Source organism: Lysinibacillus sp. NPDC047702 (assembly GCF_050272555.1).
Classification (GTDB): Bacteria; Bacillota; Bacilli; order Bacillales_A; family Planococcaceae; genus Lysinibacillus.
Genome location: NZ_JBNNMG010000010.1, coordinates 1 through 57,671, shown reverse-complemented (window position 1 = coordinate 57,671; position 57,671 = coordinate 1). Strand labels below are relative to the sequence as shown.

Annotated in this window: 48 protein-coding genes, 4 pseudogenes and 2 riboswitches (1 of these 54 running past the window's edge); of the genes and pseudogenes, 40 read left to right on the top strand and 12 right to left on the bottom strand. The window is 35.2% G+C overall.

The genetic code is table 11. The features are described 5' to 3' along the window. On the top strand, window positions 1-165 hold the 3' portion of the coding sequence (locus ACQKIM_RS07620) for a hypothetical protein (protein WP_427541434.1). The gene continues 159 nt to the left of window position 1, outside the view; only the last 165 of its 324 coding nucleotides appear in the window; its start codon lies off the left edge, out of view; it ends in the stop codon at window positions 163-165. 72 nt (window positions 166-237) lie between these two features. On the opposite strand, the gene ACQKIM_RS07615 is transcribed toward ACQKIM_RS07620, so the two are convergent. Then, the gene (locus tag ACQKIM_RS07615; RefSeq protein WP_427541431.1) at window positions 238-1,287 is read right to left on the bottom strand and encodes an Ig-like domain-containing protein; all 1,050 of its coding nucleotides are present in this window, start codon (window positions 1,285-1,287) and stop codon (window positions 238-240) included. A gap of 319 nt (window positions 1,288-1,606) precedes the next feature. On the opposite strand from ACQKIM_RS07615, the gene ACQKIM_RS07610 reads away from it, so the two are divergent. After that, window positions 1,607-2,638, top strand: a complete 1,032-nt coding sequence (locus ACQKIM_RS07610) for an Ig-like domain-containing protein (RefSeq protein ID WP_427541428.1) — start codon at window positions 1,607-1,609, stop codon at window positions 2,636-2,638. A 63-nt stretch (window positions 2,639-2,701) separates the two neighbouring features. Here ACQKIM_RS07610 and ACQKIM_RS07605 read toward each other — a convergent pair whose 3' ends face one another. Then, entirely contained in the window at window positions 2,702-2,833 is a 132-nt protein-coding gene (locus tag ACQKIM_RS07605) for a hypothetical protein (RefSeq protein ID WP_427541425.1), read from the bottom strand. A gap of 343 nt (window positions 2,834-3,176) precedes the next feature. Here ACQKIM_RS07605 and ACQKIM_RS07600 point away from each other — a divergent pair, with 343 nt between their 5' ends. From ACQKIM_RS07600 to gcvPB, 14 genes are all read left to right on the top strand, one after another. After that, entirely contained in the window at window positions 3,177-3,629 is a 453-nt protein-coding gene (locus ACQKIM_RS07600; RefSeq protein WP_427541423.1) for a hypothetical protein, read from the top strand. A 757-nt stretch (window positions 3,630-4,386) separates the two neighbouring features. Beyond that, window positions 4,387-5,253, top strand: coding sequence for an SH3 domain-containing protein (locus ACQKIM_RS07595; protein ID WP_427541420.1), 867 nt, complete (start codon window positions 4,387-4,389; stop codon window positions 5,251-5,253). Window positions 5,254-5,257: 4 nt separating this feature from the next. After that, window positions 5,258-5,758: a hypothetical protein gene (locus ACQKIM_RS07590; RefSeq protein WP_427541417.1), complete on the top strand. Its 501-nt coding sequence runs from the start codon at window positions 5,258-5,260 to the stop codon at window positions 5,756-5,758. 189 nt (window positions 5,759-5,947) lie between these two features. Beyond that, the gene (locus ACQKIM_RS07585) at window positions 5,948-8,251 is read left to right on the top strand and encodes a hypothetical protein (protein ID WP_427541414.1); all 2,304 of its coding nucleotides are present in this window, start codon (window positions 5,948-5,950) and stop codon (window positions 8,249-8,251) included. A 22-nt stretch (window positions 8,252-8,273) separates the two neighbouring features. Beyond that, a complete protein-coding gene (cdiI, locus tag ACQKIM_RS07580; RefSeq protein ID WP_427541411.1) occupies window positions 8,274-8,666 on the top strand; it encodes a ribonuclease toxin immunity protein CdiI in 393 nt (130 codons plus the stop codon). 160 nt (window positions 8,667-8,826) lie between these two features. Beyond that, on the top strand, window positions 8,827-9,165 hold the full coding sequence (locus tag ACQKIM_RS07575) for a competence type IV pilus major pilin ComGC (protein ID WP_427541668.1): 339 nt from the start codon (window positions 8,827-8,829) through the stop codon (window positions 9,163-9,165). Between the two features lie 2 nt (window positions 9,166-9,167). Next, window positions 9,168-9,608, top strand: a complete 441-nt coding sequence (comGD, locus tag ACQKIM_RS07570) for a competence type IV pilus minor pilin ComGD (protein ID WP_427541408.1) — start codon at window positions 9,168-9,170, stop codon at window positions 9,606-9,608. Next, the gene (locus tag ACQKIM_RS07565) at window positions 9,601-9,918 is read left to right on the top strand and encodes a hypothetical protein (RefSeq protein WP_427541405.1); all 318 of its coding nucleotides are present in this window, start codon (window positions 9,601-9,603) and stop codon (window positions 9,916-9,918) included. Before comGD ends, ACQKIM_RS07565 begins: the two co-directional genes overlap by 8 nt. Further along, window positions 9,911-10,336: a competence type IV pilus minor pilin ComGF gene (comGF, locus tag ACQKIM_RS07560; protein WP_427541402.1), complete on the top strand. Its 426-nt coding sequence runs from the start codon at window positions 9,911-9,913 to the stop codon at window positions 10,334-10,336. The genes ACQKIM_RS07565 and comGF overlap by 8 nt, the downstream gene beginning before the upstream one ends. After that, window positions 10,314-10,514, top strand: coding sequence for a hypothetical protein (locus tag ACQKIM_RS07555; protein ID WP_427541400.1), 201 nt, complete (start codon window positions 10,314-10,316; stop codon window positions 10,512-10,514). The genes comGF and ACQKIM_RS07555 overlap by 23 nt, the downstream gene beginning before the upstream one ends. A 19-nt stretch (window positions 10,515-10,533) precedes the next feature. Continuing rightward, window positions 10,534-11,049 (top strand): shikimate kinase, encoded by a 516-nt coding sequence (locus ACQKIM_RS07550; RefSeq protein WP_427541397.1) that lies wholly within the window; start codon window positions 10,534-10,536, stop codon window positions 11,047-11,049. A 144-nt stretch (window positions 11,050-11,193) separates the two neighbouring features. Continuing rightward, window positions 11,194-11,286, top strand: a riboswitch (glycine riboswitch). Window positions 11,287-11,543: 257 nt separating this feature from the next. After that, the gene (gcvT, locus tag ACQKIM_RS07545; RefSeq protein ID WP_427541394.1) at window positions 11,544-12,647 is read left to right on the top strand and encodes a glycine cleavage system aminomethyltransferase GcvT; all 1,104 of its coding nucleotides are present in this window, start codon (window positions 11,544-11,546) and stop codon (window positions 12,645-12,647) included. A 25-nt stretch (window positions 12,648-12,672) separates the two neighbouring features. Further along, window positions 12,673-14,019 (top strand): aminomethyl-transferring glycine dehydrogenase subunit GcvPA, encoded by a 1,347-nt coding sequence (gcvPA, locus tag ACQKIM_RS07540; RefSeq protein WP_427541391.1) that lies wholly within the window; start codon window positions 12,673-12,675, stop codon window positions 14,017-14,019. Next, window positions 14,012-15,475, top strand: coding sequence for an aminomethyl-transferring glycine dehydrogenase subunit GcvPB (gcvPB, locus tag ACQKIM_RS07535; RefSeq protein ID WP_427541388.1), 1,464 nt, complete (start codon window positions 14,012-14,014; stop codon window positions 15,473-15,475). Before gcvPA ends, gcvPB begins: the two co-directional genes overlap by 8 nt. Window positions 15,476-15,641: 166 nt before the next feature. Here the strand turns inward: gcvPB and ACQKIM_RS07530 are convergent, their stop codons facing one another. Then, window positions 15,642-16,868, bottom strand: a complete 1,227-nt coding sequence (locus ACQKIM_RS07530) for a DUF418 domain-containing protein (protein WP_427541385.1) — start codon at window positions 16,866-16,868, stop codon at window positions 15,642-15,644. 353 nt (window positions 16,869-17,221) lie between these two features. On the opposite strand from ACQKIM_RS07530, the gene ACQKIM_RS07525 reads away from it, so the two are divergent. Next, window positions 17,222-20,392: a hypothetical protein gene (locus ACQKIM_RS07525; RefSeq protein WP_427541382.1), complete on the top strand. Its 3,171-nt coding sequence runs from the start codon at window positions 17,222-17,224 to the stop codon at window positions 20,390-20,392. Window positions 20,393-20,455: 63 nt separating this feature from the next. Here ACQKIM_RS07525 and ACQKIM_RS07520 read toward each other — a convergent pair whose 3' ends face one another. Then, on the bottom strand, window positions 20,456-21,379 hold the full coding sequence (locus ACQKIM_RS07520; RefSeq protein WP_427541379.1) for a DMT family transporter: 924 nt from the start codon (window positions 21,377-21,379) through the stop codon (window positions 20,456-20,458). 236 nt (window positions 21,380-21,615) lie between these two features. Here ACQKIM_RS07520 and ACQKIM_RS07515 point away from each other — a divergent pair, with 236 nt between their 5' ends. Continuing rightward, window positions 21,616-22,107 carry an Lrp/AsnC family transcriptional regulator gene (locus ACQKIM_RS07515; RefSeq protein ID WP_427541376.1) on the top strand — a complete coding sequence of 164 codons (492 nt, stop codon included), beginning with the start codon at window positions 21,616-21,618 and terminating at the stop codon, window positions 22,105-22,107. 97 nt (window positions 22,108-22,204) lie between these two features. Here ACQKIM_RS07515 and ACQKIM_RS07510 read toward each other — a convergent pair whose 3' ends face one another. After that, window positions 22,205-22,843 carry a hypothetical protein gene (locus ACQKIM_RS07510; RefSeq protein ID WP_427541373.1) on the bottom strand — a complete coding sequence of 213 codons (639 nt, stop codon included), beginning with the start codon at window positions 22,841-22,843 and terminating at the stop codon, window positions 22,205-22,207. A gap of 360 nt (window positions 22,844-23,203) precedes the next feature. Between ACQKIM_RS07510 and comX the strand changes: the two genes are divergently transcribed. The 10 genes from comX (at window position 23,204) to ACQKIM_RS07460 (ending at window position 37,256) form a co-directional block, all read left to right on the top strand. Beyond that, window positions 23,204-23,362, top strand: a complete 159-nt coding sequence (comX, locus tag ACQKIM_RS07505) for a competence pheromone ComX (protein WP_427541370.1) — start codon at window positions 23,204-23,206, stop codon at window positions 23,360-23,362. Further along, window positions 23,353-25,686, top strand: coding sequence for an ATP-binding protein (locus ACQKIM_RS07500; RefSeq protein ID WP_427541367.1), 2,334 nt, complete (start codon window positions 23,353-23,355; stop codon window positions 25,684-25,686). The genes comX and ACQKIM_RS07500 overlap by 10 nt, the downstream gene beginning before the upstream one ends. Window positions 25,687-25,854: 168 nt before the next feature. Continuing rightward, a complete protein-coding gene (locus ACQKIM_RS07495) occupies window positions 25,855-26,532 on the top strand; it encodes an endonuclease V (protein ID WP_427541665.1) in 678 nt (225 codons plus the stop codon). 60 nt (window positions 26,533-26,592) lie between these two features. Further along, a complete protein-coding gene (locus tag ACQKIM_RS07490; RefSeq protein WP_427541364.1) occupies window positions 26,593-27,117 on the top strand; it encodes an SMI1/KNR4 family protein in 525 nt (174 codons plus the stop codon). A 14-nt stretch (window positions 27,118-27,131) separates the two neighbouring features. After that, window positions 27,132-28,667, top strand: coding sequence for an SMI1/KNR4 family protein (locus ACQKIM_RS07485; RefSeq protein WP_427541361.1), 1,536 nt, complete (start codon window positions 27,132-27,134; stop codon window positions 28,665-28,667). Between the two features lie 141 nt (window positions 28,668-28,808). Continuing rightward, window positions 28,809-31,667 carry a hypothetical protein gene (locus tag ACQKIM_RS07480; RefSeq protein WP_427541358.1) on the top strand — a complete coding sequence of 953 codons (2,859 nt, stop codon included), beginning with the start codon at window positions 28,809-28,811 and terminating at the stop codon, window positions 31,665-31,667. Window positions 31,668-31,865: 198 nt separating this feature from the next. After that, the gene (locus ACQKIM_RS07475) at window positions 31,866-33,188 is read left to right on the top strand and encodes a hypothetical protein (RefSeq protein ID WP_427541355.1); all 1,323 of its coding nucleotides are present in this window, start codon (window positions 31,866-31,868) and stop codon (window positions 33,186-33,188) included. 349 nt (window positions 33,189-33,537) lie between these two features. Further along, on the top strand, window positions 33,538-34,761 hold the full coding sequence (locus ACQKIM_RS07470; protein ID WP_427541353.1) for an MFS transporter: 1,224 nt from the start codon (window positions 33,538-33,540) through the stop codon (window positions 34,759-34,761). Between the two features lie 28 nt (window positions 34,762-34,789). Then, window positions 34,790-36,205, top strand: coding sequence for a M20 family metallopeptidase (locus tag ACQKIM_RS07465; RefSeq protein ID WP_427541350.1), 1,416 nt, complete (start codon window positions 34,790-34,792; stop codon window positions 36,203-36,205). Between the two features lie 82 nt (window positions 36,206-36,287). Then, window positions 36,288-37,256 carry a glutaminase gene (locus tag ACQKIM_RS07460; RefSeq protein ID WP_427541347.1) on the top strand — a complete coding sequence of 323 codons (969 nt, stop codon included), beginning with the start codon at window positions 36,288-36,290 and terminating at the stop codon, window positions 37,254-37,256. A gap of 111 nt (window positions 37,257-37,367) precedes the next feature. Here ACQKIM_RS07460 and ACQKIM_RS07455 read toward each other — a convergent pair whose 3' ends face one another. Further along, window positions 37,368-38,717, bottom strand: a complete 1,350-nt coding sequence (locus tag ACQKIM_RS07455; protein WP_427541344.1) for an amino acid permease — start codon at window positions 38,715-38,717, stop codon at window positions 37,368-37,370. A gap of 157 nt (window positions 38,718-38,874) precedes the next feature. Beyond that, a riboswitch (glycine riboswitch) is annotated at window positions 38,875-38,951 on the bottom strand. A gap of 427 nt (window positions 38,952-39,378) precedes the next feature. On the opposite strand from ACQKIM_RS07455, the gene ACQKIM_RS07450 reads away from it, so the two are divergent. Next, window positions 39,379-40,293: a tetratricopeptide repeat protein gene (locus ACQKIM_RS07450; RefSeq protein WP_427541341.1), complete on the top strand. Its 915-nt coding sequence runs from the start codon at window positions 39,379-39,381 to the stop codon at window positions 40,291-40,293. Between the two features lie 191 nt (window positions 40,294-40,484). On the opposite strand, the gene ACQKIM_RS07445 is transcribed toward ACQKIM_RS07450, so the two are convergent. Next, a complete protein-coding gene (locus tag ACQKIM_RS07445; protein WP_427541338.1) occupies window positions 40,485-40,868 on the bottom strand; it encodes a rhodanese-like domain-containing protein in 384 nt (127 codons plus the stop codon). 252 nt (window positions 40,869-41,120) lie between these two features. Between ACQKIM_RS07445 and ACQKIM_RS07440 the strand changes: the two genes are divergently transcribed. The 9 genes and pseudogenes from ACQKIM_RS07440 to ACQKIM_RS07400 all read left to right on the top strand — a co-directional run bounded on the left by ACQKIM_RS07440 (window position 41,121) and on the right by ACQKIM_RS07400 (window position 50,180). Further along, on the top strand, window positions 41,121-41,951 hold the full coding sequence (locus ACQKIM_RS07440; protein WP_427541335.1) for a lipoate--protein ligase family protein: 831 nt from the start codon (window positions 41,121-41,123) through the stop codon (window positions 41,949-41,951). A gap of 202 nt (window positions 41,952-42,153) precedes the next feature. After that, window positions 42,154-42,723 (top strand): annotated as a pseudogene (locus tag ACQKIM_RS07435) (ribonucleotide reductase N-terminal alpha domain-containing protein); the annotation flags it as partial. A 759-nt stretch (window positions 42,724-43,482) separates the two neighbouring features. After that, a complete protein-coding gene (locus ACQKIM_RS07430) occupies window positions 43,483-45,366 on the top strand; it encodes a group II intron reverse transcriptase (protein WP_427541332.1) in 1,884 nt (627 codons plus the stop codon). Window positions 45,367-45,506: 140 nt separating this feature from the next. Beyond that, window positions 45,507-45,755, top strand: a complete 249-nt coding sequence (locus tag ACQKIM_RS07425; protein WP_427541329.1) for a hypothetical protein — start codon at window positions 45,507-45,509, stop codon at window positions 45,753-45,755. Between the two features lie 66 nt (window positions 45,756-45,821). Then, complete coding sequence (locus tag ACQKIM_RS07420) at window positions 45,822-46,703, top strand: endonuclease domain-containing protein (RefSeq protein WP_427541326.1); 882 nt, start codon at window positions 45,822-45,824, stop codon at window positions 46,701-46,703. Window positions 46,704-46,942: 239 nt separating this feature from the next. Then, window positions 46,943-47,587 (top strand): annotated as a pseudogene (locus tag ACQKIM_RS07415) (vitamin B12-dependent ribonucleotide reductase); the annotation flags it as partial. Window positions 47,588-47,947: 360 nt separating this feature from the next. Beyond that, a pseudogene (locus ACQKIM_RS07410) lies at window positions 47,948-49,075 on the top strand (vitamin B12-dependent ribonucleotide reductase); the annotation flags it as partial. Between the two features lie 148 nt (window positions 49,076-49,223). Further along, window positions 49,224-49,355, top strand: a pseudogene (locus ACQKIM_RS07405) (heteromeric transposase endonuclease subunit TnsA); the annotation flags it as partial. Window positions 49,356-49,709: 354 nt separating this feature from the next. Beyond that, window positions 49,710-50,180, top strand: coding sequence for a hypothetical protein (locus ACQKIM_RS07400; RefSeq protein ID WP_427541323.1), 471 nt, complete (start codon window positions 49,710-49,712; stop codon window positions 50,178-50,180). A gap of 894 nt (window positions 50,181-51,074) precedes the next feature. Here ACQKIM_RS07400 and ACQKIM_RS07395 read toward each other — a convergent pair. The 3 genes from ACQKIM_RS07395 to ACQKIM_RS07385 form a co-directional block, all read right to left on the bottom strand. Then, window positions 51,075-51,962, bottom strand: coding sequence for a sigma-70 family RNA polymerase sigma factor (locus tag ACQKIM_RS07395; protein WP_427541320.1), 888 nt, complete (start codon window positions 51,960-51,962; stop codon window positions 51,075-51,077). A 77-nt stretch (window positions 51,963-52,039) separates the two neighbouring features. Then, window positions 52,040-52,273 carry a DUF2798 domain-containing protein gene (locus ACQKIM_RS07390; RefSeq protein WP_427541317.1) on the bottom strand — a complete coding sequence of 78 codons (234 nt, stop codon included), beginning with the start codon at window positions 52,271-52,273 and terminating at the stop codon, window positions 52,040-52,042. A gap of 51 nt (window positions 52,274-52,324) precedes the next feature. Beyond that, window positions 52,325-53,179 carry an NAD-dependent epimerase/dehydratase family protein gene (locus ACQKIM_RS07385; RefSeq protein WP_427541314.1) on the bottom strand — a complete coding sequence of 285 codons (855 nt, stop codon included), beginning with the start codon at window positions 53,177-53,179 and terminating at the stop codon, window positions 52,325-52,327. A 346-nt stretch (window positions 53,180-53,525) separates the two neighbouring features. Between ACQKIM_RS07385 and ACQKIM_RS07380 the strand changes: the two genes are divergently transcribed. Continuing rightward, window positions 53,526-53,795, top strand: coding sequence for a hypothetical protein (locus tag ACQKIM_RS07380; RefSeq protein WP_427541311.1), 270 nt, complete (start codon window positions 53,526-53,528; stop codon window positions 53,793-53,795). A 417-nt stretch (window positions 53,796-54,212) separates the two neighbouring features. Here the strand turns inward: ACQKIM_RS07380 and ACQKIM_RS07375 are convergent, their stop codons facing one another. Both ACQKIM_RS07375 and ACQKIM_RS07370 read right to left on the bottom strand, forming a co-directional pair. Beyond that, complete coding sequence (locus ACQKIM_RS07375; RefSeq protein WP_427541308.1) at window positions 54,213-55,421, bottom strand: MFS transporter; 1,209 nt, start codon at window positions 55,419-55,421, stop codon at window positions 54,213-54,215. Between the two features lie 196 nt (window positions 55,422-55,617). Next, window positions 55,618-56,772 carry a serine hydrolase domain-containing protein gene (locus tag ACQKIM_RS07370; RefSeq protein ID WP_427541305.1) on the bottom strand — a complete coding sequence of 385 codons (1,155 nt, stop codon included), beginning with the start codon at window positions 56,770-56,772 and terminating at the stop codon, window positions 55,618-55,620. 286 nt (window positions 56,773-57,058) lie between these two features. Between ACQKIM_RS07370 and ACQKIM_RS07365 the strand changes: the two genes are divergently transcribed. After that, window positions 57,059-57,505 (top strand): Lrp/AsnC family transcriptional regulator, encoded by a 447-nt coding sequence (locus tag ACQKIM_RS07365; RefSeq protein ID WP_427541302.1) that lies wholly within the window; start codon window positions 57,059-57,061, stop codon window positions 57,503-57,505. Window positions 57,506-57,671 lie beyond the last annotated feature (166 nt).

Below are 57,671 nucleotides of genomic sequence, written 5' to 3'. Positions count from 1 at the left end.
CGTGGTGCTACAAAACTTGAAATAAAATCAGGTGCAGGTGTAGTTAGCATAACTAGTTTTAATACTATTAAAGCGTTGAAGCGCGGTGAAGCTGTTGTTTATTATTACGATAAATCTGGTGCCGAAACCGGGAAATATCTTATGTATGTAATTACAGTTCAATAAGATTCACTAAATAATTTCTAACAAAAAAAGCCAGGTACTCAATTTATTTTTGAGCGCCTGGTCTTTTTTTGTTTAATATTCTCTTACTTCAAATGAAGCAATTTTATTGTGTACGACATATTCAGTAACCTTTTTATAAGGTGAAATTGTTTTTGAGAATTTGAAAGTAGAAGTACCTTGTGCACTATCAAACCAATTTAAGTAATTGTTTAAAACTGCATTCGTTACATCATATTCTTTTGTTATACCGTTCACCAAAGTGATACTTAGAATAGCATTTGGTGATTCACTAATCGGTTTCTTAACAATTACTGTGCTAGTAGCTGAAATATCTGTGTTTTCTATTGTTGCTGTAATGATTGCTTGACCTTCTCGGATAGCAGTTACGTTACCATTCTGATCTACAATAGCAATTGATTCATCACTACTTGTCCAAATTACTTTAGCTGTATCTGGAGTAACTGTGGCAGTTATTTTATCTTGACTTCCTTCTAATAGTTCTAAATTATTTTTGTCTAATGTGATGGATTGAACATTAGGAACTTCACCTGGAGCTAATAATTGACCATCGATGTCAATTGCATCAAGTTCAAAGTAACGAGGTGTATCTATATTTTTTATCGTAACAATGTGTGTTCCAAGGGGTAAATTATCTTTTTCGTATACTAACCTCTGAGTCATATTAAGGTTTAGGTCGCTAATATTTTCAGAGAAATTATCTACTACTTTCCCATCAATGCTTACTTCTATACTAGTACTTCTTGTATAATAATACGTTGCTAGTAATCTAAATTTAGATCCATGAAAATTAAAAGTTACAGTATCATGATAGAATCTTGTTGTAACGTTATAAAACCCAGGAGCATTAAATTCCTCAGCGGGATTAGGACTTGCTATAAATTTTTTTTCTGATGTTTTTGTATCATATCTTTTCCAACCGATTTCAGGTTTCAATAGTTGACTTCCTACTACAGCACTATTTTCAGGAGTATTATTTAAATTAGTTACCCCTTCTTCATAATCCACAGCTTCTGCAGCTTGTGCACTTTCAATATTAAAACTTACTAGCGTTAGCATTATTAATGCTAAATAAAGAAAACCATTTTTAAAAAACTTAACCACTTATGTATCCTCCTTTAAAGTTGTCTAAGGTTATTTCTTTTAATAACCTCCAAAAACAACTTTAACCATTCATGTGCTTATTTACCATAGTAAAAAACAGACAACTTTATTAGTTATATGTTTACTAAAAATTTACATCCATTCTCTAAAACGAAATGAGGCTCATGTTTTGAATCATTGCCTATTTTATTATTGAATTGTTTCGTATGAAAATATCGTAATTTGTATAATTATGTATTTATTTGTTGAACGAATGTAGTAGTATTGTGTCGAATTTCCTTGCATAATTTTATTAGACTAAGACATTAGGAGGAGAATTATGAAAAAATTTTTAGGCTTGTTAATGGGAATTATTTTATTTAGTTTTTCATTAGATACGTTTTATGAAAGCAAGGCAGAGGCAGCAACAGCGTCAATAGGACAACAATTACTACAACCAGAAGAAGGTTGGAAGAGATATGATGATAGTAGTACCTTAATAGTCAAAAAAGAATACGAAACATCGGTTCAATCTCCTGCTTACGGTGGAAGCTTTTCATGGATAGCAGATGGAACAAATAAACCAATAGAATTTACTTTTTATGGAACAAAATTGAGGCTGATAGCTAGATATTATAATGGAGTTTACTATGGAGAGAAAATAAACTTATATATTGATGATGAACTGAAAACTACATTCAGCGAGAAGTCACCAACATCCGACGTATTCCAAGCATTAGTGGCAGAGGTCAGTGGTCTAACTAATTCTATTCATAGAGTTAAGATACTCCTAGACCCTAGTTCTACAGATAAAGGAATAAATTTAGATGCTATAGATATTGATGAAACTGGTCAGCTAATTAATTCCAATGAAACAATTATTGAATCACTTGATTTGAACAAAGAAGCCCTGAATTTAGTTGTTGGTTCAAGTGAAGTATTAGTAACAACCATTCTTCCGGAAAATGCAACCAATAAAGTAATTCAATGGACAAGCAGTGATCCAGAAATTGCTTCTGTCGATAGCAATGGAAATGTGATTGGAAAGAAAGCTGGTAATGTGACAATTACTGCAACAACAACTGATGGAAGCAACTTATCATCTACAGCAGAGGTTACAGTAAAAGAAGCAGAAATCGATGCAAATAGAGCAATTTTAAGACTTACAACGACGACTAAAGATATCCACGAGTACGATTTATCTATAACAGAAATAGAGCAATTTATGAATTGGTTAGATGGTCGTGAGGTCGGACAGGGAAAACCTTACTATAAATTTAAATTGAATGTATCAACAGGAAATATAGTTTCAAGAACAGAATACATTATGTACGATAAAATTGTTAGTTTTACAGTTGATGAGTATAAATAATTAGAATTTAAGACTAGTTGCACTTTGCGACTAGTCTTTTAGTGTGTAAAACAGACAACCTTTTTAGATATCTGTTCCACGTTCCGTATTGGACTGTTTAGCCTGTTCAATTACTTCCTCAAAAGCTGCTTTAATTTCCTCGAGCGTATAACCAGCTTCCAGTAATTCTTGAGTTGTTTGTTCTAATCTGTTCATTTAATTATCCTCTTTTATGTTTCTTATCTCCAACATTAATAATATTGAAATTTGCTTGAAATATCAAAAGAGCCGTATTTGTAGGGGCGTATAGAATGGATGTAGAACGTTCTAATAGAAAGTTGAATAAATCGTCTTATTATAGAAGAAACACCATATAAAGAACGTCCAGTAGCTTTCTATAACTGGTTAAAGGAACGTGATAGCCCTTCACAATTAATAGTGCATGATGAACCATCGTTAGATAATTGGCTGGAATGGTGAATGGAAAAATTTAACCAAACGAATTTTATTTAAGGTATTATTAATACAAAACAAAGTAAGCTTGTTGAGGAGGAGTATAATGCGTTTTCTTTTTTGGCTAAGTGTTGTTATCTCGGGAATTGTAAGTGTTGTCGGTTTTGCATTCACTAATATGACTACTTCTTCATTCGACCCCACAGGTGACAATTTTGTTGGAGGAAATGGAAACCCAGGTTTAATGTTTGTTATGTTTCCGATGTTAATTATTCTTTATTTTTTCTTTGCAATGATGTTTGTTTTTGAAAAGTTACATGAACGTTTTTCAGTGAATAGGAGACTATTTCAAGCCTGTTATTCAGGGTTGTTTGTGCTGATTTTGGGAATGACGATTTACCGAATCGTTTCATTTAGAAATGAAATCAATCCATATTTTGAATACGAAATATCCTACTTAAATCCTTTTTCTAATCATTTATTTTTTAACTTCTGGACGTTTATAGCCTTCCTCTGTGTTTCAGGATTTTGCTCATTTTATATAAAGAAAAGAATGTGAAGAAAGTTTGTACTTAAACTCCCATGAAAGAACTTAATCATCTTTCATTTGCTGTGGTGAGGTGCTTATTTTGGGGCTTCATGGATGGCTAACGGGTGCTTTAATTAAATAATTTATAAAAGACCACTCCGTGATGGGTGGTCTTAATCTTTTGTATTTTTAAGTTAGTAATAATAGAAGTGGGAACAGGTTAGTGTAATTAAAGATTTTTAATTAATTGGATAATATTAGTTAAAAATGTATATTATCCAATGCTATGTGATTATATTTCTTTTTAAACCATTTGTTGGATATTTACTGAATACTTAAATTGATATAATAATTCAGGTGCAACTTTTCCCTTCTGCACAAAGGATTAAGATGCACCATTCCTCAACTATACACAAAAGCCCAGGCTCTCAATTAATATAGAGACTGGGCTATTTATTTGTTCTAGAATAGTTTTTTAAGTGTACTTCTTGGGTTTCCTCCATTATTTTCTCTATATAAATACCCTTTTTATTTTGAGAAAATTGATACATTTATACCAATTTAATGCTAATTATGTATAATAATTTTGAAGGAGGTAAAATCTTACTAACACATGTGATCCTTATTCTAGTAATTGCATTTGCTTTAACAATAAAAACTAAGGGAAACAACGTGTTACAAAATTTAAAGATGTACCAATTGATTCCCTACGACAAATAAATTGATCGTGACGGAACAGTTAGGCTTTTGGAAAATAGCCACTAAAAACATTCAAGGAGATTAAAACATGAAACTTAAAACACTCGTAATATTAATGATGACACTGTTATTAGCATTTTCATTCAATTTTGATATAGCTAATGCAAATAATTTTAAAGAAGTTAAAATCGTAAATTCTTCTTCTACTGTATATGAAAAACCAGATACTAACTCTAAGGTGTTAGGAACTGTAGAAAAAGGAACTTTCGTTACATTAATCAGCAAAGATCAAAATGGCTTTTCACGTATAATCTATCTAAATAGCGAATCTAAAATCATAGATGGGTATATTTCTGATTCTGTCCTTGAAGATGCAAAGTATACTATTAAAATAGCAAGTTCAAAAAATGGACTAGTTGTCAAAGAAATGCCTTCATTAAAAGCAAAAACAGTTGCAACATTGCAAAATAAAATGGTTGTAAAAGACTTCGGCTCAGTTGGAGACGGTTGGTCATTTGTACAGTACGGTAATGTAATTGGTTATGCAGCGACTAACTTTATGAGCACTTCAAAACCAACAACTAAATACGTAGTATCAAATCTTGTTGTGAGAAATATAGCAAGTCCATCAGGAGCTAACGTAGGAGAACTTTATAAAAATGAAGCTGTATCCGTTCATTCTACAATCGCTGGGTGGTCATATATTTCAACTTCTTCTTATGAGGGCTATGTAGTAGATTCCTATTTAAGTACTAAAAATCCGAATGCAACGACAAATAGTAAACCAAGTAATACAACAAATTCTAATTCTTCAAGCAGTAGTAACAGTGGTAAATCGTACTATAAAAACTGTACGGAATTACGAAAAGATTATCCAAACGGAGTAGGTGCTGGTCATCCAGCTTATGATTCGAAACATGATCGTGATAAAGATGGATGGGCTTGTGAGAGATAGTTAAATGAGTAATGACTTAATTTTGGGAAGTTTAGCAGGTGTCCTATTTAGTGCCATAATAGGATTGGGAATCAATGCAATTTTAAAATTCGATTTCAAAAGATTAAAATTTACAAGAGGGATTGATTTTTTCTTTGAGATATTAATAAATCTTTTTATAAATTCGGTAATATTACTTAGCGTATCAGATCAATTAAGGGATTTTAAGTTTTTAGCCTATATAACTGTAATAGCTGTAGTATATTTATCGTCATACGTTGCACATTTAACCTTTGCAAAGAAGAAAGATTGGGTAGAAAAGCTTTTAACAAGTGTATCTGCTAATGTAGGTATGTTTGCTTTTGTCATGGGTTTATTTTGTGTTATAGAAGGATGGAAAAAAGCAGACGAAATGCTTTCATATGGAAGTGTATTAATTGCGATAGGTTCTTTCGCAATGATGTTCTTCATAGCCTTTTTACAATTCATAGATAGTAAACAAAAAGATAAGTCAGTTAAAAATTAATAAATATACGAAGGGACTACTTCTTGATGAGTGGTCCTTTTGTATATTCTTATTTTGATTAATTTATTTAAGTAAGCAATTCGGATTACATTGAGAAAGGTATTTCTTCTTAGATTATATTTCTCGAAAAGTATTTATATGGTAGATTTGGTATATGAAAATATTTATAGATAAAAAGGAGAAGTGAAAATGATACATAAGTTTTTTAAGAAAACACTAATTTGTTCAATGGTAGTGCTTCTTTTATTTACATCAAGTATTGATATTTTTGGATCATCTAAGGCACATGCAAACTTTGTAACTAAACCGATTGAAATCACAGCGAAAAAGACTCTTAAGGATTTAGCTGAACATGTTGCTGTCGGAATGGCTGAACAGATTGTGCAAAATTATTTGATTGATGAGATTATTGATTCAGCTGTTGCAAAAGTAGATGCGGGCTTTGCGCCTGTTTGTTTGGATAAAAAGGTTAAAGAGCTGAAGGATTGCCCTCCAGAAAAACTAGCACAAGTAAAGCGTGATTTTACTGCAGCTGATAAAAACCAGTTAAGAGGTGCACTAGAAGGTGTCATAGAACAAAAAACATATACAAGCTATAAGTGGCAAAAGTTTTTAGATTTTTTTATACCAGTTTTTTTGGCTAATGGTTTAGTAGCATTTTTTGATAGCTTATTAGATCCCGAATCTGAGGGCTTGATTAATGAAGTCGCTCAAGAAGCATTGATTAATGCAGGGTTATTAAAACCAGTGTTTGAACCTCCATCTACGGGAACTTTAGAACAATTAGATTTTAGTAAACACGTAGAATCTGTTGATGTTAATGTTACTGATGTTTTTTCGTTTAATGTAAATTTTGAATTTACTATATTATTAAAACCTAATGTGACTTTAGGTTATAGTTATAACAATTATAGTGGCGATAGATATGATGTATCTGGGTCTACAGCATTTTCTGTTATTCCTGTTTTTTCTGTTGGTACTGAATTTATACGATCTGATAATGGCTATTATTTAGCTAAAGCTAGGGGAGCATCGTCTTTGTATTTCCCTGGTTCCGGATCAAGTAGTTTGGGTGTTGCTCCAGATATTTGGCGTGGTACTACACCTTATAAAATTATAAATAATGATAACGAGGCACCTCAAAACTTTGCTATGGCAGAAGCCAGAAAATACTTGCGAGATTTTTGGAATCCTAAACTTGCAGATACATCAGTTAACGCAAGAATGAATACTTTGCTTGCTATGATGGCTACTAACCCAAGTGCCAATTTTAAATTTGATGATTCGGTAAATATTAAGTTACCGCCTCCGAAAGTAAAAACTGATTATGGTACCCAAACAGGTACTGACAAGATTAAAGATACCGATGGTAAAGTAAAATTAAAAGGAATTGACAGTTATAAATTCACGTATCAAAATAAGGACGTTTATCCGTCTGATCAGTCTTCTACAGGTTGGAAAGTTAGAAAGACTGGTGAAGATATAGCAGTTGGAGAAGATGTTTCTGTAAAGGATAAAGATGAAAAAGAACCTGAACCTGAAAAACCAACAGAACCAAACAATCCAAGCTGTAATGAGTCGGATGATATGGAAGTGGATTCAGGACAGTGTGAGGGCGTACCTTACTTTGGTTCAAAATTGGAGTTCATTTTCGGGAATGCAACGGGTAATAAAAATCATATAGATCGTTCTCTTGCTATGGAACTGCAGCTAAATAGCATTGGCATTTTTGACGATGCAAAAGGCAAGAAACTTGTTCTTGATAATTTATCTAATGCTTTCGATGATCCTTCTAGTATTCGAGAGACACTGGATAATGGTCGAGTAGTCAGAACGTCAGTCCTTACAGGTCCTAATGATGAATTGAAAGTTGAATCTGTGTGGGATAAAGAGAAATTAATATCAGTTAAGCTTGGTGAAGATGTTGGTGAGGAGCCAGGAGAAGAGGAAACTGATGAGGTTACAATTAAATATAGAACAGGATATGATAAACATTTGATAGAAGTAGAGGGTTTTAAAGCTAAACCGACTATTGGAATAAAAGGTGGCCACAATCTCGAAAATTTTGAAAAGTTTATTTTTGACAACTTTGGTGATCAGGTTAAGGATATTAATCAAGCTGTAACTAAAATGCCTCATCCCGATATTTCAGGCATTTATGAGGTTAAATATAAGCTCCCTGTTTATGATGGATTGAGCTCAGAAAATGGAGGAAAAGGCAACTTTACTGGCCAGTGGAAAGAGTATAAGAATCCCAAAACTGTCTATGATCCAAAACTATTCCCTGATGAACAGATGTTAAAGTTGGGCAGAGAAGCCATGGAAGAAGGTATTCGAAGTAAGAGAGTAAGAATTGATTCTCGATCAAATGCTATTTCTGACGAAATTATCGGATATGCTGAAGTCAATGGTAAAAAACTGCAATTTATAGGTTATCAGGATAAAGTCACAGGAGAAATAAGTAATTTCTTCCCTGTAATCCCGAAACAATGATTAAAAGGTAGGTTTAATAAATATGGATGATGAGATTTATTATGTAAAAGATACACAAGAAAAGATTAATAATATGGAGGCATACTACAGTACTCTAGGTTATGGCTATTTTTTAGAAGCGCTAAATGAATTTGAACAGGGAAAAGGATTTGGTATTGGTTATACTAGCTGTTACTTTGCTACTGAATGCACTCCGAATGATGAGGAGTACTTTGGGGATACTGGAGTGAACTTTACCACAACACCACCAGTAACTAGCACAGAAGTATATTCAATTGTGGAGTATGAGATGTTTTTCGAATATTTACTCAAAGTAGCCCATGAGTACCTAGCTATATATCCCCAGAATAATGTAGTTGTTGAGAGAAGCTTAGCTCAAATCAAGGAGAGGTTAGGAATTGAAACAAAGAGGTAAGTAAAGGGTGAACATATAGATAAGATGCATAATGAAATATTTAACTCATAATTATAACTGGTATTTATTTAATTTGGCTGGAAATGGGAAAAGACCACCTCATGATGGGTGGTCTTAGTTGTGTTTAAAGATAACGATAGTTAAATAGAAGAAAACTAATATTTTTATCAATGAAATTACTAAACATTCATTGAGATGTTTTGAAAGAAAATTTTGTATAATCTCTATATTAATTTTAATCACAATTCCTAATGTTACGAAGCATTTTGCCACAATTGATGAGAAGGGCTGTAAAGCATATATAAGCATGGTACAAGGGCAGGTAGAAGCGTATCGGGTGGATTTTATGGCTTATCCAACTGTCGAGGATTTGGTAGCAAAGGGGTATTTGAAGGAAAATGAAACGAGCTGTCCAAATAAGGAAGAAATTATGATTACGAATGAGGGGGAGGTTAAATTGGCAAATGCCTCTTCAGGAACGGACTCAAGCGGCGGATGAATGTGAACAGAGTAAATAATGATCACGGTTATACGTTGATTGAAATGTTAATTGTGTTATTTTTTGTGATGTGTTTAACTGCGATTGTCATGAAATACTCATTAAAGCAAGCAGAAATAAAAGAGCTTGAGCGTTTTTTTACACAGGTACAATTGGATATTCAATATATTCAAACTTATAGTATGCATCAAAGAGAGTATATCTCGATGAAGTTCGAAAGCTCGACAAAGCGCTATATTATCAAAAAAGATTTTTATACCCATTTATATGACAGACCTTTTCCGAAAGGGGTTGAATTAATGCCTGCTTCGAGTTCTGTGCAAACAATTATGTATAACTATAGTGGCAATGTCATGACTGCGGGAACTGTAACATTTAAAACCCCCAAAGGTATTAAAAGAGTTGTGATTACGCTTGGACGAGGAAGAGCTAGAGTTGAATGAATCAGGCTATTCATTTGTAGAAACGATTTTATCCATTGGCATCCTTATGTTACTATGCACGTCATTATTACCAATCAGCAATACAATGAAAACAAAACTCTCTAACAAAAAGCTAGAGGTTATTGCAGCAGAAACAGCCTATGAGGGATTAAAGCAATATTTGCATTCAGGACAACAGGAAGGCTCAAAAACAATCGAAAATGTAGATTTCTACTGGATTTTTGTGGAACAGGAAATATGTGTAACCTTTCAAAATACACGAGAAATACGTAAAAAGTGTATACAGCTGACAGGTGAAGTCAATGAATGAGAGAGGTTATACATTGCTTGAAGCATTATTTCAATTAGTCGTGTTTGTACTTGTTGCGCAGCTCGTTGTCTTAATTATGCTTTGGTATGGCGAGATGAAAACGACGGTATTATCTGATGAACAATCAAAGTGGGAGCTATTTGTTTACGATTTGAATAGTTATTTTGAAAATATTACTTTTTTTACGATTCGACAGAACCAAAAGAGAATAACCTTTGAATCAGCGAATACGATCCATAATATTGATTGCTATAATAATTTAATTCGTGACCAAGTAAATGGAGGGCATGTACCGATGTTAATTGGTATTAACAAATGTCAATTTCAATATGAAAATAATAGGGTCACTGTAGCTATTGAATTTCCAAGCGGTATCCAAAAGGAGCGAACCTTCTATGTACCAATTATTGAAAAATGACAGAGGGGCTATTTTTTTAATCGCAATTGCATTATTATTTTTTGTAACTACTTTTGTTCTTACGTATTGTACGTCTTATGAAATTCAGTATCGAACATATGATTCGCTTGAAAAATTGAATGTTCGCGCTACGATAAATTTATTAGGACAAATTTTGTCAGACAGTGTAGAATCGTAGTTATAAGAAGGTGATTCGAATGCGAAAAATATATTTAGTTGGCTTTATGGGCTGCGGGAAAAGTGCGTTAGGAAGACGTTTAAGCTATTTGTTAAAGATGCCCTATTATGATATGGATCATGAAATTGTGAGACAGCAGGGTATGACAATTCCTCAGATTTTTGAAAAATACGGAGAGGCACGGTTTCGGGAAATAGAAACAGAATTTTTGGAAAATTTCCGTGATGAAGCTTGTATTATTTCAACTGGTGGTGGCGTTGCCGTCAATGCTGAAAACAGGAAAATAATGAGACGCAGTGGACTTGTGTTTTTTTTAGATGCGACATTCGAAGATATTTATAAACGAATACAGCATGATCAAAACCGACCGATTGTGCAAAGCTCAACGAAAGAAGAGCTAGAGAAGCTGTATCATTACAGAAGAAGATTTTATCGTGATGCAGGACATATTCAAGTGTTAACAGAGGGCAGAACCATCCGCCAAATTCTTGAGTATTTAGTATTCCAAGTTAAAAGGCTAAAAGGCGAACGATGATATGTAAATAAAACTATAATGTTCGTTATTTATTATAGTTTAAAAAATGTTTGCCTTTTCAATATATTTAATGTTAGGATATAGACAAATAAGTAACTAAATGTTCATTGAATACTAAATAGTACCAAGATGAATCTTGGGCGGATGATTGTGCGGGGAGAGCGCGTGTAGACGCCGCCGAAGGAGCAAGTAGCAAAGGGCTATGAATCTCTCAGGTAAAAGGACTCGTACAAGACGCAACTCTGGAGAGAGCTGTAGTATAACAATAACAGCCACCAAAGGGGAAAGCCGGCTGATTGGCAGGGAAGAAATGCGAGCCAGTCTGGTGTAACTTTCAGGTGCAAGGACAGAGAATCCCGAAAAAGGGGTTCGTCTGTCTTTTTTTATGTCTTTGTATACTTGTTTAATGAAGGCAAGCATGGGCTGTATTCATACAAAAAGCAGACGAACTACTACCAGGTATAATGTAACTAACAATAAGGGGGCAAAAAAGAATGACGAAAGAATTAAAACGTACACCTCTATTTGAAGAATACGCGAAATACGGTGCTAAAACAGTTGACTTTGGTGGATGGGAATTACCAGTTCAATTCTCTTCTATTAAAGAAGAGCATGATGCAGTACGTAATCGTGCAGGCTTATTTGATGTATCGCATATGGGTGAAATTTTAGTAACTGGCCCTGAGGCACTTGAATTTTTACAAAATCTTTTATCAAATGATATTTCGAAAATTACTGTAGGTCAAGCGCAATACAATGCTATGTGCTATGAGGATGGTGGCGTTGTCGATGATTTATTAACGTATAAATTAGCAGACAATCACTATTTATTATGCGTCAATGCAGCAAATATTGAAAAAGACTATGATTGGATGATGGAAAATCAACATCAATATGATGTGACAATTGACAATCAATCAGAAGCTTATGCACAAATTGCTCTACAAGGTCCTTTAGCAGAAGAGGTTCTTCAATCTTTAACAGCGACTGATATTAGTGCCATCAAATATTTCCGCTTCCAAGAGGATGTAGAGATTGCAGGACATAAAGCATTAGTTTCTCGTAGCGGCTATACAGGTGAAGATGGCTTTGAATTATATGGCGCTCCAGAAGATATTAAAGCTTTATGGGGTAAAGTTTTAGAGGCTGGTCAAGACAAGGGTGTTGTTCCTGCAGGTCTAGGCTGCCGCGATACACTTCGCTTCGAAGCAGGTCTTCCACTATACGGACAAGAGTTATCAGCAACGATTTCTCCACTTGAGGCTGGTATTGGCTTTGCTGTGAAATTAAATAAAGAGGACTTTATCGGTCATGATGTATTAGTAGCTCAGAAGGAAAATGGTCTTCCACGCAAACTAGTAGGAATTGAAATGATTGATAAAGGGATTCCTCGTCATGGCTACAAAGTATTTAAGGATGGTCAGGAAATCGGTGAAGTGACAACTGGTACACAGCTTCCTTCCTCTAAACGTAATGTTGGTCACGCATTAATTGACAGCCAATTCGCAACAATCGGAACTGAGTTAGAAATCGAAATCCGTGGTAAGCACTTAAAGGTAATAACAGTTGAAACACCGTTTTACAAGCGTTCAAAATAATAGTTGAAAAGAGGGACCTACATTTATGAAACATCGTTATTTACCAATGACGGAGCAAGATCAAAAAGAAATGTTAGACGTAATCGGTGTATCCTCAGTAGATGAATTATTCGAGGATATTCCTGAGAAAGTTCGTTTTAAAGGCCTTTACGACATTAAGGAAGCAAAATCAGAATCTGCTTTATTAAAAGAATTAACAGCACTAGCTGCCAAAAATAAGGACACAAATGCCAATGTATCATTTTTAGGTGCAGGCGTTTATAACCACTATAAACCAGTAATCGTGGACCATGTCATTTCTCGCTCTGAATTCTATACAGCTTACACACCATACCAACCAGAGATTTCACAAGGGGAGCTACAAGCTATTTTCGAATTCCAAACGATGATTGCAGAGATTACTGGTATGGATCTTGCTAACTCTTCTATGTACGATGGTGGTACAGCATTAGCAGAGGCAGGTATGCTAGCTGCTGGTCATACGCGTCGTAAGAAAATTTTAGTATCTGAAACCGTGCACCCTGAATACCGCGATGTTGTGGCTACATATGCCTATGGTCAATCCATTGAAATCGTGACAGTTCCACATAAAGATGGTGTAACAGATGTTGACGCATTAAAAGCGTTAATTGACGACAACACGGCAGCAGTTATTGCTCAATATCCAAACTTCTTTGGTCAAGTGGAGGACATTCAAGTAATTGGAGATATTGTACATGAAGCAAAGAGCTTATTCGTTGTGTCTTCTAACCCGCTTGCATTAGGTATTTTAACACCTCCTGGTAAGCTAGGAGCTGATATTTGTGTAGGTGATGCACAAGTTTTCGGAATTTCTGAAGCATACGGTGGTCCACACTGCGGTTTCTTTGCAGTAACAAATAAATTGATGCGTAAGGTTCCAGGCCGTCTGATTGGTGAAACAGTGGATGGCGAAGGTCGTCGTGGCTATGTATTAACACTACAAGCGCGTGAACAGCATATCCGTCGTGATAAAGCAACATCTAATATTTGTTCGAACCAAGCACTTCTTGCACTTGCAGCTTCTGTAGCAATGACAGCTCTAGGTAAACAAGGTATTCGCGAAATGGCTACACAAAATATTGCGAAAACACGTTATGCGAAAAATGCCTTTGAAGCAGCAGGCTTTACAGTAGCATTCCAAGGTGCACACTTTAACGAAATCGTTGTGAAAACCAATAATTGTGTGAAAGAAATCAATAAAGGCTTAATCGAAAAGGGTATAATCGGTGGATATCCTTTAGGTCAAAATTATGACTCTCTTAAACATCATGTGCTGATTGCAGTTACTGAATTACGCACAAAAGAAGAAATTGATGCACTTGTTGCAGAAATGGGGGCTCTTAATGCATAACGAAAATCAATCACTCATTTTTGAAATTTCAAAAGAAGGTCGCGTTGGCTATAGCTTAGAAGCACTGGATGTACCTGAGGTTGACCTTGCAGATTTATTACCTGCAAAGCTAGTACGTGCTGAGGCGGCAGAATTACCTGAGGTGTCTGAGCTTGATATTATGCGTCATTACACTGCACTTTCTCGTCGAAACCATGGGGTAGACTCTGGCTTCTATCCACTCGGCTCATGTACGATGAAATATAATCCAAAAATTAACGAAGCGGTTGCACGTCTTTCAGGCTTTGCCAATGTTCACCCATTACAGGATGAATCAACAGCACAAGGGGCGATGGAGCTTCTCTATGATCTTCAAACTTCTTTAGTAGAAATTACAGGAATGGATGAAGTAACATTGCAACCAGCAGCTGGTGCACATGGTGAATGGACAGCATTAATGATGATTCGTGCGTTCCATGAGGCAAATGGCGAGGGTCATCGTAATAAAGTGATTGTTCCTGACTCAGCTCATGGTACAAACCCAGCATCAGCAACTGTTGCAGGCTTTGAAACAATCACTGTTAAATCAGATGAAAATGGCTTAGTTGATATTGAAGACCTTCGCAAAGTAGTAGGTTCTGACACAGCTGCCTTAATGTTAACAAACCCTAATACACTAGGTCTATTTGAAGAAAACATTATCGAAATGGCAGAGCTTATCCACTCTGTAGGTGGTAAAGTGTACTATGATGGTGCGAACCTAAATGCGGTTATGAGTAAAGCACGTCCTGGCGATATGGGCTTCGACTGCGTACATTTAAATCTGCACAAAACATTTACAGGTCCACACGGTGGTGGTGGTCCAGGTTCAGGTCCAGTAGGTGTAAAAGCGGATTTAATTCCATTCTTACCAAAGCCAGTTTTAGTAAGAACAGAGAAAGGAACATATCACTTCGATTACGAGCGTCCACAATCAATTGGACGTGTGAAACCTTACTATGGTAACTTTGGTATCAACGTACGTGCATACACTTATATCCGTACAATGGGTCCAGATGGCTTAAAAGCTGTTACAGAATATGCAGTATTAAACGCAAACTACATGATGCGCCGTTTAGAGCCATTCTTTGATCTGCCATATAACCGTCATTGTAAACATGAGTTTGTATTATCAGGTCGTCGTCAAAAGAAACTTGGCGTTCGTACATTAGATATCGCAAAACGTCTGCTAGACTTTGGCTACCATCCACCAACAACATACTTCCCATTAAATGTGGAAGAGGCGTTAATGATTGAGCCAACAGAAACAGAATCAAAAGAAACATTAGATGCATTCTGCGATGTGATGATTCAAATTGCCAAAGAAGCAGAAGAAAACCCATCCATCGTTCAAGAAGCACCACATACAACAGTCGTATCTCGTTTAGACGAAACACGTGCTGCTCGTACACCAGTGCTTCGTTATCAAAAAGCATAGAACTAAAAGCGTCCAATCAGTATTCGTACTTATTGGACGCTTTTCTTATGGTTTCTGGTGGATAGAACGAGAGAAGCGGTGGATAGGAGAGACAAAGCGACGGATAGAAAAAGTAGAACAACGTACAATAAAATAGGAAATTCTCCATAACCACAAGAAGAGCAAGCTATTTGCTCTTTTCTTTTATACCTAAATAAGTAAATGACCTCCAAATATACTCTAGTGGTCCGAAGCGGAATTTGGATAACCATAGCTTACTAAGTATTATTTGTAATCCAATAATAACAATGGCAATTAAGATAGCTGTCGTTAAGTGTAGTTTTCCGTAAACACCAAACGCAAATGGTCCAAATAAAAACGTACAAATAACGGATTGACCGATATAGTTTGTAAAGGCCATTCTCCCTGGGTATGCGAGCCATTGCAATACTTTCTTTCCATGTAGCGTTTGATAAATGAAAAGTAGGCTAATGGCATAAAAAATGGTAAGAAGTGGTGAGCTCATATATTGAATCAATGGAGCGGCTGGATTGTCTAAAACGAAGGGGAGTATCCAACTCAGTGTTCCACCCAAAATCAAAGTGATGAGCCACGTAATGAAAAAGCCTTTTCGAAACTCTTGAAAACGATGAATCCATTTTTTCTTGGCAATCGCTGCCCCAAATAAGAACATAAGTAAGAATGGCAGATTGGTGAATATATACAATAGGGGATTGCCTAAATAAAGGACGTAGAGCCCATTACGCATCGTATAAAAAATTCTCTCCATTAAATTTGCATCCAGTAATTCTTGAATAGTCCCATTTTGATGGGCATCTATCGTAGCCTGCATAAGCAGACGATTTTCCTCTGATATTGTCATGGTCATCGTTGGATCAGTGGATAGAGCTCCCAGCGTTAAAAGCCCAAAAAATAAGCTATATAAAGCAACACTGATGAGTAGCATAGCATTTGGCTTTAACTTATGCATTAGAAGCAGTAACAATCCTAAAATCGCGTAGTCTGTTAAAATATCACCAAACCAAATGAAATAGGCGTGGATACAGCCAAAGATAAATAAGGCAATAAGGCGTCGACAATATATGCTCCAGAAATTTAATTGCTTTACAGTGGCTCTTTCGTGCATGATGACCATTCCAAAGCCAAATAGCATGGAAAAAAGCATCACAAACTTACCATCGACAAACATAGCAAGCATCACCTTGACTAAATAATCTGCTTGGTTCCAAAAAGACGTCCATTCATTGTTAAAGCTTGGATCTTCCTGCATGTAAACTGGGTAAAGGAACCAAATAATATTCGCAAGCATGATTCCTAGTAAGGCGAAACCTCTTAAAATATCAAGTGCTTCTATCCGCTCTTTGGCAGAAATAGGAGAAAGCTTTTCTATCATTTCCATCCATCCTTTTGTTGTAATTTGACGTTTCTATTTTTGACTTTAAATCCTATTTATCAGGATTTTATAAGGAAGCAGAAATATTTAGGAATTAAGCATAAAATAGATATTGGAAAAAATTCTGATTAATTGTGCTAGAACGAAATCTATTAGAATCGATCCAAGCATTATCAGAATTAAAGATGGTCTTGATAAAAGGACATTTAATAAAAAAACCTACTTTTTTACTATCACTATCAAAGAGAATTTCCTAGTTAGCTATTACTATAAGACTTAGGCAATTATTGCTAATATGCAAAAAATATTGCTATAATGGGTGTAGATAGATACATAGTAAGAGAGGCGAGAACATGGATAAAGCTAAACTATTTTTAATGGCAGCAGCTCCAGCGGCTCTAATTGTGCCAATGGAAGTACAAGCTGCTGATGCAAGTATTGTTAAAATTACTGGAAATAATATTGAAGGGGCTGAAATAACAGCCGATACTTCCTTGATTCCAAAGGATAAAGAAATTGCTTCCTGTCAATGGTTTTCTGTTGAGGGAGAAAACCAAACACCAATCAATGTGGTGGGTAATAAGATATCGATACCAGCAGGTTTAGCTGATAAAGCGATTATTGTGAAGGTGACGACAAAAGATGGAACTGAGTATTTAAGTGACAAAATGTTCGTCCATGCTACCTTACAAGCAACTGGAGAAAAATATGTAAATGGTAAGGTCTATCCAGAGATTAATACTCTAAATCCTAAGCCTGTAATGAAGAGCTACCAATGGTATTTCTTTGACAATGGTAAGAAAACACCTATTAAAGCTGCAACAAATATAGAACTTACCGTTCCAGTTGAAGCAGCAGGGAAACAGCTGGTTGTAGAGGCAAAATCAGAGGGAGGAAAAAACTATACAAGTAACCCAATCTCAATCGATGCACTACAGTTAAAGTTAGATCCTGATCCCTCTATTACGCCATTAAAAATTATTGGTTATTCACCAGAAAAATTTGTATTACCTGGAGATACATTATCCGTTGTTAAGCCAACTGTTAAAGATGATACGAGAGATTTAAAAGCAGATCAGGTTTCGTATGCTTACCAATGGATGCATAAAATGGGTGACTCCTATTCCTATATTTCTGGGGCGACAGGTGCTACCTATAAAATTCCAGCAGATGCATTAGAAAATCAAATTAATAAAATTGTAGTTCGTGTGATAGTAACAGTTGGTACAACAGAAACAGGTCCTAGTTACTCTGAGGTGGTAGAGGTAGCTAATAACCCAGCTGAAGGATTAGTAAAATCTATTGATGACTTATTAGGGAATTCAAATAAGGCTATCGTCTATAAATCTTTAGGCTTTGAACAATTCGGTAATGAGCTAACAAGCCTAACAAGTAAATATACAGCATTAACAGCAGCAGCTAAAGCAAACGTAACCAACTATGATATTTTAAAGCGTGCTATAGAGGATTATAAAGTGGTGAAGTCTATAAAAGATCAAATACTCGAGGCACAAAAATTAGTGGATGGTACGGCTAAAATCCAAAAGTTTAAAGCGCTAGATGCAGAATATGGAAAGTTAGATTTACTGCAAAGAAGTATTGATATGAGCATTTATCCTGATATTCAGACTGGCCTAGGAAGTGCATCGCAGAATACAGACATTGCAGAGGTAATAGAGATAAATAAATCAATCTTAGGGCTTTTAGATTTACCAACAGCAGGATCATCCTATGTATTGGTAACATACAAGGGTTCACTTTCTAAATTACAGGAGAACATTAAGAACATAGAGGATCGTATTGCCAAGCTTTCCAGTGAATATAAATCGACAGTTCAAAATCTGGATATTTTAAATACAGCAAAGGCAGATATTAAAAAAGTACAGGCCTTTTTAGATAAAGCTAATAAAATAGATGTCAATACTACTGCCAAGAAACAGGTCGCTGCAGCAAAAAGCATTAACACAGCCTATGAAAAGCTTAATGTGAAACAGCAAAGCCTAGTACCTAGTAGCCTTTTTGATACGGGTAGTAATCTTGCCATAGCAGAAACGGCTGAGGAAAAAGATGTTATCTATGTTCAAAGTGTGATAGATAAGTATATTACATTAGGGCCTATTACTGAGTATAAAGGAATTGATTCGATAGATGATATCAAGGAAATCAATAAAGCTCTTACAATGTATAAAACGTTGACGAAGGATAATGCCAAAAAGGTAACGGGTTATACAGAGCTTTTACAATTGCAGAAGGATATAAAAGCTGCAGATAATGTGACGGCACAAATTGAAAAATATAAGCAATTGTTTGATACAGTAGGTGTTAATGATTCAAAATTGAATTCGACGTATAACAGTACATTGAATGCACTCAATAAATTAACGACGCTGCAAAAATCCTTAGTGAAAAATAGTGATAAATTAATCTCACCTTCACCATCTCAGCAACCACCAGGTGATAAACCATTGCCTGAAGCAGAGGTGAAGGCAAAGGAATTGGGAACTGCCTTTGTTGCCAAAATCAATCTTGTTATTGCGGTACCAAACAGTAGTTTTGCAATCTATGCCCAAGACATAGAAAAATTAGTGAATGAGTATAAAAGCGGGCTTACATCAGCTGCGCGTAAATATGTGACAAATTATAATGAATTAAAAGCGGCGGAAAAAGATGTGAAAGCGGTGCAGTCATTTATAAAGAAAGCTGAAACGGTAGCAATGGAAGCTGATTTGAAAAAGCGCTATGCAAAAATTCAAGGTGTCCAAAAGGCTTATTTAAGCTTATCCGCTAATCAGCAAAAGCTTGCTGGTGCAGATGAAACCTATAAAAATTTAATTGCTTCTTTAACAAATGATGAAATGTATACGGATTTGACAGAATTAGATGAAGCGATTGCTAAGCTTTCAGACGGTAATGCAAGTATAGAGGATATTAAAAAGCTGGAAGGAAAGTATAAAAATCTTTCAGCAGCGGAGCAAAAGAAAGTTATCCATTACTCAGTCTTAAAACAAGCAACGGCAGATGTAAAAAAAGTGGAGGCTTTTCTTACTCAATATAATAAAATGCAAGAAAACCCTACAAAAAATATTCAAAATGTGATAAAAGCATTTAATGCGCTGACAGTACAGCAAGCAAATCTCGTTCCAAGTCAAATGCGGGATAATATCATTCAACAAGAAAAACAACAGCGTGAATCAAATGATGTGGCATTGGACTTAGTAAGTAAAATTGACAATTTAGTGAGCTCTGGCGAGTATATAACCAATTTAAAGGGTGAAGTTGGACAGTTGCGCAGTGAATATGAGGCACTATCAACAGTACAAAAAAGCTTAGTGAAAAATTATTCAAAGCTAACAAAAGCGGAAAATGATTTAGCAAAGGTCGCTGAAGTTCGTGCATTAGAGGAAGCTATTTTAAACGCCGATGACAAACAGGTTGCAAGAAAGGCTTGGCAAAATTCCTTTAATAAACTCTCTAATCAGTTAGAGAAATTATATCTAATAGAGTACCCTACGAGAATCGAATAATTATACAAATAGATAAAACCGTTATTTTGAAAAAGAAACATCAAAATAACGGTTTTCATATGGTTAACTACTATCTCTTAGATTAGTTACGCTAAAATTGTCAGTAGAAATTACTTTTAATTTTTTAAAGTATGTGAATAAATAACACCCTATAATTACAATTAATCCTCCAATACCTTGTAGCCATGTCAATTGTTCACCTAAAAACAAAAACGCTAGGATGGCGGTGAAAATTGGATTGAAATTCAAGTAAATACCAGCTGCTGTGTTACCTAATTTTTGTATGCCAATATTCCAAAGGACAAGGCAAACAACTGTAGAGATAACACCTGTATATAAAATTGATAAAATAAAAGAATAATTGATGTTATAAATATGAAAATCAAAGATATTCATGGGTAGAAGAATAAGAAGTCCGAATAAACCTGAATATAAGGTACACATTAGAGGTGACGTGGTTTTCATAGCCCACAAGCTGCATACGGAGTATATTCCCCAAACACCTACAGCTAATACCATCTGTAAATCCCCAATATTATAATCCACTGAAAATAGTAGATGGATCTTTCCTTTGGACAGAACGATCAGGACGCCCAAAAGTGAAATAATCATAGATAAAACTTGTAGTATATTGATTTTTTCTTTTAAAAATAAATATGAAAAAATAGAAATCGAAATAGTATTTAAGGCTGAAATTAATCCAACATTCGTTGATGTAGTCCGTTCTAATGCCGAAAATTGAAGCAGGTTAAATAGAGCCACACCTGAGATGCCCATTAAAATTAATGGTAAAACTGCATGTGAGGAAGGGATTATTTTTTTGTCCTTCCACCAAACCACTGGCAGTAGAACAGCAATAGCAATGATCCACCTTAAGCTTGTCAATGTCAGCGGTGAAGCATGATCTACAAGAGATTTGCCAACTACAAAATTTCCTCCCCATAGCAAGCTTGTTAATAGTAATAATAACACATAAAACTTTGACATATCATTTAGCTCCTTTTTCACTCTTACGTTGAAAAATAGAAGCCATTGTGCACAATGACATTTCCTATATAGATTTGTTAATTATTATATTGTTTTTGTTTATTTTAAGGAATACTATTTTGTATAATTAGAAAAAAACGAAATAAAGGAAAGTTAAATGTATATTTGATAAAATAAAATTAATTTAAAGGATGTTCTTAGGCTAGTTTTTAGAATAATCATAAAGGAGAATTTAAGTGGAATCATTTGTAAGCAAAATTTTAGATGCAATTGATATACAAATTTTAGATATTTTACAAAGAGAATCTCAAATAAGTAATGCCGAACTTGCAAGACGTGTTAATTTATCCCCGCCAGCGACACACACAAGAATTAAACGCTTAGAGAGTGAGGGGTTTATTAATAAACAAGTGGCGATCTTAAATCAAGAGAAGCTTGGATTTGATTTACTGTGTTATGTTTTTATCAGTACAAATATCCATCAAGCCGAACAATTAGATATTTTAGAAAATGCTTTAGAGGCAATGTCGGAAGTATTAGAATGCCATTGTTTAACAGGGGAATACGATTACCTGCTTAAGGTAGTGATAAGAGACAGAAAGGAGCTGGATGGCTTTATAAGAAAGTTAAATAAGCTTGGTATATCAAGAATTCAAACTAACTTATCATTAAGAGAAATAAAAAATTCTACAGTTTTGCCTATAACTAACATAGAGTTTGGAAAGTAGCTACAGGAAGATCCATTTTTTAAAAAGTGGTTTACTGCAAAAGTAACGGTAGAGCATGTAAAAGCTTATCTACCGTTACTATTTTAATGTTATTTTGTTATTCTTCAGCTGCAATTGACCGCAATTCCCCATTCGAATACACAAAGGATTTTCCATTGATAGAGAAGGGTTGTGTTAAATCAAGACCTACACCTTCCGCAAATTTCGGAAAATTTTGAGTAAATTCAGGTGTATTCATACTTTCAACTGAGGTTTTACCATCAGCGAGACGAACTAAACTCATAAAAATGCTAACTAGTTTATTCGCTTCTTGACGTTCCTGCTGTGAATAAGATTTATGGATACGCAGTGATTCCAATTGTTCTGGTGTTAATGGTGTGCCAGCAGGAGTATCAGGATGAACAAATATCTGGGGACTAAAATTGGAATTAAAGCCCCCACCTGTTAGAGGTGTACCGTTTAGTGGCTTGCCGTTAACTGTGCCGATACGATAGTAGACACCCTTTGAAATAGTAATAGAATTTGTTTGGGTGTTGACTAATTGAGTGGGTGTTGCGCCCTCGAAAATCGCATTACTGGATTGCACAAATTCAGCATGCTTTTTTCTTGATAGCTCAATCTCTGTCTCCTTGGAATCTACATCTTGACTCTTGATTTCAAACGGGGTGGCATTTTGATTCATTTGAAATGAAGAAACAGCTCCTAAATTTGCATATGGATTTAGTGTAATTTTCATCTATCATTCCTCCTTTGTATTTACGGTTTCTATCGGTATGAGTTTATCTTTTTAAACAATTGTTTTGATATATAGAATGGAGTTTACCAGTTTTGTATTTGCAGACAGACCCTATCAATAGCAAATTTACTTACAGTCTTGTGAATTAATAGTGTTTAACATTAAAAGAAAAATTGACGCATTTAGAAGAACTAGCACATAATCTATTATATTTTAGGAATTTTTGGAAAATATTGTTGAATAAATGTAAAAAGATAGTATAATGAAGGTGTAGTTACAATATTGGTTATAAATTCCATTGAGGATATAAATAACATATAAATAGGTGTAACTATAAAACATATGAAATGAGGAGATTTTATGATTAACATGATTCAATATTTGGAAAAAAACCCGTCGTTAGTATCTTTGTTAAAAGAAAAAAAGGCTTCTCTTGTTGGTGTTACAGAACTTGAACAGAAGGCAATTTTAGACTCTTTTGATGAAGAGTTGTGTATAGAAAATCGTTTGTGGAACTAAGATTAACTAATTCCAGATGGTTTTGGCTTACTATAGGTATATATGTAATAATAGGAATCTATTTATTATTTACATCTTATAGTAAGCCCTTTTTAAATATTGAAATTGTAGAAAAAGGCGGAAATTGGATAGTAACAAATCCATACTACAAGGATTGGGCTAATAAGTTTCAAATAGAGCCTGGAGATATTATATTAGAAGTTGATGAGAAAGATATAAGAAATATTTCTAATGTAAAGTATGAATTCGTAATACGTGCAGCAAATAAATTAATTTTAGAGAAACCTAATGGTGATATAGTACATGTAAAAATAAAACCATTCGATATTCCTCAACAATTTTATTATGTATTTGTTGTACCAACTATATATTACTTCCTATCACTAATACTTTCCGTATATTTGTATCTTAAACAGAAAAAAACACCATTACTAAATCTATTAATCTTATTTATACTAACAGTTTCATTAGCATATGTAAGTATAGGAGCTTCTGGAATATTAAACAATGTAGGGATAATTGTAAATCGTAGTAGTATGCTTCTATGTCCTGTACTTTTAATACATTTTTTAAGGCTTTACTTTGATTTTTTAAATATAAAATGGTTGTTTATAAATAACATAAAGATACTATATGTACTCCCTCTAACGGTAGTATTTTTAAGCATTTATGGTATTGCAGATAGATCTACTCATGTTGCGCTTTCAAATATAATCTTAGGGATATTTTTCTTACTACTTATCATAATTCTTGGGATTATGATTTCAGGGAATTTTAAATATAAAATACCGCAATTAAAAATTTTATTGAGCAGTATAATCATTCCGTTTATGCCTTTTCTGTTTCTATACGCATTACCAGAAGTTATCTTTCATAAACAATTACTTTCAGCAGATATTTGTTCTCTTTTTTTAGTATTGATACCTTACAGTTTTATTTGTACACAGCTCACTGAACGTCTATTTGATATGGAATACTTTATTTCACGCTTACGTCATTATTTTAATTTTTCCTTTGCCTTTACGATTTGGCTAATGATTGGTCTTTATTGGATTACTGATTTATCGATTTCAAGAATGACAGAAATCTTCTTTTTTACTTTTTTATCGTTAATCGCTCTTTTTTATATAAAAGAGAAAATCGATTATCGCAAGCGAAAAATCCTGTTTTCCACAAAGGGAGATTATATCCATCGATTGTATACGACTGTTGATAGTATCGGTAGAGTCGTGAAAATTGAAGATTTACTAGAAAGATTTGTTCAGGAAGTCTCCTTGCATCTGGAAATTCATCATGTTTATGTACTTACCTACGATTTTCACACACATGCTGTTACCTCAACGAGCAAATTAAAAGAATATACACAAAATCAAGTGGATGAGGTATTAATTGAGCAGCTACGGTTAGGGGATATTAAGAAAACGGCTCATTTTTACATTGCCTTTATTCATCAAGATGCTAACTTTAAGCGAATTCTAGTTGTCGATCATAATCAATCAATTTATCTAAAAGAAGAGGAATTACTATGGTTAGAGCTAGTGCTTCTGTATTTAAATAATTTTATTGAAAATACGAAAATGGTTGAGGGTTTATTAGAACAGTTAAAGCATATGAAAGCGGCGGATAAAAGCCAGCTACCATGGCTCAATAAATTACTTTGGCTGCGATTTGAGGAAGAAAAATATCAATTGGCACAAGAGTTACACGATACAAACCTACAGGAACAGCTACATATCGCAAGGGAAATGGATGTACTTGTCCATACAAAGAATACGGTAGATATTCAAACCAAGCTTTCGAAGATTCATGAACATATGCTAGCTACCTTGAATGATTTAAGAGGCTATTGTGAAAATTTAAAGCCTCCTTTAATAGATACATTAGGTTTAAATGCTGCCCTTGAGAAGCTTATTCAAAAAATTCATAAACGTGCTGAATTTGTTCTAATTTACACCATTGATCGTCTTTATTTGGAGGATGAACGTTTGAACTTAATGATCTATCGTCTTTTCCAAGAACTATTGAATAATGCCTTGAAACATTCGTATGCTGATACTGTTGAAATTAACCTATTTGAAACAGAAAATGGATTTGAGATCAATTATTCTGATAATGGTGTTGGCTGTAAGATGGATGATATTATTCTTGCTGATTCCATGGGGATAAGGGGGATGCAGGAACGGGTACAGGCTTTTAATGGTCAGTTCTCAATTATTACGAATTTAGGGGAAGGTATGTCCATTCGAATCATGGTGAATGAAGGGAATACTTCCACTACTTATGGCTACGATCTCTATAATAAAAGGCAAGCTTATATAGGATAATCTATGAATAGAAAGCAAAACATGAACCATTTTCATACCTTCTAATCTTTTTGTATTGTGCAGAATTCACAGCGCAAGTAAAGATTAGGAGGTTTTTACTTTGAAATTGACAAGTTTTATGTTTATTTAGAAGAAGAAAGGAGATGTTTAGTCTTGGAAAAAGAAGAAATGATACTAAACTTTACCTCACAACAAAATAATTTAAGGGAGCGTATTTCTCTACAAAATAATTTCTTAGAGAATCAAATTAGCCTTGTAGCTGGCGTAGATATTGCCTATTGGCATAAAAATAATAAGGAATATGGAGTCTGCTGTATACAAGTTTTTGATTTTAGTTCAAAAAAATTGATAGAGCAAGTTGCATACATAAATGAAATTACCATTCCTTATATTTCTGGGTTCTTGGCATTTCGAGAATTGCCTCTTATTTTAGAAGCTGTCAAAAAGCTGAAAACTCATCCAAGCCTGTATATGTTTGATGGCAATGGTTATTTACATAAGCGTCATATGGGAATTGCCACACATGCTTCCTTCTACTTACAGAAACCGACAATTGGCGTAGCGAAGACATACTACAAAATTGAAAATATAGATTTCACGATGCCTGACAATATTGGGGGAGCGTTTACTAATATCGAAATTGATGGAGAGGTATATGGGCGTGCGCTTAGAAGTAGAAAGGATGTTAAGCCTATATTTGTATCGAGTGGAAACTGGATTGATTTAGACACAGCCACAAACATAACAATGCATTTTATTGATAAAGATAGCCGTCTACCAATCCCTGTAAGATATGCAGATTTAGCCACTCATCAGGCAAGGAAATTGCATCAAGATGATGTGTGAACATGTCGATATATCTGAGAGAGAGATGAATTAATCTTTTTAGAGTGAGGGGAATCTTAATTGAATACTCAAGCGAATAATTTATGGAGATGTATCATTGAAAAAAAGGGCAAAGATGCATTGAATCTTCAGTCTGGTGCGACAGATGAAGAATTTCAGCTAATTGAAAATACCTTAGGTGTTACACTTCCACAGGAGATGAAAAGTTTTTATGGCATTTATAATGGACAAGTATGGAATTTGGGAATAGAGCCTTTTGTTAGAAATTTAACACTTTCTCCTATTTCAGAAATTATTGAAAATTGGATGTTCCTACAGGAGGAATTTGACCCAGATGATCTGCTTCCAGATATAGAGTACGGTGTTGAGGTTAAACCAATGCTTTGGCATAAAAAATGGATCCCTATTGCTGAAAATGGCGGAGGAGATTATCTTTGTCTTGATACTGATCCAACGGAAGAAGGTGTGGTGGGACAGGTGTTGTATTTTTGGCATGATTGGGGAAACCGAACAACTGTTGCAAAGAGCCTTTTTGAATTTCTAGAAAAATGTTTAAACGAAGAAAATGATTCGAATTTTGATTAGGGAGGTAAACGACTATGATTAAGTTGACAATGGAAAAATTAAAGATTCAGTTAGACCAAAAATTTTCGTCCTTTTTAAATCCCCCAGCCTCAGAGGAAGAGATACAGAAGGTTGAAAAGGAGATGGCTATAAAATTTCCTGATGATATAAGAGAGCTCTATCTAATGCATAATGGAGAGAAGGAAGACGGACCAGGCTTGTTTTTTGGATTGCCGTTTTTATCATTAAATGATGTTTTGCAGGAATGGTATGTATGGGAGCAGTTAGAAGAGGAGTTTGCAATGGAGGGGAGTTCTTATTCAGTCCCAGCTGGATACATAAAAGAAAGGTATATTAATCGTTTTTGGATACCTATTAGTAAGGATTTTGGCGGTAATAATATTGGCATAGATGTCGATCCAGATCATAAAGGGCAAATAGGTCAGGTCATTAATTTTGGGCGTGATGAGGAAGTAAAATATGTTATTGCTACTCAATTATCAGATTTTCTAGAATTTATCGCTGAAACCATTTTACAGGGAAATTATCAAATTGAACAAGAGGAAGACTATCTCTACTGGAATTATAAAAACAGCACCCATTTTTTAGATGCACTGAAAAGCCTTGAATTGCCTGTTCTGAACCCTGTATCTCCTATATCTAAAGAGGATACATCCAAATGGATGCAGGACTTAGATGCTCAATGGAAAGAAATAATACAAGAGGATTTCTCCAATCCAGAAGATTTTATCAAAAGAAAGAAATTGTATTTAATAGGGAAAAATCTCACGCATATTAAACCGTTACAATTTTGTACAGAAGTAAGAGAATTAATTTTAACCAACAATCAATTGACTGATATAACCCCTTTAAATAACATGCTTTCTCTAAAGAAACTCTATTTAATTAAGAATCCATTAAGTGATTTAACGCCATTAGCAAATCTAGAGCATTTGCAAGAATTAAATTTTAATTATACAAAGATTTTCGATATAACCCCATTAGGCAGAATGCCACGATTAAAAAATCTGGAAATGGATCAAACAGATGTTAAAGATTTATCAATCCTCCAACAATGCCAGGCACTTGAATCCTTATCCGTATCAATCGTAAATAAAGAACAATTAAAACAAATTGCTCAAATCAGCACTTTAAAACAATTAAACATTCATCAGTTGAAAAATATTGAAGAAGAGGATTTATTGCAGTTAAGATACCTGAAAAATTTGCAAGTAATAACAGTTGAAAATTGTTATTTGAAAAATCTAGATTGTCTTTCATCTAATCATCAATTGCGAGAAATCATTTTAAAGAATACAGTACTTGAGGATGGAACAGCAATTGGAGTATTGAAAAATTTAAAAAGCTTAAAATTAGATGGGTCAACAATAGAGAATCTTAAGGTTATTGCAAAATCTTCCTCGCTAAAAAAATTTACAGGATCATTCGAGCAATTTTATTACTTAAAAGACCTATTTCATCAAGCGATTGATTTTTCTACTATTATTGGTGGAATGACAGCTGAGAAGCAGAAAGTATGGCATCAGTATTTAGACACTCATAAGGTCTAAGTATAGATAGAGATCATAAAAATATTATTTTGTATTTTGAAATAGGAGAAAATACACTTTTTAGAAATATTCCGTAAAACGAAGGAAATTCCAAAATTATGACCGATATAATTGAATAGATGGATAGAGGAGGTAAAAAAATTGAATAAAAAATTATTTTTCACAGTAGCCGCTATTCCAGCAGCTCTTATTGTACCAACAGTGGCAGGTGCAGTGGATGCAACACCAACAGTGACAGTGTTAGGACAAAATATGGTAAATGGTGTGTTAAAGGCTTCTATTGAGAATTTACCAGCGAATTCAATTGTGAAAGGTTACCAATGGTATTATGTTGAAAATGATAATACAAATAAACCAATCTCTGGTGCAACTGCTGCATCCTTTACAGTACCAGTAGAGGCAGCCGGAAAAACATTATTTGTAGAAGCTATTACAACGAACGATAGTAAATATAAAAGTGCACCACTAACAATAAATACGCTTCAGCTGGCAATTGCAAAGCCTACATTTGCAGTGTCTTCTAAATATGTTGTTCCTGGGGAAGCGTTAAAGGCTACAGCCGAAGTGACGGATGGTGCAGGTGCCAAATTACAAAGTAGTCAAATTACATATAGCTATCAATGGTTTTATAAAGTTGGTGAGTCCTTCACTATCATTGACGGGGCTACTAGCGGCACATATACAATTCCGAAAGATGCCTTAGAAAAAAACATGCAAGACATTATGGTTAAGGTAAGAGCAAAAGTTGGTCCCGCGATTGTAGAATCAGATTTTTCTGATGTCATTACAGTATCGAATGAACCGACAAATTCAATGATTAGTGAAATTAAAACATTGCTTAAAAACGACCATCAATACAATATTTCAAGCCTAGAGTTATTTAAGGGAGAAGTAACAGCGATGGACGCTAGGTATCAGGCATTAACAGCTCCTGCGAAGGCAAATGTGACAAATTACGATGTTTTAAAGAGAGCTGTTGCTGATATAGAATTAATGAGTAAACTTGCTGAGAAAGTAGATAAAGTAAAAGAAGTTAGTGAGAAGGATTTGCCGAAGTATTTAAAAGAGATCGAGGAGTCTTACGATAAGCTGGATTTACTACAACGAAGCTTGGATGTTAATGATGGTTTATATGCTAGCATTAAAAGCCTTCTAAAAGATCCATCTGATATCGAGCAAATTAATGAGGTAAGAAGATTAAATCAAGTCATTGTAGGCTTATTAAAATACGAAAATGCTCTTGTTAAATATGTTCCTGCAAGTAAAGAAGCTTTACAAACAGCTGTAGAGGCAATCGAAAAGGATATAGCCAAACTAAAGCAAAATTACCGCTCTACAGTGCAAAATCAAGCTATTTTAAATGATGCGAAGTCGGATATAAAAAAGATTGAGCAATTTATCAAATCCTTTGAGAAATTATCACAAAATAATACGCCTAACAAGCAGGTAACTGTTGCGAAATCCATTCGATCCACCTATGAAAAGCTAACATTTAAACAGTTACAATTAGTGCCAACCAATTATGTGACAATTTTACTTGAAGCTGAAGACGCAGAAGATAATCAAATCCAAAAGCTGAATATAGATATAGCTAGTTATATATATGGTGCTATCGATAGCTATCCGATTGATCCTTCTGTCCATTCTTGGCAGAGTCATGTTAATAATGTAAATCGTATTATTAATGAATATAAGGGCTTGACGAAAAATTCTGCTGCTAAAATTACTGGGTATGAAGATATCCTAATTCTCCAGAAGGACTTTAAGGCAGCTGAAAAAGTGATTAAGGATATGGATGCTTATAAAAAACTTAGTCAAACTACTGGTGTAGCGGAAAGTAAACTAAACTCAAATTATACTAGTATATTGAAAGCTTATAATAAATTAACGAGTCTTCAACAATCACTTGTATATAATGCTGATGATTTTTTATTGAATACACCTAAGGTTACAGTTGACACAGGTGGCAAGGAACCTTCTGATAAGGCTGCAGCCGAAGCATTAAAGGGTGATATTGCGAAGCTTGCTGATGTTTCAAAATATACATTTACACAATTCGAAACAGCTGTAAATGCTGCAACAGCAACCTATAAAAATCTTTCTTCTACTGCACGAAAATATGTAACTAACTATTATTTATTAACAGCCGCTAGTAAGGATTTGTCAGGTGTTAAATCCTTCCATAAAAAGGTGCAAACAGCTAGAGAGGAAACGGATGTTACCAAGCAGGCTAAAAAAATCCAAACAGTTGAAACGGCATATGCAAAGCTGCCTGCAAATCAGCAGCACTTAGCAAAGCAACAATATGATGATTTACTGAATAATCGTTTACCAGATGGTAACGCGCCTGATATCTCCAAGCTAAATAGTGAAATTGCAACAATTGTTATGAATGATATGTATACCGTTTCAATCGATAGAATTAATGAACTTTCAGCCCAATATAATAAGCTAAGTTCTAGTGATAAAAAGCGTCTTACTAATGCCACGATTTTAACTACTGCAGTTTCTGATGTGAAGAAAGTAGATTCCTTCATGAAGCAGTATGAAAAATCATTTAATAGCAATCCAACAACTGTTGTAAAAGCTTATGCGAAACTTACTGCGAAACAAATGAGTTTAGTTAGCCCTGTCGTTAGACAAGCTATTCTAGATAAAGAAAAAGGACAGCAGCAATCTAATGATACAGCTTTAAATTTAATTGAAACGATTAATGGATTGCTTGAAAATGGCGAGTATATAGCTGATTTGGAGACGAAGGTAAAAGAAATCCGTACGCAATATGATGCCCTTAGTGCCTCGGAGAAAAAAGTTGTAAAAAATTATTCGAAGCTAACGCAGGCAGAGAGTGACTTGAAAAAGGTAGCGGAGATCCATGCGCTTTATGTTCCTGCTGGTGAAGGAAAAGAAGAAGCACGTAAAGCTTGGCAGACAGCCTATGGGAAGCTCTCGAAAAAACTAGAAATTCTGTATAAGAATTTGTATAGCAATGATGTGTAAGATCTCTTAATTCAATATTGTGTTAAACAAACCTCGAATATGCTTATTATTCGGGGTTTATTTGTAGAGAAAAAGCATATCCTTCAGCAGAATTTAAAGCTTTCAATTGTCTAGGCTATAATATATTCGCTATACTATTTACAGTTAATAAGAGGAGTGCTAAATGCATGGAGTAATTGATAGAGAAGGTAGGAGCTTATGATGTATAAAATAGGTGTTGTTGGACCAATTAAATCCGTGGAAAAAATTATCGAATTAGCACATGAAATTGAGCAGGACATGGCGTTTATTCCATATATTTATGGTATCGCCACTGAAACGAAAGATATTGTAGAGAGTCATAATCAAGATGTGGATTTTTGGCTTTTTTCAGGATACATACCTTATAAAATTGCTAGTCAGACAAGCGTTTCACAGGATAAGCTGGCACATATTATTTTTTCGGAGGCAGCTATCTATAAAGGCTTTTTAGAGCAGTCCTATAAAAGAAAAAAATTTATCGAAAATGTCAGTATTGATATTATTCCATCTCCTGCACAAATGACCTCAGAAGGATTAGCGGAGATTGAACAAAATGTGAGAAATATGTATCTTAAGGAATTTGATGTCGCCATTGATCCGAAGGAATTATTTGATTTCCATTTTGAGCTCTGGCAAGAAGGAAAAATTGATTTTGCCATCACTTGTTATCCGTCAGTAGATGAGCAGTTAAGAAAGATGGGGGTTCCGTCGTATTGGGTTTCTCCTACAAAAACAGAAATTTACCATACTGTACAGTTGTTTACAGAAAAAATTAAAACCTCGTATTATAAAGAAACACAAATCGGTGCTGTTATGCTTGAAATAAAGGATTTCGATTCTTTGAAGGAGCGAATGAAGCAGGGCTATCGTATTCAATATTTAGAATTACGCATAAAAGAAAATTTATTGCAATTATGCGAACGAATTGATGGCTCCTTAGTAGAGGAGGGAAATGGTAGATATACAATTTTTAGTACTAGGGGAGCTATTGAAGGTCAAATTCAGTTCATCACAGAGAAAATGTATCAGCTGTCCATTGAAATGGAGGGGAAGGTCGCGGCAGGAATCGGCTTTGCGCAGACTGTATTTAATGCAGAATTACATGCACATAGAGGTTTACGTCAAACCAAAGCAAATGAATCCATTGATATTATTATGATACAGGATGATGGTACTATTATTGAATCCGTTGGAAATATAGAAGAGCTGTCTTATTCCTATCGAGCAGAAGATCCCGCTATAATTGAGAAATTGAAAAGAGGTAGTATTAGCATCAAAACCTATACCAAAATACTGGCTTTAGTTCAAAAAATGCGTTGGAAGCATTTTACGACAAAGGATTTAGCGACACAGCTTCAAATGAGTGAACGAAATGCTCAGCGTATTGTTGCTGATTTATGTAGTGTAGGCTTAGCAAAGGTAGCAGGAGAGGAACTACAGCATACTCGAGGTAGGCCCATCAAAATGTATCAGCTTATTATGCACCGTTCTACGTATTAATCTAAAGAAATATCCCAAACCATTTACGGTTTAGGGATATTTTTTTCGTTAGATAAATATTTAAGGATTCAAGCGTATTTTTTAGATGTCTTATATCCTTTTTTATGTTTTATCTAGTAGGAATTTTCAAAAAAATATTGTCATTTTATAAAAATTTGATTATTATACGAATATATAACGAAAATGTCGTTATTTAAGGGGTTTTGATTTTATTAGATAGGGAGAGATGGATCAGTCAATGGTGGTAGGTTGCAAAGAAAAGCGAAAGGATACAATGAAGATTTAGGCGATCATCATTTTGCACGACTATTGCAGCATTTTAGCTACAAGAGATATGGGAGGGAATGTTATGACAATGAATTCGGTAACAAAAAAGTCCAGAAATTTAATACTTGCACTTTTATTTTTAGGATGGTCGTTAGGAAATTTAGATCGGTACATTATGAACTATGCGGTTGTTTCCATTACAGGTGATTTAAGTTTAGATGCTTCTTCTACAGGAATTATTTTAAGCGCTTTCTTTTTAGGATATGCTATTATGCAAATTCCTGGTGGATGGCTTGCTGATAAATTTGGCGCCAAGCGAGTTTTATTAATGGCTGTTATTATGTGGTCAATCTTCACAGGCTTGACAGCTGTTGCATGGTCATTAACAGCAATGATTGTTATTCGCTTTTTATTTGGTATAGGAGAAGGGGGCTTCCAGCCAGCAAGCTCTAAAATTATTGCAACAATTTTTCCGAAGGAGGAAAGAGGTAGAGCTATGTCCATTATGCTTACCTCTGGGGGAATTGTATCACTGATTGTACCATTATTAGCTGCTTATCTATTAGGAACAATTGGCTGGCGCATGATGTTCATCATTATCGGGGCGATCGGGGCCATTATTGCCTTCCTCTATTGGAAATATATCAAGCTTCCGCAAGAACAAGCAGTTAATAATGAGAGCGTTTCAACAAAAGTGAACTTGAAGGAATTATTTAAGACACCACTTATGTGGAATTTAATTATTGCTTATTTTTGTATCTATGCGGTGAACTGGGGATTAGTTTCTTGGATCCCGACCTATTTACAAAAAAATCGAGGTCTTGATTTAATGTCCATTGGCTGGGCGCAGACAATCCCTGCCATCACAACAATTATAGGTGTTTATGGTAGTGGCTTTATCATTGATAAGTTACCACGTGGAATGGACAAAATTTTAGGTTCAATTTCATGTGCGATCATCGGTATTTTATTGTATTTAATGTTTACAGCAAAATCTGTAACACTATTTATTGGCTATCAAACGGTGGTTTCTTTATTTATTGCCTTTGTTATTACCTTACTCCCAGCCATCGTGCTAAAGAAATTGCCATCATCCATTACAGGATCAGCAATGGGCGTTGCTAATACAGGTGGGCAGTTAGCAGGATTTGTAACACCAATGGCAATTGGCTTTATGGTAGATGCCTTTAACGGGTCCTTTGATGCAGCCTTTTGGATGTTAATTGGGTTTGCGGCAATCTGTATTATTTCACTGTTAACGTTAAATGATCAAAAAGGGAATCTTTTGAATTCTATTCATAATTGATTGCTATTTTCTAAGGAGGTAAAAAAAGATGAGTTTACAAGAAAAAATTTCTTTATTAGTTGAATCAAAAAAAGAGGCTAGCATTCAATTAAGTGATGCCATTTGGGCGGTACCTGAGCTTCATTTTCAAGAAAAAAAATCAGTACAATATATGAAAAGAGCCTTAGAGAAAGAGGGCTTTGCAACAGAAATGGGGGTAGCGGGTCTTGAAACAGCGCTAGTGGCAACATTTGGTTCAGGAAAACCTGTTATTGCTTTTCTCGGTGAATATGACGCTCTTCCAGGGCTAAGTCAAAAAGGTGGTGCCACTTCTTATGAGCCATTAGAAGACGGTGGCAGTGGTCATGGGTGTGGTCATAATTTATTGGGAACAGGTGCATTTGCTGCGGCTGTGGCAGTGAAAGATTACTTAGAGCAACATAATCAATCAGCGACGATTCGTTTTTATGGCTGTCCTGCTGAGGAAAACGGTTCAGGTAAGGCTTATATGGCGAAGGCAGGTCTTTTTGATGATGTTGATATTGCCATATCGTGGCACCCTGGAACATTTTCAACGGTCATGACTTGTAGCTCTCTCGCAAACTATGCAGTTACTTTTAAGTTTACTGGGAAAAGCGCACATGCAGCAGCGGCACCACATTTAGGAAGAAGTGCATTGGATGCTGTTGAACTTATGAATGTAGGGGTAAACTACTTACGCGAGCATATTATTCCAGAGGCGCGCTTGCATTATGCCATTACAAATTCTGGAGGAACATCTCCAAATGTCGTACAGCCATACGCAGAGGTAACTTATTTAGTAAGGGCACCGAGAAAACAGCAGGTACAGGAAATTTATCAGCGTGTTGAAAATATTGCTAAAGGTGCCACACTTATGACTGGAACATCTCTAGAAATCGAATTTGAAGGTGCAGCGTCGGATCTTATTCCAAATAAAACACTTTATGATGCAATGTATAAGCAATTACTTGAAATCGGTATGCCAACTTATACAATAGAAGATGAGCAGCATGCACAAGCTATTTTTAAGACATTTTCTCCTGATATTCAGGCTTCTGCCTTAATTGGCTTAACGAAAGAAGATATGGGGTTGTTAAAAGATCAAGTGATTGCACATCATATTCCAGGCATCCTACCCGAATTTATCATGGGCGGATCTACAGATGTTGGAGATGTTAGCTGGAATGTTCCAACTGTTCAATGTACAACGGTGTGTATGGCATTAGGGACACCGCTTCATACATGGCAGGTTGTATCACAGGGCATTATGCCGATTGCACATAAGGGAATGCTGCAGGCTGCAAAAATTATGACTTGCACTGCTATTGATTGTATTCACAATCCAGCACTGATTGAAGAGGCGAAAAAGGAATGGGAACAACGTCTGGATGGAGAGACTTATGCATCCTTAATTCCTGAAGGAACAAAGCCTCCAAAGCGTTAGATAATAATATAGATTCGGTTTGAGTCTTCATAGGTGAACTATGGAGGCTCTGTTTTTTCAAAATATGAAAGGAGATTAGATTATGGCAGTAGAACATACAAATTCTCATCAACAGCTTGTCTCTAGCTGGGTCAAGGAGTTTCGTCCCTTTGCGAAAAATGGACAATGTGCAAACTATATTCCGGCACTTGCCGAAAAAGATCCACTCCAATTAGCTATTTCGATTGTTGGACCATCTGGTAATGAAATGAAGGCAGGGGATACTGCTGAATTGTTTACCCTTCAAAGTGTATCGAAAGTAGTTACATTTATTTTAGCTTGTATGGATCGTGGATTACCCTATGTGTTAGAGCGAGTAGATGTTGAACCAACAGGCGATACCTTCAATTCTATTATTCGCCTAGAAAGCCATCATCCAGGGAAGCCTTTTAATCCTATGATTAATGCGGGGGCTATAACGGTATCCTCTATGCTTACAGGAAATTCACCACAGGAGAAAATGGAGAAAATCCTTTATTTTTTAGAGCAAATGGTTGGTAAAAGGTTAAAGGTGAATGAAGTGGTTTTTCAATCTGAATGGCAAACGGCTAATCGAAATCGATCTTTAGCGTATTATCTAATGGATTCTGGTTTTTTAGATTGCACTGTAGAGGAGGCATTGGAGGTATATTTAAAACAATGTGCCATTGAAGTAAATGTGTCAGATTTAGCGATGATTGGATTAGTAATTGCTAATGATGGCTACCATCCTCAATTAAAAACACAGCTTTTTCCAAAGCAGGTCGCGAAATTAGCAAAGGCCTTGATGGTTACTTGCGGTATGTATAATGCGTCGGGAAAATTTGCTGCATTTATTGGGCTGCCTGCTAAAAGTGGTGTTTCTGGCGCAATTCTGGCGGCTGTGCCTAGTCACGCAAGCTTGAATTCTCCCTTTCCAGATGGCTGTGGTATTGGTATTTATGGACCAGCTATTGATTCAATCGGCAATAGTGTAGCAGGAGTAAAATTATTAAAGCATCTTGCAACTGAATGGAATATGAATATATTTTAAAGCCATATAAATGTTTTATTTGCCTAATGATTTCAGTGTAGTGAGAAACTTAACTTTTTTAAAGAAGCCCTGGATAGGTTCACTTTCGTTAACTATACAGGGCAGTATATCTTAGTGTATTGGTTTAGTTCTTTTCATTTTATAGATAAACATAAGTAGTATAAACCAAATAGGCGTTAGCAGTAAGGCTGTACGTGTGGCCTCAGAAATAAACATAACTACTAATAAAAATGCGAAGAAGGCAAGTACTAAATAGTTCACGAATGGAGTAAAGGGTGCCTTGAAATTCGATGCCTCATGAAGTGCACGATTCTTTCGTTTATAGATGATATGGGAGATTAATATGATACTCCATACCCAAATAAAACAAATAGCACTAATGGTTGTTACAACACTAAAGGCTTTTTCAGGCATTAATTTACTTAATAATGCACCAACGGATACCACAATTGCCGACACAATAAGCGCGTTACTTGGTACGCTATTTTTGTTAAGCTTGGCAAAGGATGCTGAAGCTTGCTTATTGCTGCCTAGATTATAAAGCATGCGGCTTGTAGAGAATAAACCACTATTACCTGCTGAAGCGGCAGATGTTAGAACAACAAAATTAATAATCCCAGCTGCGATTGGGATTCCTGCTAACGTGAATACTTGTACAAATGGACTGTTTGCGGCAGACATTTCATACCAAGGGTTAATACATAGGATGACAAATAATGCCCCTACGTAAAATAATAAAATACGTAATGGAATTTTATTGATGGCTGAAGGAATATTTTTCTTAGGGTCAGCTGTTTCAGCAGCAGACACACCGACTAATTCAACTCCTACAAAAGCAAAAACAACCATTTGGAATGCCATTAAAAAACCATAAACGCCGTTCGGGAACATTCCACCGTGTGCCCAAAGGTTTTCGACTGACACAGTGCCTGAGCTTGTTTGAAAGCCTGTAAATAGCATGAAGAGCCCGATAATAATGAGTGCAACAATAGTGATGACTTTGATGAGGGCAAACCAAAACTCTAATTCCCCGAATAATTTTACCGTTAATAAATTTAAGATTAATAGCAGAACTAAGCAGCCTATCGCTGGTACCCATTGTGGAATATCAAACCAATATTTCGTATAAACGCCTACAGCAATAATGTCTGCCATAGCCGTCATAATCCAGCAAAACCAATACGTCCAGCCAGTGACAAAGCCTGCCCAGGGTCCTATATATTCTGTTGCAAAGTCAGTAAATGATGTATAGCCAGTTTTTGATAATAATAATTCACCTAATGCACGCATCACAAAAAATAAAGCGATGCCGACAATTAAATAGGCGAAGATAATGGCAGGCCCAGCTAGAGCAATGGCTTTCCCAGATCCTAAAAATAACCCAGTACCGATTGTCCCGCCAATGGCAATTAGCTGCACATGGCGATTTTTTAAATCTCTTTTTAATTGCTGTTGTTCCACGTTAATCCCCCTCAAAGATGTATAAAATATGACTGGAAAATTAAAAAAAGACTAGTTATGACACTAGTCTCGTAAACGTCAGAATAACAAATACCATTTTCGGATGTTGACGATAAGGTAAACATTCGGCTGGTATATCTTTCATAATGAAAGTTGATATTACTCCTCTGTCCTTTTGCCTGAGATAGTGAACCCTTCGGCGACGCAAACTGCGCTCTCTCCAGAACTGCTCCTGCTATAGTTTAATCCATAGCATTCATAGCTTATATTGTCGTGATGACATTATTTTAAGATATTATACATCCTATCAATGGTTGCATTATTATTCAAGAACAAAATTTTAGCTATTTTCAGAAAAATAGAAGAATGCGATTTAGATAGGGAAATATATTATAAAAAATAGTATTTTTAGACATACAATTGTTTTGTTAATTTTTGGGCTGAATGATCAAATAGGAAGTTCGAAACGCTAAAAAAGGGGGAAAAAATCAAGAAGGTCCAACCGCTCAATAATGAACAAGTGATCAAGCAATAAGGCATGTTGCTCAATAATAGACAAGACACTCAATTATAGGATTTTATCACTCATTATAGAGGCAAAGGTGTTCTATTTTGTGGCGCAATTACTTAATTTATAATAACCTGTTTATGAGGTGAGTAAATGGAGCGAATCAAGAAGGCTGCGGAAATATTGGCGAAAGAGGGAGAGTACGAGACAGTTAAACTTATGCTATTAGATGTACTTGCCGAAGAAAAAAATGTCATAATCCTACATAATTTAGCCGATTTATTGAAGGAAAATGATGATTATGAGGAAGCGTTATTCTACGCCAAACAGGCTGTTGCCATGGAGCCTAAAACTTATTATCCCTATGCATTACTTGGCGAATTGACAATGCGCCTTGTGAGCTTAGATAGTGCACAGCGATGGCTAGAGCAAGCTTATACTTTATTTGAGTCCCCTGTTGTCGCTCATAATTTAGCATCTATTTATAAACATCAACAAAGGTTTAGCGAAGCGGCTACATATTTTATCCAATCCTATCAAACAGAGGATTACGGGCTGATGAGGGCTGTTGAATGTTTTATTCTGGCTGGAGATGTTGATAGTGCTTATAAATGGATCGATGTTATCAAGCAGGATCAGGAACGTTTTATTGGGGAAGTCGAATTAGGGGAGTTATATACAAGCCTGGGTCATTATCAAGAGGCGGCTGAATGGTATGCTAAAGGCTATCAGCACTACGCTCATACGGCTTGTTGGATCTCAAATTATTTATGGGTTCTGCATCAGCTTGGGCATGAAAAACAAATAGGAGATATTCGCGCTGCTTTTCTGGAAAAAGTAACAGCAGAATTAAACGAATTACCAGAGGATGCAAAAGAGTATGAAATGACAAGTGAGGAAATGCAGGAAGAGGAGCAAAGGTTACGGGCGGATATGGAGCAAGTGAGAAATGCTCATCTACAGGCTAGCATCTCTTATGAAGACGAGCTTTACATTGCATCTCGATGCCTTACTTTTTTCTGCCCTATGCATGATCAAAGTTTTGGTGAGCAAGAAATATGTGAGTAATTGTATGTAATAGATATAATATAGTAGAAACTCTGAATTTTTTGCAAAAAGAAAACCATCTCATAGTCATTTGGGATGGTTTCTTTTTGTCGAAACGAAGCGGCGTAGGTAAATATATTTAAATCTATTTCTCGATTGAAAAAGTACAATATCAATTAATTACTTGCGCCTTAACGAAATCTACTACATGCTTATTTTTTTGTTTTTATTTTACCTGTCCAAGTTCGGAAGCCACCTTGAAGCTGGTAAATCTGGTTGTAGCCACGCTTTTTAAGAAACAATGCAGCACGTGAGCTACGGCCTGTATTTTGACAGTATAAATATACTGGTAAATCTGGGCGAATTTCTTTATAACGTTGACGTAGTGTAGTTGAAGGAACATTACGAGCACCAAGGATATGGCCAGCATCAAATTCTTTCTGCTCTCGTACGTCGATAAGCTGAGCTTTACGATAGCCTTCAATAAATTGTTCTTGTGTTAGGTTTGACACTGCTTTTTTTAGTCGCATTGCATTTATTCCGATATATGCAATTAGGACTACTAAAACAACACCGATTGTGATAAGTATGTCCAAGATTTTCTTACCCCTTTCTATCTTCTTTATTATTATAAAAGATGCGCTAGCGATAGTCCAATGAGTTTGATAAAATTAACTAGATTGTGGCTAGAATTAAGATAACTATATGCATTGGTATTCGTTGATGGTAGTTAATCAAAGCTACAGAACTAAATGCGTGTCATGATTTATGAAAATTCGACATCGAATATCATGATATATTGATACGCTTTCGCTAAGATTAATTAAATAGTTGTAGGAGATGAAAAAATGACAACTTGGTATTTTCTCAATTCAGGAAAATGTAGTCCATCTTTTAATATGGCATTAGATGAGGCATTGCTTGATTGGCATAGTGAGGGATTGATTCCTCCCGTTATTCGTTTTTATGAGTGGGAGCCAGCAACTCTTTCCATTGGTTATTTTCAACAAGCAAAGCGAGATATTAATATAGAGGCAGTGCAGCAGCAAGGACTCGGCTTTGTTCGTCGTCCAACTGGGGGCAGAGCCGTTTTACACGAGCATGAGTTGACATATAGCGTCATCGTTACTGAAAGCTATCCAGATATGCCAGAGTCAGTGACAGAGGCATATCGAGTGTTAAGTGAAGGCATACTGAAAGGCTTTCATAATCTCGGAATGGATGCTTATTTTAGTGTGCCTGATACAGAGGAAAAAAAGGCAGATTTAAAAAAGCCGAAAAGTGCAGTTTGTTTTGATGCACCTAGCTGGTATGAACTTGTCGTAGAGGGAAAAAAAATTGCTGGTAGTGCGCAAACACGTCAAAAGGGAGTAATTCTACAACACGGAGCCATCTTACTAGATTTAGATCAGGAAAAATTATTATCCGTATTTAATTTTTCAAGTGAAGAAGCGAAGGAGCGTATGCGTAGAAAGCTGCCAGAAAAGGCTGTTGCTATTAATAGTCTTGTCAAGGAACCTGTGACAATTGAACAATGTGTGACAGCTTTTAGAGATGGCTTTGCAAAATCGTTGCAAATTGATTTAAAACCATTTACACTTTCTGAGGAGCAGCTAGAATATGTCCATGCGCTAGAGGAAAAAAAATATGCGTGTGACGATTGGAACTTCAAAAAGTAAAAAATGGTATAAGAAAAATATTTTTTATTGTTCAAACCTTGTAATGTCAAGCAGTTCTGATTCTACTCAAAATTGCAAGAGTTGAATTAAAAAACTATATATAGTATCTTTTTTTAAGACATATACACAATATGTAGTGTTTGACGACACATGATATTGTGTATTTATTATGTGTAAGGCAGAAAATAAGGGAGGCAAAACGATGGTACTCACAAATCATCAACCCGAAGTAAACAAACAAATTGAACAGTTAAACAAAGATATTGGGCTATTTCCACAGGTTCACCCTGTAACACCTGATATGCATATTACGCATAAAGGTGTATCAAGGCTTGTTATGATCGATCGCTACTCGTTTAAGGATACGGAAAAGAAAACGCTTAAAGCTGGTGATTTCGTCGTATTAACAGTGAAGGCAGATCCAAAATTCCCTGCCCGTGGTTTAGGCACAATTCAGAAGTTGGACATGTCTACAAAAACAGCAGATATTTTGATTGAGGAAGACTACCGTAGTGCTTTAGATAATCCAAAAGAGCAAGAAACAGGTGTGATTACGCGTTCAATTGACGTGTTAGAAAAGCCTCTTGAAATTTTTTATGAACAAATCGCAAAACGCAATGCAACAGGGCTTGCTGCTGTTGAAAAAACACCAGAAAAACGCCAAGAATGGTTCGAGAAGTTTTATGAGCAATTAGTATCATTAAAATTTATACCAGCGGGACGCGTCATTTATGGGGCAGGTTCTGAAACGGATGTAACGTTCTTCAACTGTGTGCGCAACGTTGCCTAATACAAAGGAACGGAGAAATCACTCCTCAAAATAGGCGGATATGAACTTATAAAAGAGAATGTCTAACTCTAAGAATGAATTGTTAGGTGAGAGTCCTAACTGGTCTGAATACTGGCAGACCAAGCCTGAGGGTACGACAGGCGGAATAAGTACAGTTATTCCCGTCTGAAGCTCGTTAACTAGGCGAAAACCGATTCTGAAACGATAGGGAAGTAGTCGTGGCGCTATAAAATGGATATGGTGAGAATGTTCAAAAAGAACTGACGAACTTCCGAATGTACGGCTCGTAAAAGTGAGGGGACGGAATAGAAACGTCCTCGCCCGTCAAGCGGGTTTAGTCTTGGCTAAAGTATTGCAGTTTGCTTTAGCGAAACTTGTCCAGTAAGGGATAAGAGTCTTAAGTCCTCCAGTAAAGGACGAAGAGATGGCTAACGGGTCAAAGGAAGCACCTAAGTCCATATGAAAAGCTAATTCTTAGGGAACGTTGGAAGCCGACAAGAGAATGTTAAAGGACTGTAAGCCTAATGTCTCTAAACGTCAGGAAATGGTCGTTGAATGTCGGTGGCGGTTAGCCCGTAGTAGTGATGAAACAGGGTAATGCTTGTGGAGCGAAGGGGCATAGTCTACCAAAAGGTTTACTAAACCTCAATAAATTGTAAGTAAATTAAGAAAAGCTCGTTAAGGAAGCCGTTGAGCATACACTGACTAAAACCATACCACTAACGAAAGGCGGTGGTTCAAATGGTTCAAACACTTAACTATCCGAATAGCGAACGTGAATTTAGAAAAATTCAAGATGACTTTTATAAAAGAACAAAAGAATGTATCAAAGAAGGATTAAAACCCACCTTCAAAGGATTATTAGAAATAATACAATCCGATGCAGTGATAATAAGCGCCATACACAAGCTGATAGCAAACAAGGGTAGTAATACTCCTGGAAGCGATGGAAAAAAACTTAGAGAAGCATTTCTAGAAGTAGATAGGGATACAACCTTGACGAAGGTGAAAGACCTAATGAAAAACTACAAATCAGGAATGGTAAGAAGAAAATGGCTAGATAAACCTGGTAAAAAGGAAAAACGGGCATTAGGGATTCCTAATATAGAGGATCGAATTATACAGGAATGTGTAAGGTCTGTAATTGAACCTATACTGGAAGCACAATTCTTCAAACACTCTTATGGTTTTAGACCGATGAGAGAAGCAAGCATGGCGATGGAAAGAATTTCTGATATTACTCAGAAAACAAATTTTTACTGGATAATTGAAGGGGATATTAGTAAATTTTTTGATAACGTCAATCACACAATTCTTATCAAAAAGTTATATTCGATGGGAATTAAAGACAGACGGGTTCTTATGATAATAAAAGAAATGCTTAAAGCAGGAATACTGGATGAAATTAAAGTCAATGACCTAGGAACGCCACAGGGAGGTATTATTTCTCCTCTGCTAGCGAATGTGTACCTAAACAGTTTCGATCATTGGTTATCAAACCAATGGGAAACAAAAAAGACAAGACATGAATATAGTCGTGTCGATGCAAGGTATAAACAGTTAAAGAAGACAAACTTAATTCCCTGCTTCCTCATAAGATACGCTGATGATTGGGTTGTTGTAACTGACTCAAAACAGCATGCAGAAAGACTTAAATGGAAAATCCAAAAATATTTGGATGAAAAGCTTAAACTTACATTATCATTGGAAAAGACCAAAATAACTAATATTCGTAAACGATATATAACATTCTTAGGATTCGATTATAAAAAAGTCATAGGTAAAGGTAAATTTGGATGGATATCAACAAGTAGACCAAATAAGGAAAGACTTCACAACAAAATGATGGAAATCAAAAAGGATATTTACCGGATAAGAAAACGAGATACCTTAGAAAAGAAGGTAGCGGATATTTTATTGGTAAATTCCAAAATTCGTGGAGTTCTGAACTACTATGATATAGCGACAAGAGTAGGCGTAGAAACTAGAAAATATTCTCGAATACTAGGATATGGAGCATGGAATTCTCTAGCACCAATAGGGGCCGAATGGATACCTGCAAACAAAGTGGATAACCTCAAAAGTGTACATGATAATTATACAACAGCAATTCCGACAATCGAATATGGTGAAAACAAAACAAAAATCGGTTTAACAAATGTAAGTTTCGTAAAATGGAGAAGAGCAGAGTTAAAACGAGTCAAGGAAACACCGTATAGTGAGGAAGGAAGGAAAATCTACTCACTAAGAACTGGGAAAATACCAGCAAAATATAGAGCAGATGAGCTAAATAATTTTGAGTATGCACGAAAGAACGCAAACGGAACTTTAAGAGGTTCAAAGTTAAAGTATAACTTTGAATACATGATGAACCGATGTTACGCTTTCAATAGAGATAAAGGGAAATGTAGGATTTGTGGGAAATATTTAAGACCAAATGAAACAAATACTCACCACATCAATCCGAAGTTACCACTAGAACTAGTAAACAGAGTAAATAATCTAGCATCAATGCATCAAAATTGTCACGAATTTATTCATCAAAATATTAGCCTTGAAAACCTTGATAGTAAAACTAAACAAAACGTTCAAAAATTCAGGAATAAGCTTAATCAAAGTTCTTAAAACAAGATGAAATCTTAATTTAACTTATTGGTAGATGGGGCGCCGTGTGCGGTGAAAGTCGCACGCACGGTGCTAGCCGGGGGAAAAGAACGCCTTACATGTAATGGTGAAGGATTGTTCTTACCTATCGGAACTACGTAATGCCATTTGTAGCAGATTCTCGTGAAGGAATTAGTGATCACCGTAAGCAAGTAATGGAAATTATGAGCCGCGGCGGTGGTGTAGGGACAAATGGCTCGACATTACGTCCACGAAACACTTTAGCACGTGGTGTAAATGGTAAATCATCTGGTTCTGTCTCATGGTTAGATGATATTGCGAAGCTGACTCATCTTGTTGAACAAGGTGGTAGCCGCAGAGGTAAGCATAATCTAGGTGCTTCTGCGTAAACAAACCTCGTGAATTGCTGGGAACTCTTTAACGGAAATATTGTCACTTTAATCGAGGTGGGAATTATGGATGTTTATGATGCGAAACAGCCACAAACTTGTTTAATATGTGGTTTTACAATAGATCATAATAAACAAGGAAGGTTTACGTCTCATTTGAAAAATGAGCATAACTTACCATTAGATAATTATTTAATATCTTATTTTTATTCAGTAGAATTGGTGACCTGCCAATATATTTTATGTAATAAAAAGGTTAAATTGAGGCGTGGTATTCCCAATCAGTTTTGTAGTAGAAGCTGTCGAGGAAAAGGTGAGCCTTTAACTTGTGTAATTTGTGGAAAACTATTCGATGAAAAACATCGGCAGACTAAAACTTGTAGTAAAGAGTGTGCGAGTAGGCTGCGATCACAAAATACAGGAAATTGGCATAATGACATGCCAGATGAACAAAAGAAGGTTCATTTTGAAAATATCATTTCAAAAACAGCTAAAACTAGAAAAATGAATGGAACTCCTTCATGGAACAGCGGTAAGACAGGGGTCTATAGTAAAGAAACAATAGAAAAAATTCGGCAAGCTGCATTAAAACAATTAGAGAGGGAAACATTTAGAAAAACTAGTATTGAAAGAGCTCTCGAGCATTTCTTAGTTGAACAATCAATCCCTTATAAATATTCCTTTATATTTGAAGGTGCACAATTTGATTTTTTACTACTAGGGACAAAAATTCTAATTGAATGTGATGGTGATTTCTGGCACGGGAATCCGAAATTTTATTCCACTTTTTATGATGTTCAAAAGAGGATAAAAGCTAGGGATATTGAAAAAAATCAAATTGCAGCAACGCATGGATATACTTTACTCCGTTTCTGGGAAGATGAGATAAAAAATGATTTTGAAAATGTAAAAAAACGCATTATAAATGCACTGCTAGCTACAACGTAACTGGAAACGGTAAGCGTGAATGCTTGAAAATAGCAGTGGGATAAAGACAATCAGCAGCCAAGCCTCTTTTAATGAGGAAGGTTCAACGACCATCGAAAGCACGCTGAGTTAGCGGAAGTGAGTAGAGTAGGAGTGAAGCCACTCCGAAGTGCGAGGACATCTAATAAGATGTAAGATATGGTCTCAACTTCTATGGTGACATAGAGAGTGGGTGTAGCGAACCCGCGTAAGAGGAATCGGCACAAATGATTATGCTGGCAGATTGGCATCCTGATATCGTGGAATTTATTATTTCAAAAATGCAAAATCCACGTATTTTGCGATACTTAATCGAAAATACAACGGATGAAACAATCATTCGTCTAGCAAAAGAAAAATTAAACTTTAAGCCTCTTTCATTCCAAGAGGAGGCTATGTATCAAGGCATTGTAAACTATAAAAGTATCGAGGGATTAGGCGGTTTTGATACGGCAATTATCCGTGAAGCGGAAAATAAATTGCGTGATGGTGGTACGTATACTGTTCATAATCCAGAATTCTTAACAGGTGCAAATATTTCTGTTACATTAACAAAAGAATTTATGGAAGCTGTTGAAAATGATGCTGACTTCGAGCTTCGTTTCCCAGCAGTTGAAGAATATTCGAAAGAAGAAATGAACGTTTACAACACGGAATGGCATAAAGTTGGTGATGTTCGTGAATGGGAGAAAATGGGCTATAAAGTACGCACATACCGCACAATTAAAGCAAAAGAATTGTGGAATTTAATTAATGTATGTGCAACATACTCTGCAGAGCCAGGTATTTTCTTCATCGACAACGCAAACGATATGACCAATGCAAAGGCATATGGTCAAAGTGTTGTAGCGACAAACCCGTGTGGTGGACTTCGCCTCACGTTAAAAATTGCGGGATAAAGCGGGAAGGCTGAGATGCTAATCCGAACCGAAGGCTAATGGTAAAACTTTAGTCAGGGGCAACGCATACCCGGTGATCCTACTTTGTAGACTATAATCCGGGCACGAGACCGCAACATTACACATTTATTTAAAACGTAAATTTGCCTATAGAATTTGGTGTGAAAGATTTTAGAGTAATTTCAAAAGCAGTCTTTGGAGAAGATAAAGGAAGAAAAGAATTATTAAGATTTATGAAAAAAATGTGTAATGAAAATGTATGCTGAACTTGCAGGAATTGAACTGTAAGAACTAAAGGATAAAAAACCTTTAGGGTAACAATTATTGGAACAACCGCTTGCACCATATTCTGTGTGTAATTTAGCAGCTGTGAATTTAGCGCAGTTTGCGAATAAAGAAAATCAAACTGTAGATTACGAAGCACTACGTGAAACAGTTCGTGTAGGGGTTCGTATGCAGGATAATGTTATTGATGCAACACCTTACTTCTTAGAGGAAAACCGTGTACAAGCTCTTGGTGAGCGTCGTGTTGGTTTAGGTGTTATGGGCTTAGCCGATCTACTTATTTATTGTGAGAAAGAATACGGCTCAGCGTCAGGTAATGAACTTGTAGATGAAATCTTTAAAACAATTGCTGAAACTGCATATGAGGCATCTACAGAGCTTGCAAAAGAACGTGGTAGCTTCCCATTCCTAGTAGGTTCTACAGACGAAGAAACAGCTCGTTTACGTAAAGCTTTCATAGAGACAGGCTTTATGCAGAAAATGCCTGCTCACATCAAGGAGCAAATTTTAGCGACTGGTATCCGTAACTCACATTTATTAACAGTTGCGCCAACTGGTTCAACAGGAACAATGGTAGGGGTAGCAACTGGTCTTGAGCCATACTTCTCATTTACTTACTACCGTTCTGGCCGTCTAGGTAAATTCATTGAAGTAAAAGCTGAAATTGTAAAAGAATATTTAGATCGTCACCCAGATGTAAATGAGCAAGAGCTTCCTGAATGGTTTGTCACAGCGATGGAGCTAAAACCAGAGGCACATGCTGATGTACAATGTATTATTCAAAAATGGATTGATTCATCCATCTCTAAAACAGTAAATGCACCAAAAGGCTATACAGTACAGCAAGTAGAAAAAGTATACGAGCGATTGTATAAAGGCGGCGCTAAAGGTGGTACGGTCTATGTGGATGGTAGCCGTGACTCACAAGTACTTACGCTAAAAGCTGAAGAAAATGATATGGATCAGCTATCATTTGAAGAAGAATTAGTAGAAGAACATACAAAACGTCCAGTCGTATTAATAGATACAATTCAAGCGTTAGAGTCTACAACGGTTATTGGCTCAGACGTAGGGAATACATGTCCTGTATGCCGTAAAGGAACAGTCGAAGAAATGGGTGGCTGTAATACATGTACGAACTGTGGCGCACAGTTAAAATGTGGTCTATAAGATAAAAAAGTGTTAAGTTGTTGTAGATTTTAAATAAAGTCGTACCGTTTTTAAAAAAGATGTACCGTTTTAAATAAAGTTTTACCGGTTTCAAAAAAGTTGCACCGTTTTACCCCTTTGGATTATATTAATCTAAAGGGGTGTTTTTATGTCAAAAAGAACTAGAACATCTAAAATTGAAAAATGGATTAAAGAAGGTCGCGGTTCTGGTATTGGTTCAGAGTATAAACCTTGGTTAAACATTCAAGATGTATCTTCACAAGGTAGGTCTACACGTTTAAGTGTAGATTTGAAATAAAGTTGAACTGTTTATAAAAAAGTCGCACCGTTTTGAAAAAAGTTTAACCGTTTATAAAAAAGATGAACCGGAATTTCCAATCTCGATAAAGAAGGGATTTCGGTTTTTCTTGTGGATTAAGAACCTGTTAAGTGATAATAAAGTTATTCCATTAAAGCGCAGATTGTTGAATAACACGTTTAAAAAAATTGGTAAGGACGAAAGGATTGTAAGTTTTTTTTACTTGAACTACCTTTAGGAAAGTGCAATAAGAATTCGCAAAAAATTAAATGATAGGGTAAGTGAAAGCCTTTCCTATGAGATTATCCCTTGTTTTAATAGAGGAGTATAATATAGATGGGAAAGCTGTTACTTAATACTTCTACAATATTTTTCATTGAAAAAAGGAGGATGTTGAATATGAACCAAACGAAAGCACTATTCTATTCGATGGGTACATTGCTGTTATTGGTTGCAATAGGGGCTATTCCTGCGGGAATAGGTTTTATATCAAAACCAGACGGTAGTAATTTAAGTATGTCAGTAAACCTTTTGAAAGATTCACCGTTTAAAGACTTTTTAATACCTGGAATCCTTTTGTTAACCATCCATGGACTCGGCAGCTTGCTTGGTAGCTTTTTATCTTTCAAACATCATTCTTTTGCGATCACAGTTACATTGGTACTTGGATTTGCAATGGTTGTCTGGATAGTAGCCCAAGTATACTGGCTTGGATTAAAAAGCATTCTGCAACCGACTTTTTTTGTAGTTGGCGTAATCGAAATCATTTTAGGCTTAGTTATGTATAAAAAGAAACTAGGTAATTGAGGGTATATATCCTTTATTGTATGCTCCCGTTAAACAAATTTGTGGAGTTGTTGATTTAAAGCTAAGTGGAACATTATTAAAAAAGCTTCACTATTTTTAATAAAGTAAACAGTTAAAAATGAAATATCTTCTTAAGATATTTTGGATTTCTTATCGAACTAAACGAGCTGTCAGGAAACCAGCTAAAAACTCCTTGTTATTCCATTAAAGGCGCTTTAATGGAATAACACACGTAGAAAATGATCAAACTTTTTTATAAAAATTTCATCTGGATGCAAAACTCTAGAATCCCTTTTGATCAATCTTTTTTTCAAAATGGGTTCTTCTATTTACCATAAAGTAGGGGTTCTAGTAACATTTTTGATCAAACTTTATTACAAAGCTACAGTTGTGTAGGTTTGAAATAAAGTTATAAAAAAGATGTACCGTTTTTAATAAAGGTAATCGTTTCACCCCTTTGGATATGATTATACAAAGGGGTGTTTTAATTGAAAAATAAACCTATTTCATTAAACATAAAATTCAAACTCATGAAGATGTAGATTTGAAATAAAGTCACGATGTTTATAAAAAAGATGCGATGTTTAAAATAAAGTCGCGACGTTAATAGAAAAGGTTTAACTAAAAATCCTGAGTTGATATGCTACAGTACTTTTTCTTGTTCCACAAACGGGCCAGATTGTTGAGTAAATAAACAAGTACGCTCTAAGCTTTCTGGAAATTGTGGAAGTATATAAAAACTGTGAACATTGTTTTATAATAATTGAATTACGGGGTTATGCTTGTTTGAGCTTTTAAAATTAAAAAACTTTATTGTCATTTTACAGCAGGTTAGTTCAATAAGAAAATAAATACGGATTGTTCTTTAAAAAGAACAATCCGTATAACGCATCCCTACATAGGATTATATTTTAATTTATTTGGATCTACTACATAGAAAATCTTGTTAATTGTTTGGGATGAAGAATTCCAGTCAAAACAAAAAACACCTGTTATTTTTTCATTTTCAGTGACTACTATACCATATTGATTATTTATTATAGCCGCAGTAGCACATTTTCCAAAGAAAAACTTTTTTGAAATTCCTGAAATAAGCGCTAATACTCGCTCTTTACCTTCGATGATGTTTATTGCCGTTCTTACTTTACCCCCTCCATCAGCAGCAAATAGAACATCATTAGATAACAAGTGGGTTACTCCTTGAATATTCCCATTGGATAATGCCAATATAAATTGTTCTATATAATTTTTCTGAAGATTAACAGTCAAATCTCTTTCACATTTTCTTCCCATTTTAATTTGTGCTCTACTCAATATCTTACGGCTATTAACAGTCGTTGTATTTAGAATATAGGCAATCTCACTATGCTTTAGCCCTAGAGCATTTCTTAATACGTAAGCTATTCTCTCTTTAGGTAAAAGGTTTTCGATGAGTACCATATATGAATAGCTTAATTGATCTGACTGGATTAGACTGTCAAGAGGCTCACTATTGAATTCCTGTAGTATAGGTTCGGGTAACCACGTACCAATATAAGTTTCTTTCTTTTTTCTACTTGATTTTAGTTCATTCATACAGCGGTTAACGATCATTTTATTAATATAAGCTTTTAAATTAGTAATTTCTTTCTCATTCATTTCATGTTCTTTTAATTTCAAAAAAGTATCTTGAACAATATCTTCGGCATCTGTAATTGAACCAAGTAAATAGTATGCTGTGGATAAACAATAATTCTTATATTCTTTATATAAGTCTTCAATATTCAAATCATTGGTCAACATGATAAACCCTTCCATCTCTAATGTTATGCATATCGTAATCAGTGGAACATTCTACATACATTTTTTTATTTTGTCTATCATTTTTCTACAAAAGTAATGATTGTCATAAGTTTATTTATTATTCTTGGAACAATGTAAGCACAAAGTATAGCACAAGAAAATGCTTCTCCCCACATTCGTAGCCAATAAATTAAAAATGTATGGCTATATCCTAAGTTTATAGAGACAAGGATAAACGATATGAAACAAGACGTGAAAAGTCCAGATAGAAAAGTGTAAATAAAAGACTTATAAATTTTATTTATTTTCATAAATTTAACCTTCTTATATTGTTGTTCAATATTTTCTACTTCTATCATTAATTAATGATGTAACAAGTTAAATCCTTTTGTCCAAGAAGGGTAAATAGGTTCCCAGCCATATTGTTTTTTTGCTTTCTCATTTGATGCTCCTCGTTCCCAAGAATTAAATGTATCTTTTATTGGAGGGAGAGGGGCCCCTATTGCATCAGCAAAATAGGGAAGCCAAATTGAACTTTTTGCAGGTTCATCATCTACGATGTTTACAGTTCCTGATTGCCAATTTAAAGCTAATACTGCTGCTTTTGCTGCGTCTTTTATATGGATAAAGGATGTCATCCCGTTTGTTGCGTATAACTCTTGTCTCTGTAATTGTTTAGCAATTTTACCGTTCACAGAATACCAGGTTCCAGGGCCATATAATATACCATAGCGAAGGATAATGAAATCAGGCATTTCTTTTACCTTTTCCTCTAAAGAAATAACTCCATCAATAGTTGTTTTGCGAGGTAATGAGGCATAAATATCTAATGGTGTTTCTTCTGTAGCTAGCGTATTTCCAGGTTCATAAGCCCATGAAATACTTTGTGCAACTATTTTTTTTACACCAACGTGATTAGCAGCATCAACAAGGTTTCTTGTTCCTTCTATCCTTATTTTTGAATTATCGTTTATATCGCCACTATTCAGTGCAGTAAGTTGATGCATTACAACATCAGGCTGAGTTTCAATTAAGGCTGCATAAACACTATTTCGATTAAACGCATCTGCAACTACTGGTTTTACTCCCATTCCTTGCATTGTTTTAACATGTTTTTCTGATCGAATCATCCCGAATACTTCATGCCCTTCTTCTATTAACATCGGAATCACCATTTTTCCAATTACACCAGTAGAACCAGCAAGTAAGATTTTCATAAAATAAACCTCCTAATTATCATAAATACAAGATTAATATCTCTAACAACTAAGACAATTATTCAAAAGGAAGTGTGACACTATTAAAAGAAATTATAAAAAATATTTATGTACTAAGAGAGTTGAATCCTTATACTATTTATTTCAAGTTGTTATGCATAGCTAGGGGTAGCGCCTATATTAAAGAACTGTATAAAAGAAAAAGTTTGTGAATAAATGTACTTAAAGTAACGGGTGCTTTTATTGAATAAACGATCTTCAACAATCAGGCGCTTTTCCTTGATAGGGAAAGCGTCTGTATTCATGGAAAGGGCCAGTTTGTTAAATAGTGGACAGGGGGGATATGATGCAATTTATTAAGAAATATGGCTTTTTAATATTTACAATGGTTATCACGTTAGTAGGTTTTTTTGTATTAAAGTTTAGTGTTGATCTGGGAGCAGGTGCAGCTAGTGCTTATTTAGATTCTATGGGTGGTAGTATGGATTCGGCAGAGTTTAATTCCATTCAGTCCAAATATATAATAGCAAATATGATTGCAGGTGGAATTCTATTGTTTTTAGGATTAACATTTCTTTTTTTCTCCGTCTATAGACTTTCCAAAAACAATAGCTAGAATATTCAACATTCGGGCGCTTTTCTGAAATAATGAAAGCGTCTTTCTTCATGAAAAGGGCCATTTAATGGAATAAAACCCCTAAATACTACTAGATATTTCCATTAATGATGGTGTGAGATTTTGAAGAAATGTACTTAAGCTCCCTCAGTTAGATACGATTATCTCTCGGGCAGGATAGTTGAATAATAATACTCAAGCATTTCTATAAAGTTTGATACTATTTCAATTTTATAATTAAGTTTTTTAGAGGGGGAGAACATTTATAAAAAGCTATTATTACTTAAACTGTAATTGAAGGATATAAGTGCTTGCCTGACCATTAACAAAAGAATGCAAAAAGTATCTAACTGAAAAGTAAAAACACACAATCCAATATTGGATAGCATGTTTTTTTGAGTTCAATTCTTATTTGTTCTAGTTTTGTTTTGCAGTAAAACCAGGTGTTTTAGTTTTCCATACAACGATATATGCAACTAGCAATATACAGAACATAGCCCATGGGAAGGAAAATACTCCAAGGGTTTCCAAAAGGAACGCTCCAACTACACTTCCGCCACCAATAGCTAAGTTCCAAGTTGTCACAAGCATAGATTGAGCAACATCTGCACCATCTCCACCAGCATTTGCAATCGCAGTTTGCAGTAGTGTTGCGGCTCCACCAAATGTAAGACCCCAAAGTGTAATTGCAAGATAGATGACAATGGATTGATTCATGCCAATACCTAGTGCCACAGATGCCAACCCGAATCCAGCAAGGCTGATTAAAACCAACAAACGTAGGTTATGGTCAATGTATATTCCAGTAAACCAAATACCTACTAATGCTGCTGTACCAAATATAAGCAATATCATATCAATGTTTTGGGTTAGTCCTACATGGTCAAGGTAAGGTGCAATATAAGTATAAAGAATGTTATGTGAAAGTACCCATGCTAATATAACAAATAGTACTGATCTTACCCCTGGAGTGACTAATACCTTCAATAGAGGTATGCGTTTTTCAGTAGATTGTCCAGGGAAGTCTGGGAGTTTCCATAGAACCCAAATAACTAATAATAAAGATGAAAGTGAAATAATTCCGAAGACAGTGCGCCAGCCCAAATAGAAACCAAGAAATGTGCCAAGAGGAACACCAAATGCAAGAGCAAGAGGGGTTCCGACCATCGCTACCGCCATAGCCTTCCCTTTAAGTGATTCAGGTGCCATTAAACGGGCATATCCGGCAGTCATTCCCCAAAGAATACCTGCAGTTACACCAGCAAAGAAGCGAGCTATTAACGTCAAAGTATAATTAAAAGAAAAAGCTGTAACAGTATTAAATAAAAGAAATCCCACGATACATAGAAGCAGCAATGGTTTTCTTCTCCATCCTTGAGTTGCTGTAGTTAAAGGAATAGCAGCTAATAATGATCCAAGAGCATATGAAGTAACAAGTTGGCCAGCAAGGGATTCAGTAACTCCTAGTCCATTACCAATTTCTATTAATAACCCAGCAGGAATAGTTTCTGTGAGTATACAGATAAATCCAGCCATCGCCAGAGCAATTAAACCGTTCCACGGAAGGCGTTCTGGTGAAGTGGCAATTGTAGCACTTCGTGTAGTTAAACTTCCATTTTTATACATAGAAAGAACACCTCTTTTATTTATTTAATAATCCAATCCTTTAAATACATAAGTAAATTTCTATAAAAAAGAAGAAAATATATAAGTAGGCACCTCTTAATTAAGAAATGTTCCTATAATTTATAGGAACATTTTGAAGTCAGACTATTCTTTTAATTGATTAAAACATCTTTTCTTCCAGTAAACTAATTTAATATCACTCATAAATAGCATCGGTTAAGTCTACAGTAAATTGACCAGCCATACCCTCAAATGCAGTATTTGTAAAAGAAACTACTGTTAATTTCTCTATAGGGTCAACAAACCACGAGTGTCCATAAGCTCCGCCTAATCTCCATGTTCCAATGGACTCTTTTGTATTAGCTTCTTTGGGATCTTTCAATATAGTAAATCCTAAACCAAAACCTCTTCCAGGCCAGCTGGCTAATGGCAAATTTCCGGTTTGAATCTTGGTCATTTCATTTTTTATATCATTTGGTAATAAAAAATCTCCTGACCTCAACTCTTCAAGGAAATACAGAAAATCTTCTGCAGTTCCACTCATTCCGGAACCTCCTGACGGGAAAGCACTGGTATCGAATGCACGAGCAGGTTCAAACACTATGCCTACGGTCCCTTCAAATACTTGAGCAACTTCTTTATCACCCATTCTTTTAGGAATAGGAAAACTACTTAGATATTGGGTAACTATTCTTTGCTTATCTTTAACATTAAATGATGTATTCGTCATTTTTAATGGGTCAGTTATTAGAGTTTTAATTAATGTTTGCAACGAATCTCCATAAGCTTTACTGATAACTGCACCCAACACGTCTACTGCTATGGAATAACCCCAATTCGTACCAGGCGTATATAATAACGGGGCAGAGGAAAGTCTTTGTAAATTTTCTTCTAGAGAAAATCCTGAAAGGTTCATTCCATCTGAAACCCCTGCCTTTTTATATTCTCCTCCTCCTTCAGGCTCTAAAAATCCATATGTCAACCCCGCAGTGTGGGTAAGCAAGTGCCTTACAGTAATAGTAGGTTTGTCACCATTTATTAACCGTGGTTGAAATTTCGGAAGCCACTTAGTAATTGGATCATCCAAACCAATTATTTCTTTTGATACCAATACTAAAGCTGCTGCAGAAACGATTGGTTTCGTAACAGATGCAAGGCGAAATATCGAATCCTGTTCCATTTTTATTTTTTCTTCCCGATCAGCGTAACCTGCAACACGCTTATAGATAAGGTCACCATCCTTGCTAACTAAAGTCACCGTACCAACGATTTTGTTGTTTTCAATCGCTTTGTTTATTACTCCATCAACCCTTTTACTCAATCCCATGATGTCTTTATCTGCTTTTAACATCTGTTCATCACATCCTATACAAATTTAAAGAACAACTTAATTTTAATAAAATGAATAACTAATTTACATAATAAATCATTTGAATAATTAGAATAATGATTATAAAATCTAATTATTTTATAACTTTTTCTTTTGATTTATAAAAGGAGAAGAAATAAACTATATATAATTTAAAATTATAATATTAAATTGTATATTTAAATGATAAAATTATACAAAGAGGGGATATCGATTTTAACATTAAGGTGTTTCTGTTAATTTAACTTTATTTTAAAAGGGTGATTTTTTGGATAGCGTAGATAAAGATATATTAATGCATTTACAGGGAGATGCACGGTTGTCAATGACTTCTATTGGTAAACTTATAGGTTTATCTCAACCAGCAGTAACGGAAAGAGTAAAAAGATTAGAGGAACAAGGAATCATTTCAGAATACAGGACTGCTGTATCAAATGATAAAATTGGTAAGCCAACAGTAGCTTTTATTTTATTTCGAACTACACAATGTCTTAATTTTGTTGATTATTGTGAAAATACACCAAAAGTGGTAGAGTGTCATCGTATAAGTGGGGAATATAATTACTTAATAAAAGTAGTAGTTGAATCTACAAAAGAACTTGAACTATTTGAAAATGAAAGTATGAAATATGGTAACTCCACTACACTAATTTCTCTTTCCTCACCTATCGACTATAAGCCATTGTTTCCCTCACCCGTAATGCTAAAAGATTAAAATATGTATTAAATCAGTTAAGATGAATTTCACAATACAGTTTATGATAGGTTTCTTCTTATCCTTATGAATGTAAGCCCGAAATACAAAAATAAGCGCACCTTATCGGTACGCATGACGAATGGCCAGCTATCTGAGTTTTTTTCAGATAGCTGGCTATTTTGAA

Coding starts and splice junctions, on each gene's coding strand:
- ACQKIM_RS07460 (WP_427541347.1), top strand. CDS start 36,288: ATGGCAGTAGAACATACAAATTCTCATCAACAGCTTGTCTCTAGCTGG.
- comX (WP_427541370.1), top strand. CDS start 23,204: ATGATTAACATGATTCAATATTTGGAAAAAAACCCGTCGTTAGTATCT.
- ACQKIM_RS07440 (WP_427541335.1), top strand. CDS start 41,121: ATGACAACTTGGTATTTTCTCAATTCAGGAAAATGTAGTCCATCTTTT.
- ACQKIM_RS07425 (WP_427541329.1), top strand. CDS start 45,507: ATGCCATTTGTAGCAGATTCTCGTGAAGGAATTAGTGATCACCGTAAG.
- ACQKIM_RS07555 (WP_427541400.1), top strand. CDS start 10,314: ATGTACCAATTATTGAAAAATGACAGAGGGGCTATTTTTTTAATCGCA.
- ACQKIM_RS07510 (WP_427541373.1), bottom strand. CDS start 22,843: ATGAAAATTACACTAAATCCATATGCAAATTTAGGAGCTGTTTCTTCA.
- ACQKIM_RS07495 (WP_427541665.1), top strand. CDS start 25,855: ATGATACTAAACTTTACCTCACAACAAAATAATTTAAGGGAGCGTATT.
- ACQKIM_RS07385 (WP_427541314.1), bottom strand. CDS start 53,179: ATGAAAATCTTACTTGCTGGTTCTACTGGTGTAATTGGAAAAATGGTG.
- ACQKIM_RS07600 (WP_427541423.1), top strand. CDS start 3,177: ATGCGTTTTCTTTTTTGGCTAAGTGTTGTTATCTCGGGAATTGTAAGT.
- ACQKIM_RS07420 (WP_427541326.1), top strand. CDS start 45,822: ATGGATGTTTATGATGCGAAACAGCCACAAACTTGTTTAATATGTGGT.
- ACQKIM_RS07375 (WP_427541308.1), bottom strand. CDS start 55,421: ATGTATAAAAATGGAAGTTTAACTACACGAAGTGCTACAATTGCCACT.
- ACQKIM_RS07585 (WP_427541414.1), top strand. CDS start 5,948: ATGATACATAAGTTTTTTAAGAAAACACTAATTTGTTCAATGGTAGTG.
- ACQKIM_RS07525 (WP_427541382.1), top strand. CDS start 17,222: ATGGATAAAGCTAAACTATTTTTAATGGCAGCAGCTCCAGCGGCTCTA.
- ACQKIM_RS07465 (WP_427541350.1), top strand. CDS start 34,790: ATGAGTTTACAAGAAAAAATTTCTTTATTAGTTGAATCAAAAAAAGAG.
- ACQKIM_RS07390 (WP_427541317.1), bottom strand. CDS start 52,273: ATGAAAATAAATAAAATTTATAAGTCTTTTATTTACACTTTTCTATCT.
- ACQKIM_RS07370 (WP_427541305.1), bottom strand. CDS start 56,772: ATGTTAAAAGCAGATAAAGACATCATGGGATTGAGTAAAAGGGTTGAT.
- comGF (WP_427541402.1), top strand. CDS start 9,911: ATGAATGAGAGAGGTTATACATTGCTTGAAGCATTATTTCAATTAGTC.
- ACQKIM_RS07590 (WP_427541417.1), top strand. CDS start 5,258: ATGAGTAATGACTTAATTTTGGGAAGTTTAGCAGGTGTCCTATTTAGT.
- cdiI (WP_427541411.1), top strand. CDS start 8,274: ATGGATGATGAGATTTATTATGTAAAAGATACACAAGAAAAGATTAAT.
- ACQKIM_RS07470 (WP_427541353.1), top strand. CDS start 33,538: ATGACAATGAATTCGGTAACAAAAAAGTCCAGAAATTTAATACTTGCA.
- ACQKIM_RS07380 (WP_427541311.1), top strand. CDS start 53,526: ATGCAATTTATTAAGAAATATGGCTTTTTAATATTTACAATGGTTATC.
- gcvPA (WP_427541391.1), top strand. CDS start 12,673: ATGAAACATCGTTATTTACCAATGACGGAGCAAGATCAAAAAGAAATG.
- ACQKIM_RS07430 (WP_427541332.1), top strand. CDS start 43,483: ATGGTTCAAACACTTAACTATCCGAATAGCGAACGTGAATTTAGAAAA.
- ACQKIM_RS07605 (WP_427541425.1), bottom strand. CDS start 2,833: ATGAACAGATTAGAACAAACAACTCAAGAATTACTGGAAGCTGGTTAT.
- ACQKIM_RS07610 (WP_427541428.1), top strand. CDS start 1,607: ATGAAAAAATTTTTAGGCTTGTTAATGGGAATTATTTTATTTAGTTTT.
- ACQKIM_RS07550 (WP_427541397.1), top strand. CDS start 10,534: ATGCGAAAAATATATTTAGTTGGCTTTATGGGCTGCGGGAAAAGTGCG.
- ACQKIM_RS07595 (WP_427541420.1), top strand. CDS start 4,387: ATGAAACTTAAAACACTCGTAATATTAATGATGACACTGTTATTAGCA.
- gcvPB (WP_427541388.1), top strand. CDS start 14,012: ATGCATAACGAAAATCAATCACTCATTTTTGAAATTTCAAAAGAAGGT.
- gcvT (WP_427541394.1), top strand. CDS start 11,544: ATGACGAAAGAATTAAAACGTACACCTCTATTTGAAGAATACGCGAAA.
- ACQKIM_RS07475 (WP_427541355.1), top strand. CDS start 31,866: ATGATGTATAAAATAGGTGTTGTTGGACCAATTAAATCCGTGGAAAAA.
- ACQKIM_RS07485 (WP_427541361.1), top strand. CDS start 27,132: ATGATTAAGTTGACAATGGAAAAATTAAAGATTCAGTTAGACCAAAAA.
- ACQKIM_RS07450 (WP_427541341.1), top strand. CDS start 39,379: ATGGAGCGAATCAAGAAGGCTGCGGAAATATTGGCGAAAGAGGGAGAG.
- ACQKIM_RS07530 (WP_427541385.1), bottom strand. CDS start 16,868: ATGATAGAAAAGCTTTCTCCTATTTCTGCCAAAGAGCGGATAGAAGCA.
- ACQKIM_RS07520 (WP_427541379.1), bottom strand. CDS start 21,379: ATGTCAAAGTTTTATGTGTTATTATTACTATTAACAAGCTTGCTATGG.
- ACQKIM_RS07400 (WP_427541323.1), top strand. CDS start 49,710: ATGGGAAAGCTGTTACTTAATACTTCTACAATATTTTTCATTGAAAAA.
- ACQKIM_RS07395 (WP_427541320.1), bottom strand. CDS start 51,962: ATGTTGACCAATGATTTGAATATTGAAGACTTATATAAAGAATATAAG.